The organism is Anabaena sp. UHCC 0451, from assembly GCF_034931405.1.
Lineage (GTDB): Bacteria > Cyanobacteriota > Cyanobacteriia > Cyanobacteriales > Nostocaceae > RDYJ01.
Map to the genome: position 1 here is coordinate 1 of NZ_JAYGHA010000029.1, position 57,671 is coordinate 57,671.

At 36.5% G+C, this 57,671-nt stretch carries 56 protein-coding genes and 2 pseudogenes (1 of these 58 running past the window's edge); 30 read left to right on the forward strand and 28 right to left on the reverse strand.

The window, feature by feature from the left end; genetic code table 11:
• Window positions 1-132 precede the first annotated feature (132 nt).
• Together VB694_RS18925 and VB694_RS18930 are read right to left on the reverse strand one after the other, a co-directional pair.
• Window positions 133-573, reverse strand: a complete 441-nt coding sequence (locus VB694_RS18925) for a type II toxin-antitoxin system PemK/MazF family toxin (protein WP_323361883.1) — start codon at window positions 571-573, stop codon at window positions 133-135.
• Window positions 567-809 (reverse strand): AbrB/MazE/SpoVT family DNA-binding domain-containing protein, encoded by a 243-nt coding sequence (locus VB694_RS18930; protein WP_096565304.1) that lies wholly within the window; start codon window positions 807-809, stop codon window positions 567-569. The genes VB694_RS18925 and VB694_RS18930 overlap by 7 nt, the downstream gene beginning before the upstream one ends.
• A gap of 219 nt (window positions 810-1,028) precedes the next feature.
• On the opposite strand from VB694_RS18930, the gene VB694_RS18935 reads away from it, so the two are divergent.
• The 5 genes from VB694_RS18935 to VB694_RS18955 all read left to right on the forward strand — a co-directional run bounded on the left by VB694_RS18935 (window position 1,029) and on the right by VB694_RS18955 (window position 6,657).
• Complete coding sequence (locus VB694_RS18935) at window positions 1,029-2,366, forward strand: class I SAM-dependent methyltransferase (protein ID WP_323361884.1); 1,338 nt, start codon at window positions 1,029-1,031, stop codon at window positions 2,364-2,366.
• 180 nt (window positions 2,367-2,546) lie between these two features.
• Complete coding sequence (locus tag VB694_RS18940) at window positions 2,547-3,086, forward strand: class I SAM-dependent methyltransferase (protein WP_323361885.1); 540 nt, start codon at window positions 2,547-2,549, stop codon at window positions 3,084-3,086.
• 322 nt (window positions 3,087-3,408) lie between these two features.
• Window positions 3,409-3,921: a type IV pilin-like G/H family protein gene (locus VB694_RS18945; RefSeq protein ID WP_323361886.1), complete on the forward strand. Its 513-nt coding sequence runs from the start codon at window positions 3,409-3,411 to the stop codon at window positions 3,919-3,921.
• A gap of 385 nt (window positions 3,922-4,306) precedes the next feature.
• Window positions 4,307-6,505 (forward strand): hypothetical protein, encoded by a 2,199-nt coding sequence (locus tag VB694_RS18950; protein WP_323361887.1) that lies wholly within the window; start codon window positions 4,307-4,309, stop codon window positions 6,503-6,505.
• Between the two features lie 8 nt (window positions 6,506-6,513).
• The gene (locus VB694_RS18955; RefSeq protein ID WP_323361888.1) at window positions 6,514-6,657 is read left to right on the forward strand and encodes a DUF29 family protein; all 144 of its coding nucleotides are present in this window, start codon (window positions 6,514-6,516) and stop codon (window positions 6,655-6,657) included.
• A 177-nt stretch (window positions 6,658-6,834) separates the two neighbouring features.
• Here the strand turns inward: VB694_RS18955 and VB694_RS18960 are convergent, their stop codons facing one another.
• The 9 genes from VB694_RS18960 to VB694_RS19000 all read right to left on the reverse strand — a co-directional run bounded on the left by VB694_RS18960 (window position 6,835) and on the right by VB694_RS19000 (window position 16,308).
• On the reverse strand, window positions 6,835-9,981 hold the full coding sequence (locus tag VB694_RS18960; RefSeq protein ID WP_323361889.1) for a methyltransferase type 11: 3,147 nt from the start codon (window positions 9,979-9,981) through the stop codon (window positions 6,835-6,837).
• Between the two features lie 43 nt (window positions 9,982-10,024).
• Window positions 10,025-10,756, reverse strand: a complete 732-nt coding sequence (locus VB694_RS18965) for a class I SAM-dependent methyltransferase (RefSeq protein WP_323361890.1) — start codon at window positions 10,754-10,756, stop codon at window positions 10,025-10,027.
• Between the two features lie 68 nt (window positions 10,757-10,824).
• On the reverse strand, window positions 10,825-11,502 hold the full coding sequence (locus VB694_RS18970; protein ID WP_323361891.1) for a hypothetical protein: 678 nt from the start codon (window positions 11,500-11,502) through the stop codon (window positions 10,825-10,827).
• A gap of 14 nt (window positions 11,503-11,516) precedes the next feature.
• Window positions 11,517-12,467 carry an ATP-grasp domain-containing protein gene (locus VB694_RS18975; protein WP_323361892.1) on the reverse strand — a complete coding sequence of 317 codons (951 nt, stop codon included), beginning with the start codon at window positions 12,465-12,467 and terminating at the stop codon, window positions 11,517-11,519.
• A gap of 58 nt (window positions 12,468-12,525) precedes the next feature.
• Complete coding sequence (locus VB694_RS18980; protein WP_323361893.1) at window positions 12,526-13,719, reverse strand: DegT/DnrJ/EryC1/StrS family aminotransferase; 1,194 nt, start codon at window positions 13,717-13,719, stop codon at window positions 12,526-12,528.
• Window positions 13,720-14,217: 498 nt separating this feature from the next.
• Entirely contained in the window at window positions 14,218-14,955 is a 738-nt protein-coding gene (locus VB694_RS18985; protein ID WP_323361894.1) for a Uma2 family endonuclease, read from the reverse strand.
• Between the two features lie 150 nt (window positions 14,956-15,105).
• Window positions 15,106-15,594, reverse strand: coding sequence for a DUF3368 domain-containing protein (locus VB694_RS18990; RefSeq protein ID WP_323361895.1), 489 nt, complete (start codon window positions 15,592-15,594; stop codon window positions 15,106-15,108).
• Window positions 15,584-15,838 carry a UPF0175 family protein gene (locus VB694_RS18995; protein WP_323361896.1) on the reverse strand — a complete coding sequence of 85 codons (255 nt, stop codon included), beginning with the start codon at window positions 15,836-15,838 and terminating at the stop codon, window positions 15,584-15,586. Before VB694_RS18995 ends, VB694_RS18990 begins: the two co-directional genes overlap by 11 nt.
• 56 nt (window positions 15,839-15,894) lie before the next feature.
• On the reverse strand, window positions 15,895-16,308 hold the full coding sequence (locus VB694_RS19000; protein ID WP_323361897.1) for a tetratricopeptide repeat protein: 414 nt from the start codon (window positions 16,306-16,308) through the stop codon (window positions 15,895-15,897).
• 376 nt (window positions 16,309-16,684) lie between these two features.
• Here VB694_RS19000 and VB694_RS19005 point away from each other — a divergent pair, with 376 nt between their 5' ends.
• Together VB694_RS19005 and VB694_RS19010 are read left to right on the forward strand one after the other, a co-directional pair.
• On the forward strand, window positions 16,685-16,903 hold the full coding sequence (locus VB694_RS19005) for a DUF4327 family protein (RefSeq protein WP_323361898.1): 219 nt from the start codon (window positions 16,685-16,687) through the stop codon (window positions 16,901-16,903).
• Between the two features lie 73 nt (window positions 16,904-16,976).
• The gene (locus VB694_RS19010) at window positions 16,977-17,600 is read left to right on the forward strand and encodes a Uma2 family endonuclease (protein WP_323361899.1); all 624 of its coding nucleotides are present in this window, start codon (window positions 16,977-16,979) and stop codon (window positions 17,598-17,600) included.
• On the opposite strand, the gene VB694_RS19015 is transcribed toward VB694_RS19010, so the two are convergent.
• From VB694_RS19015 to VB694_RS19040, 6 genes are all read right to left on the reverse strand, one after another.
• The gene (locus VB694_RS19015) at window positions 17,586-18,830 is read right to left on the reverse strand and encodes an FHA domain-containing serine/threonine-protein kinase (RefSeq protein WP_323361900.1); all 1,245 of its coding nucleotides are present in this window, start codon (window positions 18,828-18,830) and stop codon (window positions 17,586-17,588) included. The two genes, VB694_RS19010 and VB694_RS19015, sit on opposite strands and share 15 nt — an antisense overlap.
• Before the next feature lie 14 nt (window positions 18,831-18,844).
• Window positions 18,845-20,791 (reverse strand): serine/threonine phosphatase, encoded by a 1,947-nt coding sequence (locus VB694_RS19020; RefSeq protein WP_323361901.1) that lies wholly within the window; start codon window positions 20,789-20,791, stop codon window positions 18,845-18,847.
• 102 nt (window positions 20,792-20,893) lie between these two features.
• Window positions 20,894-21,481 carry a pseudouridine synthase gene (locus VB694_RS19025; RefSeq protein ID WP_323361902.1) on the reverse strand — a complete coding sequence of 196 codons (588 nt, stop codon included), beginning with the start codon at window positions 21,479-21,481 and terminating at the stop codon, window positions 20,894-20,896.
• 118 nt (window positions 21,482-21,599) lie between these two features.
• Window positions 21,600-22,823: a glycosyltransferase family 2 protein gene (locus VB694_RS19030; RefSeq protein ID WP_323361903.1), complete on the reverse strand. Its 1,224-nt coding sequence runs from the start codon at window positions 22,821-22,823 to the stop codon at window positions 21,600-21,602.
• Between the two features lie 183 nt (window positions 22,824-23,006).
• Window positions 23,007-24,692: a glycosyltransferase family 39 protein gene (locus VB694_RS19035; protein WP_323361904.1), complete on the reverse strand. Its 1,686-nt coding sequence runs from the start codon at window positions 24,690-24,692 to the stop codon at window positions 23,007-23,009.
• Window positions 24,693-24,787: 95 nt separating this feature from the next.
• A complete protein-coding gene (locus tag VB694_RS19040; RefSeq protein WP_323361905.1) occupies window positions 24,788-25,084 on the reverse strand; it encodes a hypothetical protein in 297 nt (98 codons plus the stop codon).
• Window positions 25,085-25,109: 25 nt separating this feature from the next.
• Between VB694_RS19040 and cofH the strand changes: the two genes are divergently transcribed.
• The 3 genes from cofH (at window position 25,110) to VB694_RS19055 (ending at window position 28,504) form a co-directional block, all read left to right on the forward strand.
• Window positions 25,110-26,249 carry a 7,8-didemethyl-8-hydroxy-5-deazariboflavin synthase subunit CofH gene (cofH, locus tag VB694_RS19045; protein ID WP_323361906.1) on the forward strand — a complete coding sequence of 380 codons (1,140 nt, stop codon included), beginning with the start codon at window positions 25,110-25,112 and terminating at the stop codon, window positions 26,247-26,249.
• A 161-nt stretch (window positions 26,250-26,410) separates the two neighbouring features.
• Window positions 26,411-26,809: a photosystem II protein Psb27 gene (gene psb27, locus VB694_RS19050; RefSeq protein WP_323361907.1), complete on the forward strand. Its 399-nt coding sequence runs from the start codon at window positions 26,411-26,413 to the stop codon at window positions 26,807-26,809.
• A 195-nt stretch (window positions 26,810-27,004) separates the two neighbouring features.
• The gene (locus VB694_RS19055) at window positions 27,005-28,504 is read left to right on the forward strand and encodes a family 10 glycosylhydrolase (RefSeq protein ID WP_323361908.1); all 1,500 of its coding nucleotides are present in this window, start codon (window positions 27,005-27,007) and stop codon (window positions 28,502-28,504) included.
• Between the two features lie 238 nt (window positions 28,505-28,742).
• Here VB694_RS19055 and VB694_RS19060 read toward each other — a convergent pair whose 3' ends face one another.
• Together VB694_RS19060 and VB694_RS19065 are read right to left on the reverse strand one after the other, a co-directional pair.
• Window positions 28,743-29,021, reverse strand: a complete 279-nt coding sequence (locus VB694_RS19060) for a type II toxin-antitoxin system RelE/ParE family toxin (RefSeq protein ID WP_323361909.1) — start codon at window positions 29,019-29,021, stop codon at window positions 28,743-28,745.
• On the reverse strand, window positions 29,011-29,253 hold the full coding sequence (locus VB694_RS19065) for a CopG family ribbon-helix-helix protein (protein WP_323361910.1): 243 nt from the start codon (window positions 29,251-29,253) through the stop codon (window positions 29,011-29,013). Before VB694_RS19065 ends, VB694_RS19060 begins: the two co-directional genes overlap by 11 nt.
• A 125-nt stretch (window positions 29,254-29,378) precedes the next feature.
• Between VB694_RS19065 and VB694_RS19070 the strand changes: the two genes are divergently transcribed.
• On the forward strand, window positions 29,379-30,131 hold the full coding sequence (locus VB694_RS19070) for a DUF4351 domain-containing protein (protein WP_323361911.1): 753 nt from the start codon (window positions 29,379-29,381) through the stop codon (window positions 30,129-30,131).
• A gap of 180 nt (window positions 30,132-30,311) precedes the next feature.
• Entirely contained in the window at window positions 30,312-32,306 is a 1,995-nt protein-coding gene (locus VB694_RS19075; RefSeq protein WP_323361912.1) for a DUF262 domain-containing protein, read from the forward strand.
• 94 nt (window positions 32,307-32,400) lie between these two features.
• On the opposite strand, the gene VB694_RS19080 is transcribed toward VB694_RS19075, so the two are convergent.
• Window positions 32,401-32,652 (reverse strand): hypothetical protein, encoded by a 252-nt coding sequence (locus tag VB694_RS19080; RefSeq protein ID WP_323361913.1) that lies wholly within the window; start codon window positions 32,650-32,652, stop codon window positions 32,401-32,403.
• Window positions 32,653-32,830: 178 nt separating this feature from the next.
• Between VB694_RS19080 and VB694_RS19085 the strand changes: the two genes are divergently transcribed.
• From VB694_RS19085 to VB694_RS19105, 5 genes are all read left to right on the forward strand, one after another.
• Window positions 32,831-33,055, forward strand: a complete 225-nt coding sequence (locus tag VB694_RS19085; RefSeq protein WP_015214973.1) for a DUF433 domain-containing protein — start codon at window positions 32,831-32,833, stop codon at window positions 33,053-33,055.
• The gene (locus VB694_RS19090; RefSeq protein WP_323361914.1) at window positions 33,052-33,384 is read left to right on the forward strand and encodes a DUF5615 family PIN-like protein; all 333 of its coding nucleotides are present in this window, start codon (window positions 33,052-33,054) and stop codon (window positions 33,382-33,384) included. Before VB694_RS19085 ends, VB694_RS19090 begins: the two co-directional genes overlap by 4 nt.
• An 88-nt stretch (window positions 33,385-33,472) precedes the next feature.
• Window positions 33,473-33,766 carry a type II toxin-antitoxin system HigB family toxin gene (locus VB694_RS19095; RefSeq protein ID WP_323361915.1) on the forward strand — a complete coding sequence of 98 codons (294 nt, stop codon included), beginning with the start codon at window positions 33,473-33,475 and terminating at the stop codon, window positions 33,764-33,766.
• A gap of 14 nt (window positions 33,767-33,780) precedes the next feature.
• The gene (locus VB694_RS19100) at window positions 33,781-34,077 is read left to right on the forward strand and encodes a transcriptional regulator (RefSeq protein WP_323361916.1); all 297 of its coding nucleotides are present in this window, start codon (window positions 33,781-33,783) and stop codon (window positions 34,075-34,077) included.
• Window positions 34,078-34,128: 51 nt separating this feature from the next.
• Window positions 34,129-34,560: a DUF29 domain-containing protein gene (locus VB694_RS19105; protein ID WP_323361917.1), complete on the forward strand. Its 432-nt coding sequence runs from the start codon at window positions 34,129-34,131 to the stop codon at window positions 34,558-34,560.
• A 69-nt stretch (window positions 34,561-34,629) separates the two neighbouring features.
• Here the strand turns inward: VB694_RS19105 and VB694_RS19110 are convergent, their stop codons facing one another.
• Window positions 34,630-36,204 (reverse strand): NAD(P)H-quinone oxidoreductase subunit 4, encoded by a 1,575-nt coding sequence (locus VB694_RS19110; RefSeq protein ID WP_323361918.1) that lies wholly within the window; start codon window positions 36,202-36,204, stop codon window positions 34,630-34,632.
• A gap of 475 nt (window positions 36,205-36,679) precedes the next feature.
• Here VB694_RS19110 and VB694_RS19115 point away from each other — a divergent pair, with 475 nt between their 5' ends.
• From VB694_RS19115 to VB694_RS19130, 4 genes and pseudogenes are all read left to right on the forward strand, one after another.
• Complete coding sequence (locus tag VB694_RS19115) at window positions 36,680-36,910, forward strand: hypothetical protein (RefSeq protein ID WP_323361919.1); 231 nt, start codon at window positions 36,680-36,682, stop codon at window positions 36,908-36,910.
• 334 nt (window positions 36,911-37,244) lie between these two features.
• Window positions 37,245-37,421, forward strand: a pseudogene (locus VB694_RS19120) (element excision factor XisI family protein); the annotation flags it as partial.
• Between the two features lie 187 nt (window positions 37,422-37,608).
• The gene (locus tag VB694_RS19125; RefSeq protein ID WP_323361920.1) at window positions 37,609-37,863 is read left to right on the forward strand and encodes a hypothetical protein; all 255 of its coding nucleotides are present in this window, start codon (window positions 37,609-37,611) and stop codon (window positions 37,861-37,863) included.
• A 252-nt stretch (window positions 37,864-38,115) separates the two neighbouring features.
• Complete coding sequence (locus tag VB694_RS19130) at window positions 38,116-38,886, forward strand: hypothetical protein (protein ID WP_323361921.1); 771 nt, start codon at window positions 38,116-38,118, stop codon at window positions 38,884-38,886.
• A gap of 69 nt (window positions 38,887-38,955) precedes the next feature.
• Here VB694_RS19130 and VB694_RS19135 read toward each other — a convergent pair whose 3' ends face one another.
• The 5 genes from VB694_RS19135 to VB694_RS19155 all read right to left on the reverse strand — a co-directional run bounded on the left by VB694_RS19135 (window position 38,956) and on the right by VB694_RS19155 (window position 44,232).
• The gene (locus VB694_RS19135; RefSeq protein ID WP_323361922.1) at window positions 38,956-39,198 is read right to left on the reverse strand and encodes a hypothetical protein; all 243 of its coding nucleotides are present in this window, start codon (window positions 39,196-39,198) and stop codon (window positions 38,956-38,958) included.
• 161 nt (window positions 39,199-39,359) lie between these two features.
• Window positions 39,360-39,746 carry a hypothetical protein gene (locus VB694_RS19140; RefSeq protein ID WP_323361923.1) on the reverse strand — a complete coding sequence of 129 codons (387 nt, stop codon included), beginning with the start codon at window positions 39,744-39,746 and terminating at the stop codon, window positions 39,360-39,362.
• A gap of 435 nt (window positions 39,747-40,181) precedes the next feature.
• The gene (locus tag VB694_RS19145; protein WP_323361924.1) at window positions 40,182-42,257 is read right to left on the reverse strand and encodes an NAD(P)H-quinone oxidoreductase subunit 5; all 2,076 of its coding nucleotides are present in this window, start codon (window positions 42,255-42,257) and stop codon (window positions 40,182-40,184) included.
• Window positions 42,258-42,724: 467 nt separating this feature from the next.
• Window positions 42,725-43,111, reverse strand: a complete 387-nt coding sequence (locus tag VB694_RS19150; RefSeq protein WP_323361925.1) for a thioredoxin family protein — start codon at window positions 43,109-43,111, stop codon at window positions 42,725-42,727.
• 404 nt (window positions 43,112-43,515) lie between these two features.
• Complete coding sequence (locus VB694_RS19155; protein ID WP_323361926.1) at window positions 43,516-44,232, reverse strand: NnrU family protein; 717 nt, start codon at window positions 44,230-44,232, stop codon at window positions 43,516-43,518.
• A gap of 227 nt (window positions 44,233-44,459) precedes the next feature.
• Between VB694_RS19155 and VB694_RS19160 the strand changes: the two genes are divergently transcribed.
• The 5 genes and pseudogenes from VB694_RS19160 to VB694_RS19185 all read left to right on the forward strand — a co-directional run.
• Window positions 44,460-45,473, forward strand: coding sequence for a LysR family transcriptional regulator (locus tag VB694_RS19160; RefSeq protein ID WP_323361927.1), 1,014 nt, complete (start codon window positions 44,460-44,462; stop codon window positions 45,471-45,473).
• Window positions 45,474-45,582: 109 nt separating this feature from the next.
• A complete protein-coding gene (locus tag VB694_RS19165) occupies window positions 45,583-46,974 on the forward strand; it encodes a serine/threonine-protein kinase (RefSeq protein ID WP_323361928.1) in 1,392 nt (463 codons plus the stop codon).
• 31 nt (window positions 46,975-47,005) lie between these two features.
• Window positions 47,006-48,076: a PstS family phosphate ABC transporter substrate-binding protein gene (locus VB694_RS19170; RefSeq protein WP_323361929.1), complete on the forward strand. Its 1,071-nt coding sequence runs from the start codon at window positions 47,006-47,008 to the stop codon at window positions 48,074-48,076.
• 43 nt (window positions 48,077-48,119) lie between these two features.
• Window positions 48,120-48,707: a nitroreductase family protein gene (locus VB694_RS19175; RefSeq protein WP_323361949.1), complete on the forward strand. Its 588-nt coding sequence runs from the start codon at window positions 48,120-48,122 to the stop codon at window positions 48,705-48,707.
• A gap of 634 nt (window positions 48,708-49,341) precedes the next feature.
• Window positions 49,342-49,536: pseudogene (locus VB694_RS19185) on the forward strand (phosphate ABC transporter substrate-binding protein); the annotation flags it as partial.
• Between the two features lie 72 nt (window positions 49,537-49,608).
• Here the strand turns inward: VB694_RS19185 and VB694_RS19190 are convergent.
• On the reverse strand, window positions 49,609-50,328 hold the full coding sequence (locus tag VB694_RS19190) for a Crp/Fnr family transcriptional regulator (RefSeq protein WP_323361930.1): 720 nt from the start codon (window positions 50,326-50,328) through the stop codon (window positions 49,609-49,611).
• Window positions 50,329-50,762: 434 nt separating this feature from the next.
• On the opposite strand from VB694_RS19190, the gene VB694_RS19195 reads away from it, so the two are divergent.
• Complete coding sequence (locus VB694_RS19195) at window positions 50,763-51,524, forward strand: DALR anticodon-binding domain-containing protein (protein WP_323361931.1); 762 nt, start codon at window positions 50,763-50,765, stop codon at window positions 51,522-51,524.
• 334 nt (window positions 51,525-51,858) lie between these two features.
• Here VB694_RS19195 and VB694_RS19200 read toward each other — a convergent pair whose 3' ends face one another.
• The gene (locus VB694_RS19200; protein WP_323361932.1) at window positions 51,859-52,734 is read right to left on the reverse strand and encodes a Cof-type HAD-IIB family hydrolase; all 876 of its coding nucleotides are present in this window, start codon (window positions 52,732-52,734) and stop codon (window positions 51,859-51,861) included.
• 387 nt (window positions 52,735-53,121) lie between these two features.
• Between VB694_RS19200 and VB694_RS19205 the strand changes: the two genes are divergently transcribed.
• The 3 genes from VB694_RS19205 to VB694_RS19215 form a co-directional block, all read left to right on the forward strand.
• A complete protein-coding gene (locus VB694_RS19205) occupies window positions 53,122-53,937 on the forward strand; it encodes an exosortase-dependent surface protein XDP2 (protein WP_323361933.1) in 816 nt (271 codons plus the stop codon).
• 176 nt (window positions 53,938-54,113) lie between these two features.
• Window positions 54,114-57,050: a DNA polymerase I gene (gene polA, locus VB694_RS19210; RefSeq protein ID WP_416233491.1), complete on the forward strand. Its 2,937-nt coding sequence runs from the start codon at window positions 54,114-54,116 to the stop codon at window positions 57,048-57,050.
• A 15-nt stretch (window positions 57,051-57,065) separates the two neighbouring features.
• A protein-coding gene (locus tag VB694_RS19215) for an alpha/beta hydrolase (protein ID WP_323361935.1) crosses the window boundary here: on the forward strand, window positions 57,066-57,671 show its 5' portion. It continues 357 nt past the right edge of the window; only the first 606 of its 963 coding nucleotides appear in the window; its start codon is at window positions 57,066-57,068; its stop codon lies off the right edge, out of view.

The window sequence follows — 57,671 nt, forward strand, 5'->3', positions numbered from 1 at the left end:
AAATTTATGATTTGTAGGCAAGATTAAAAAAGAAGTCGGGGATCTGATGGGATAAAGATCCCCGACTTCTGACATCAATTTATGATTTGTAGACCAGATCAAAAAAGAAGTCGGGGATCTGATGATTAAACACTATAAAATTAAAGTTTCCAGCCTAGCTTGTACTTCTTCTATTAAATCTTGTGATACGGTTTCCACAAATTTAACTTTTCTCGCTCTCCAATCTAATGTTTTAATTTGGTCAGCTAACACAACTCCTTTTGTTTGCATTCCCTCAACCAGTGGAACTTCAAAACTCAGCCCTTTTGCGTTGCTAGTTATGGGACAAGCTAGGATTAAAGAAGCCATTTGATTATATTTAATTGGAGATATCACCAGCACTGGACGATAGCCAATTTGCTCACGTCCTTGCTGTTGTATTTCCTCATTTAAGATGTTAGCAATATCATCAAAAGACATTCCTGATGCTTGTAGAGTCAATGCACGCCTAATAGAATCCGCCGTAAACCGCTGCTGATTGCAAAATTCTAATTTAACAATATCTCCTCTGTTGGGAAAATAAGAAACTACCAATCTTCATTCCCCACAGCATTTCCAGTTTCAAATTCAGGATGAAATTTATCGGGAGTCATACCCTCTAGTAACTCATCAAGTGTATATTTTTTCCTTTTTTGCGGTGTAATCACAATGCTGTTACCTTCCAGAGTCAAATTTATAGCTACTCCTTCGGTTAATTGCACTTGTTCAGCTATAGATTTAGGAATGCGAATAGCTAAACTGTTTCCCCATTTTGCGACAATTGTAGTCATACTCTATATAAATTGTTAAAGTTCCGCCTTTAAACAACTTGCCTGATTGTATCTACTTTGAAGATACAGATTTAATCAGCAGATGTCAACGGGAAGTTTAGATTTTGTATTATGTACACCTGAGTTTGAGTAATTTATGTATATTTTCTGCAACATATACACATAATCAATAAATGTCAGCTAGTATCATAATCGACTTAGCCATTAAGATGTATTACCATGACTAACTCTAACTCGGAACTGTGGGATAAAATTCGTAAGCAATTTGATAGCGCACCATATCCAAATCGCCCTCTTGATGAATCTCCTAAAGATGATGTTAATGCCCTCTATATTCATAACATAATTACCTCATACTATTTGAGAAATCAGAAAGTTATAGACACTAAAGATAAAGTAATTTTAGATGCTGGATGTGGTTCTGGCTATAAATCCTTAATGTTAGCAGAAGCTAATCCTGGTGCAAAAATTGTCGGTGTAGATATATCAGAAGAGTCGGTAAAACTTGCACGGCAGCGTTTAGAATATCATGGTTGTGATAATGTTGAATTTCATGTTTTATCTATTTATAATTTGCCAGAGTTAAACTATCAGTTTGATTATATTAACTGTGATGAGGTTCTCTATCTTTTACCAGATATATCTGTAGCTTTGCAAGCTATGAAAGCTGTATTAAAGGCAGAGGGTATTATTCGCACCAACCTACATAGTTATATGCAGCGATTTAATTATTTTCGCGCTCAAAAAATATTCCAAATAATGGGTTTGATGGATGACACTCCAGGAGAAATGGAAATAGAAATTGTGAATGATACCATGACAGCTTTAAAGGATAATGTTAATCTCAAAGCTACAATATGGAATCCTAATCTAAATATATATCAAAGCGAAAATGGACAGGAAAGGATTTTAGTTAATTACTTGCTGCAAGGTGATAAGGGTTATAGTATTAATGATATGTTCTCAGCGTTAAAAGCGGCTGATTTAGAGTTTATCAAGATGAGAAATTGGCGACAATGGGACTTGATGAACTTATTTAAAGAACCAGATAATTTACCTGCTTTTCTGGGTATGAGTTTACCAGAAATTTCTGCACAGGAACAGCTAGAATTATCTGAACTACTCCACCCTGTGCATAGACTACTAGATTTTTGGTGTGGACATCCCCAAGCAGGAAATTCTTTTGTACCTGTTTCTGAATGGACTGACGCTGAGTGGGAAAATGCAACTGTACATCTACATCCACAGTTAAAAACCCCTGAATTTCAAACACAAGTTATTGCTTGTGTCAACGAAGGTGAGACTTTTCCGATTCGTAAGTATTTAGCTTTAAATGAGGAAGTGGTCTATGTAGATAGTGCAACTGCTCTATGCTTATTACCCTTGTTTAACAAACCTCTACCCATGATGTCTTTAGTAGACTATTGGCAATATTTTAGACCTTTTGACCCTCTGACAGCACAACCTATAGATAAAGTGAAGGTTTTTCACCTATTGCAAAAGCTACTTTTGGTGTTGGAGGATTTTGATTTGATTATGTTAGAATCACGATTTTGATTTTAGTTGCTAGTGATACCTCTTAAAAAGGGGGAATTTAAATCAAGTATGAGATTTATCAAATATCCTCTTAGACAAATCTCAACATTGGCAACAAAAAAATAGAGCCGTTCTATCATATGTCTCTACACTTGCAGCACACAGATTGTCAATATTGTCAATTTAGTTAAAATAAGGAAAATGACAGAGATAAAGCTTCACATTGGTGGAAAAGAACTTCATCCAGAATGGAAAATATTAGATATAGAACCTCGTCCAGAGGTGGACTATATTGGTAACGCATCAGATTTAAGTCAATTTGATGATAATTCCATTGCTGCTATTTATGCCAGTCATGTTTTAGAACATTTTTACTATGCCATAGATAACGAGTTGGTCGAGACCCTCACAGAATGGTATCGGGTTCTTAAACCAGGTGGACAACTGTTTATTAGTGTTCCTGACTTAAGAAAGTTGTGTTGGATGTATCTGCATCCAGAGTTTACAGTTGTTGACAGAATGCACATCATGCGGATTATATTTGGCGGACACACCAATATATATGATGTTCATAAAGTAGGATTTGATTTTGAAATACTAGCAGTTTTCCTAGAAGAAGTAGGATTTAACGAATATCAACAGGTCAATGAGTTTGACTTGTTTAAAGACAGCAGTACAATCCGCATTTTAGATACACTTATCAGTCTTAATGTAATTGCTACAAAACCATATACCCAATAAAAACGCGTAAGTAGGATTAAACGATAGCGCAAACCAACAGCATCTATAAAGACATGGGTTTACTTACGTTAACCTACCCTACACAAATGTTATTTTTCAGCCTTAGCAGAACAGTATTAGATAGAAAAAACATTCTTTGACTCTCTTGTGAAATCGCCTCTATCCCATGAAAGTCTCTCTAAATAAAGGTTGTAGTCCATTTTCATCACTATTAAATAGATGGTAAAAAAAATTTTTTCAGGAGGTGATATGAAATTGATCAGATGTGGGTAAGTTCTTAGCATAGAGAAACAAACAACACTCCACCCCAAGGAAAACTACTATGAAAACTGAACTGAAAGCAAAATTCATCCAACACATCCTCGGCAAAAAGAAAGAAAACGAAGGTTTCACCCTAATTGAATTGTTAGTTGTAATCATCATCATCGGTATTCTGTCTGCTATTGCTCTACCTTCCTTCCTCAACCAAGCTGCAAAAGCTAAACAGTCTGAAGCTAAAACCTACGTTGGTTCAGTTAACAGAGCGCAACAGTCCTACCGGATTGAAAATGCGTCGTTTGCTAATAATATAACCCAGCTGGAAATTGGTATTCCTACCACAACCCCTCATTATGATTATACGATCGCCAACGCAAGTAACACCACAACTACCTTTACCGCAGTATCTAAGGATGCCACATCTCTAAAAAGTTTCGCTGGTGGTGTTGTTATTCTTGCAACTGGACAAACTTCTGCTGTTGCTTGTCAGACAACGGGAGTTAGTGGTACTGCTCCTACACTTACACTAGGCACTGCAGCGCCTGCTGCCTGTGCAACTGGGGAACTAATGAAATAAGGTATAATGCTTTGTATTTGAAAATGCTAGATCAATTACAGTTGATATAGCATTTTTTTATCTGATTTTTTACCAAAAACATGGGTTTGAGGTTCCTCTCCCTTCTAGGGCGACTTTTTGATAGAATAGTACAAACAGGCAGGGCATTGTCTGTTGGGCGAGACAGTGTAAGACGGGGATTCCTGCAACTGTTGTTTGAAAGAAAGAATCTCCGCGCTTCTAGGGCGGGGAGTGTGTCAAATAATGTAGGGGTTAGCGATGTTAACCCCTGCTTTTGAGTTTTCAGGTAATTTGTGATCAGATTTCTATAGTGTTCGGTTAGAATATTGAAACTTTGCATATCCCCTAAATTCCCTATTTATAAATAAGTTCTAGGTTTTTAATTATGACTACCCAGTTAAATGATCAAGTTTCTTCAAACCTAACCTTATTAAGCATTCAAGAATACGAACAAAATATTACTAAAAATCCCCAGGAAGTTACTAACTATTGGTATTTAGGACTAAACTTATTATTAGAGGGTAGAGAAGAAGAAGCACAGATTACTTGGATGACTCCTTTTCTCGAATTTGGAGAACAAGAGTCAGAACAATGGTTGCAAGAATTAACAGAAATTTTATTAAATGCTGCTCAACAACAAGAAGCCAATTCTAACTATCAACTAGCTTGGGTAATTCGTCAACACATCAGAGAATTTGTCACTGATGATATTAATAATCTTTTAAAAATAATTGAACTAAATATTGACTTAAAGATTCATGATCTGGAAACGAATATTAATCAATTAATTGAACTTATATCTCAACTCACAAAAGCTCCTGCTTTTGATGAAAAATTACTAGTTCAAGTGATTGAAAAATTAGCTCATCCTGATCCGGTAAGTCCTCCTCCCTTTCTAGATAAATTGGTGGAAGTATTTATACCTTATTTATTAACTTCAGAAACCATTATTAAATTATTGACAGATAAAGCCGATGCCTATCATTATTTCTTTTACCAGCAGATGTCAATTTATTTTGCAAAAATTGCGCTCCGGCTAAAACCTAATAATTTAGATTGTATTAGAAAAATTATTTCTCCAATGCAAAGACTAGGACGAGATTATACTAAAGAGTCTATTGATTGGGCAAATAAATATTTAGAAATTTCTCAAGAACCAGTTGATCAAATAATTGGGACACAATTTTTATTGGAAGCATTTTTAACTTCTTGTCAGAGTTGGGAAAAATCAGTTCAAGCTTACCAAAAACATAAACTATTTTTATCTAATCTTGATATCAGTCAAATAGAAAATGAAAGTTTAGTGCAACTTTTAGCTGTTGGTGCTTTTTTACTATACATGGAGGATAATCCTCGTGAAAATAGGGTAATTCGCAATAGAGTCGCAGCTTTATGTCAACAACTGATAGACAAAAATTTTCCTGAATATATCAGCACTTATCAGCAACGTTTTCACTCACATCGTCCTTCTTTGAGTGAGCGTCCTTTAAGAATAGGCTATTTATCAGCATCTTTTCGGACTCATTCTGTCGGTTTTTTAGCTTGGTGGTTATTAAAATATCATGATCGACAACGATTTGATGTTTATTTATATTCTTTAGGAGATATTCCTGAAGATCCTCAACAACAGGCTTATAAAAACGAATTTGGTGATCATTTTTATCAAGGAAATCTGCCGATAGTGACAGTTGCAGATAAAATTAACCAAGATGAAATAGATATTTTAGTTGATTTAGATAGTTTAACTTCCTATGGTAATTGCGCTGTTGTAGCCCTAAAACCTGCACCAATTCAAGTTAGTTGGTTAGGGTACGATGCAACAGGTTTTCCAGGAGTTGATTATTTTATTGCTGATAATTATGTATTGCCAGAATCAGCACAAGATTATTATAGTGAAAAAATTTGGCGACTTCCTCAAAATTATATTGGGATTGATGGATTTTCTGTAGGAACACCAACTATCAGCAGAGAATCTTTAGATATTCCTGAAGATGGGATTATTTATTTTAGTTCCCAAACCGGAGTAAAACGTAATCTGCATAATATTCGCTTACAAATGCGAATTATTAAACAAGTTCCGAATAGTTATTTTCTCCTCAAAAGTCATCGAAGTAATCATCAAGATTTGCAAGATTTTATCACTCCAATTGCTGAATCGGAAGGAGTTGATTTAAAACAGTTAAGATTTTTACCTTCTGCACCCACAGATGCAGAACATCGTGCTAATTTAGCTATTGCTGATATAGTTTTAGATACCTATCCCTACAACGGTGCAACCACAACCCTAGAAACATTATGGATGGGTATACCATTAGTTACCAGAGTGGGAGAACAATTTGCGGCTCGTAACAGTTATACCATGATGATGAATGTGGGAGTTACAGAAGGTATTGCTTGGAGTGATGAAGAGTATGTAGAGTGGGGTGTGAGGTTGGGTAAAGATGAGAAATTAAGACAAGAAATTGTTTGGAAATTGAGGAAGTCAAGACAAACATCACCGCTATGGAATGGTAAGAAGTTTGCGCGGGAAATGGAGAAAGCTTATTTACAGATGTGGGAAATATATATTGATAGTAAAAAATAGATAGTAGGTTGGGTCTGAGTAGAAATAAAAGTTTACCTCGTGTTGCGGTTAAAATCGTGAGTACAAAAACAGGATTATCTAAAAATTTATTTCCTCCCTGTCCCTATTCTTTGGAACAATTATTAGATGATGATTGGTATCCCAAAGAATAAGAGTTTAAATTTTTGACAATCCATGATTAACTTCTTATACCAATTCTGTATAAAGATGCGCCAAATTTATCAGGGTTTTAACCGCAGAGGCGCAGAGGTCGCAGAGGAGGAAAATACAAGTCACAAAATTAAGCGCAGCCTCATAAAGAAATGGTATTAGATTCTTAAAATAGTTGATCAAATTTGATTCATCCAACTATCTAGTTGATAACTTTCTAACTTACTAACTGGTGCTTGTGATAAAGCTATTCTATCCTCATTATCTAAAATGATTCTACCATGAATAAGTGGTAATAAAGATTGCCATTGCATATCCCCTAGCTTATCTACCAGGGATATATCTATGGTATCAGTAATATCTAAATCTTCAAGTAATAGATTCATCGCTACACTAGATAAAAACATTTCTATATCTTCAGTAGCAATATCACCTGTGTGCATAATCAGGGTAATTTTCTCATTATTTGGATGATTTGCTAATGTTTGAATTATTTGTTGTAACTCAAAACCCAGTTCATCTTCTGGTTGTGTCCAATCAGGGAATATGATTAGATTAATCTCCCTTAAGCGCAGGTTTTGTTCTAGGTTTTCTGCAAGATAGGTTATAAATAATTCCTGGAACAGATTACCCATTTTTGCTGAGTAAGAACGACTATCAAGGAAACTAGGATTATTATTCATAGCTGCCTTAATTTCATCGCTTTTCTGTTTCCGTAATTCAGCATTATTCCCCAGTGTAACTGCTAATTGTATATAAGATTCTTCACTATCTGCTACCAAACCAGGAATATTTAATGTTAGAATCATTGCTGCTCCCATTGCAGAACGGAAACAATTTCCTTGTCTAGCTATGACTGGTAAATTAACTTGCAGTGGTTCTACTAGAGAAGTTGTTCCAGCAAAGGGAAAAGAATCTAAATAGACATCTGCTATTTTATAGTATTCCTTCATGTCCTGTCTATCTGGCACTGGTTGGGGATCTAATACTATTAATCTTTCAGGTGCTAACCCATAGTTGATAAATATGGAATTGAGGTAATTGATAAATTGTGTTTTGGGATAATTTTTAGCCCAATTTGGACCGAAAGGAAAAAGCACTAATACTGAATTTGGTACTTGAATAATAATTTTTGCCCAGGTTTCTATGAGTTCGGGAATGATTTTAAAGTAGTTAGCACAGGAGGTAAAGACAACTGCATCTTCTGGAATACCTAAGTTATTTCGCTCAACAGGAGTTGTGATTTTCCCTTCTTCAGTTCCATAACTGAAACAGTGGGCTGAACCTTCTAATTTAATTAGTTTTTCTTGATAATGTTCTTGTGCTGTGGGTGATGGATCTGTTAATGTACCGGAAATATAATAATCCATATTTCGCATTCCGGTTGTCACCACAGAACCACCGCTAGTAACTTGTATTCTAGCTAATCTATGGGCTGCTAATAAGCAGAATTGATTAGTTGATATGGTGACGTTGGTAGCTATGAATAATATATCAAGATCATCATCACGAATTGTTTTTACCTGTTGTGATAATTCCTGTGGTAATGGTTTAAATAAGTTGGCGGAAAGTTGACAATATTGTTCTAATGGTTCACCTGTTTCTGCAAGAGGATATAAGATAACTTCAAAGTCCCGGCTGAGATATTCATAAACTGGCAGATAGGCAAATGTTTCTGCTGAGGGTGTAAAATCTGTGGCTAGAATACCCAGGCGGATTTTTTTCCTGTTTATAGGTCTATCGGTAAATTGATAATCTGTTTCTAGTCCTTTGATTTTCAGGAAATGTTCTATTATTTCTGCTCGTTTTACATAGATATTTTTCAGGTTTTTTTCATTGAAGTATGGAGGAATAAAGGTAGTACGTTGAATGAAATAATTAGTGATTTCACACCCCAAGGTATAATCTAAATTATTAAATATTTGTTTGTGTAAATTATTAATACTATTTTCTATATACTCATGGTATTTCTTTGCTTCTCCTATTGTACGAAAGTAACCTGGGAAAGATACTAAAAACTGTACATATTCAGATATAAACCATTTTGGTAAACATGAAAAATCAGACGGCAAAAGTAATTGTAATTGATGAGAATTGCAATACAGCATAGATATTAGTAAATGCTGGATGGCTTTTGGTTGCCGTAGGTCTTGAGGGATGTTATCTAATATTTCCTTAACAAAAGTCTGTTCTTCTTGGGTTAAATTTTGATTTTGAATCCCACTATAGAGTAGTGTTTTATAGGTATTACCAAACAACCCTGCATAGATTTTTGGTAATTCGTTATCTGAAATATTTAGTATTTGGGTTGCTATTTCTTTTCTTAGTTGCTGTAATTCTGTTATTGGTAAATTAATAACAGGTTCGTTAACAAAAAATATATCTTTAACTTTTAAAATCTGAGAATTTCTATCTGATATTTCTGGTTCAGCACAAACTATGGTAATCATATCATTTACAAAACGTTGAATTGTTTCTTCGCCATATTTAATGGATATCTCTTGTTGATATCTCGCTTCTGGTAAAGTATTTCTTGCATATTCAACTTCATTGAATCCATAAGCAATTCCTTTTAACTCATACTCTTCATATTTTTCTAAAATTATTGATAGTGTAGAACTTCTTAACCATTCTTGTTTTGTAGAATCTGCAATGGGAATAATGATAGGGATACATCCACACATAGCAGCTATGAAATTTATGTAAGAATATGGATCATAGGATATTAAATACTCTTTAATATTGAAAATTTCAATTAAAATCTCTTGAGATAAATGATCATCTAAAAATAAAGAGTCTTGGGGATGCACATATTGTAAATTTTTGTGAAATTTGTGTCCTTTTCTAATGATGTGACAATATCCATTTCTGGATTGACCATGATTTTTCAATGCTGGATTTATGTATAATGGAGCAATAATATTATAGTTTTTAATGTCTTTCTCAAGATTATATGTACAATAATGATAAACGAAGTCATCTTTACCCCAACTTGTATATATATCCTGTGGACAATTAATACCCAGTTCGCAAAGAATCCATCTAACTACATATTTTGCTTTGAGAGGATTTCCAACTATAACTTCTGGATATACAACTACTGTATTTTCATTAATATCCTCTTTGTGTGCATATTTTTCAAAAATACTATTGGATAATTTAAACCCATCCCTATCAAATATTTTACAATCAAATCCTGATTTATCAATAGTATACGCTAAACTATACAGAGCAACAACACCTCCGATATTAGATTGAAAGCATGGGGAATAAATAACAAAATTTATTTGATATTTATGATTATTTGGTAACATTAAGATAGGCATAGTATTAATTTAGTAGATGAATTTTAAAATTGTTTTTGTTTGATTACTTTACAGCAGTAGAATAGGAAATTTTAGGCTTGACTTTCCCTATACATAATAACCTTTCACTACTTTCTAGTAAATCCATTTGATGATAATTAAAACACTTCCTTAAATTTTCAGGAGTACCTAAATCTAAGTTGATTAAATAATCTTCATAGAACTTTTTCCCTTTTCCCACAGGTACTATTTGAATATCATAACAATATTTTTCTAGAAAATATGTCACTTCTGAAATAGTAAAAAACCTTGCAGTGTAAAGAGGATCATCAATTTTTAGCTTATTAAAGTATTCTACAAAAGAAGGGTTATGTGCATTGTGTACTGCTACCATCATTCTTTTACTTGTAACTCTATGTTGTTCAGAAACCAGTAAATTAATTTCATCATCTGAGAAACAACTCCAGAATCCGTTGTGATAGGAGACATCAAAGTATTTATTCTCAAAAGGTAATTGCAAAGCGTCAGCTTGAATAATTAAATTTTCATATTCGGGAAATCGCTTTTTAGCTTGTTCAACTGATTGATTAGAAAAATCTATACCATAACACTCTACACCCCATTTATTTAGTTTTGCCATATCTCGAAAACTACCAGCACCAATTTCTAGAATTTTTTTCTCGTCACTTTCTAGGAAAGCGTATAAGTAATGTGCAAATCTAGGATCATTCTGGTAACGATCAAAAATTTTCACCCATTCTGAATTCCAATAGTTTTTATCTTTTAATAAGTCCATTTACTTGTCATCCTAAAATATAAATAAAAATTATACAATATAGGCAATCTGTTACAATTCTATATTTTTTATTTGTTTCCATAATAATATTCATTATCGTAGCTAAAGTTATCTAAATCAAAAGCAAATTGTATAGATAATCGATCATCTATACAGTTCTTTTTCCTTTCTTCAAAAATTACACCATGTAGTGTTCGTCTACCCCAAAACATAACACAAAGTCCTGGTTGTGGGTAAATATTAATTTTATTATTATGTATTAAATTAATTTTTTTATCCATCTCATCTTTGAATATTCTAGGATCTTGGCGTACCAGTGGATAAAGAACAAGTGGAAAATTTAAGTTAGCTGTAAGATATATAATTATAGTTAGTTGATTCCTATCAAAGTGTAATCTAAATCTATCATTTTTTGAGTTGAGTTTATTAGCAGATATTCCAATTGTTGTATCATCTATTTCGACAATTTCAGAAAAGCAAGATTTCAAGAAATTGAGGGTAGATTTGTATAGCTCACAAGTAAGAGGTGATCTGGATAATAATTCATTTCCATTTATTGTTGAAATAACAATACCATCATTGTTGACATATATTACTTGTTCAGACGTAAAAGCATTTTTTATTTGATTTTCAAGCTCTTTGACTATCGTATTTTGTACATAATTTTCAATCATGACAAAACCTTCTTCGTTTAGCTTTTCGATTATATTCATTGACGCTACAGAAATTCCAACATTAATTGACATACTTTTTGAATTATTTATGTGTGTATTATTTCTATGTATCTTTTTGAGATTATTTGCTGATTATACGGAATTTCTTTATCAATGGTTACACCTTGAAAACATTTAATATGGTTTTCAATAAAATCATAGCCCGCAATAATAGAAAAACCTATTCCCGCAGAAAATCTAGGATTGATGTCCATGATAAAGTATTTACCTTGAGAAAAGATAAGTTCAATGTTGATACACCCAATTATATCTAAAGATTCTGTAATTTGGTTGACGATATAGTTTAATTTATCATCGTTAAATAATTCAATTACTATACCTGCACCATTAACTGTTCTTAACAGCTCTTTGCGAGCAATAGAAACTTGATTTTTAAACTTATCTCTAATCGTATCCACAGTTATATATATTCCTTCAATATATGGTTGAAAAATATAGTCTTGAGCTTGCTCAATGGCATTCTGAAGATGTTGTTTATTTTTTGATATAATCACACCTTCGGAACTTCTACCTTTTCTTGGTTTGGCTATGATAACGTCATAATTATTCATATCAATATGATCTATATTTTCAAAAGTTGGTATCACTGATACTTCTCTATTTTGCGTGAAAAAACTGAAAAGATTAAATTTATTTCTCGCTATTTGTATAGAATGTGGATTTGAACAACATAGAGTTATACCTTGAGTGTGAAATTTTTGAATTTGCATACATAATACATCTATTTCGGGGTCAGTGAGTGGAATCAAAAAATCTACTTTATTTGATTTGCAAATTTCTAAAACATATTCTGTGTATTTTTTGTCATTGGTTAAAGGTACTTGATAAAAATAATCAACTAATTTTGAGGTTACTATCCATTCTTGAGGGTAAATATCAAAACCTATAATTTTACATTCGCAGTTGTTTTTCAGTGATTTAATCACTGCTTCGGATGACATAGAACCAATTGCTGTTAGCGCAATATTCATTAACATTAAACAAGTGAGGTTTATAATTAAATTAAATTTCAAAAATCATTTTTTAGCTGCTTATTCATATTTGATATTCCTGATTTTTCCCTATAACTGCTAATTTAATAATTTCACATATTTTACCTATATCCTCCTCAGAAATAGCTGTACCCGTTGGCAAAACCAAAACCCTCTGACCTAACTTTTCCGTTTCCGGTAACAACAAACCCGCATGGGGAAAATAAGAACGGTAGGGTTGCATCCGATGACAACCAGGATAAAAATACCTCCTCGCAATCACATTTTCTGCATGGAGAATTTTCAATAACAAATCTCTGCCAACTTGGGTTTTCTCCTCATCTATTTCTAACACAATATATTGATAATTATTCCTTTCCGCTTCATTAACAGGTAATAAAGAAACTCCCGGAATATCTGCTAAACCTTGTTGATAACAATAATAATTTCTACGGTTTACCTCAATAAACTCGGTAATACTTTCAAAGGAAGTCAACCCCATAGCGGCTGATACCTCAGACATCTTACCATTAGTCCCTAAATAGATGACGTTATCAAAACCAGAAAAACCAAAGTTTTTCATTAACCGCAATTTCTGATTTAACTCATCATCATTAGTAACAATTGCACCCCCTTCAAAGGTATTCATAAACTTTGTAGCATGAAAGCTAAATACTTCCGCACTGCCAAAATTACCAATCATTGTTCCTTGATGAGAACACCCAAAAGCATGGGAAGCATCAAACATCAGTTTAAGATGATGCTTATCAGCAATTTCTGTGAGTGTTTCCACGTGACAAGGTTGTCCCCAAACATGAACACCAATAATACCTGATGTTCGTGGTGTAATTAAAGATTCTACACGCCAAGGGTTGAGGGTATGGGTTTTAGGGTCAATATCACAAAAAACAGGTGTAATTTCTTGCCATTGTAAGGCATGGGCTGTAGCAATAAAGGTAAAAGAAGGAATGATTACTTCCCCTTTTAATTCCAATGCTCTAATTACCAACTCTAAAGCTATAGTACCATTGCAAATTGCTATACAATGTTTAACACCTAAATAGTCGGCTATTCTCTGTTCAAATTCTTGGACAAATACACCGTTATTAGATAACCAACGGCGATCAAGCATATCATTAATTCGGGCAAGAAGGTGATCGCGGTTGCCAATATTCGGACGGCCTACATAGAGTTTTTCTTTAAATTTTGGTTCACCACCAAAATAAGCTAGTTGGGAAAGATTGTTAGATGTAAACATAATAATTCTTTAAGAAATTCAATGTTAATTATTAGAAGATTTTTCGACTATATAAAACACTGAACGAGGATGTATACCGTGTTTTTCAAATGTTTGATCACCAAAAAAATTGATATCTAGTTGATTAACTAAAAACCCTGCTGATGAAAGTTTATTAATAAACCCAGGTTTGGAATACATACGCACATGATCATCATAATAAGGATTTATTTAGTAAATTAGATATTTCTTATGTGAGTTAGCGATCGCTCTCCCTCTTCTTCACATCCGCCAACACACTCTGATAATCTTGTCTATCAGGATGTAACTTAACCAACCTCTCCATAAGTGCGTTAGCGTAGCTCACCGTAGGTATAAGTCCTTAAATTACCCCTTGTGTCCGTAGGATACCCAGAATTTCCCAAAATCTATCATTTCCTTGATATGTTAATGTTTATTTAAATAAATCTTTACAATTAACATCAGTCAAAAATGTTATTAAATATTATAAAATAGCATTTACTCATCTAGTTCTACTCCCAATTCTCGCAATTTTGCCGCTAATTTATCAGCCCGTTGTTTTTCTTGTTCAGCCCGTTGTCTTTCCTGTTCAGCTAGTTCTTCACCTGTTAATAAAAGATTACCCTGTAAATCCCACCACCGTAACCACGGCAATTCTACATTTTTATATGTTCCTTGCCAAATTCCTAATTCAACACCCATTTTTTGAATTAGATAACGCCCCTTTTCATTAGGTGGCATTAAATAATATTTTCCTTCTACTAAATGATATAATTCTAAAGATGATTTCTTCTCTTCATAAATTCCATAAAAAGGAACTCTAATGGCTTTTTCATAAACCCAAAATTTACCCTGATAGGGAGTTTCATCCCTTTCTTCCTTACCATTACCAGATACAAATTCAATGACAATCAAAGGAGCTACAAATTCCTGCCATAAAACGTAAGAACGGCGCATTTGCCCATTTAAAGTGGGTGGTACATCAGGAACATAAAACCAATCTGGTGCTTCTGCTCCCCGTTCTGGAGGTTCAGTAATCCGCCAATAAATACCGCTATCTTGACCTATACAAAATTGTCTATCTGGGTGAATTTCTTGTAGTTTTGACCAAATAGATTCTGTTAATAAAATACTTTGGGGATGCTCTTGAAAGTTCTTCACTATTGTTCCATCTTCACAGGGTAATTGAGTATGATCTGGTAACTGTGTGGGAATATCTAGTTTAATACTATCCATAACTTACCATTGTGGAAGAATAGGGTTGTGTTCGCTACAATATACTATTGTATCTATTTTATTTAAATGAGTTTATTTAAATAAATCTTTACAATTAACATCAGCAAACCCAAAAATCATTATTTAATTCTTTTATGCTGAGTTATATTTTTATTCACCAGCTTGAGATTTAAGAATATTTACTATACTATCTGACAGCCATAAACCAGCATCTTGTAAAGCCTGGATTCCTGGAGATATACTAGAAATAAGTCCACGTTTTTTCGCTAAAATTAGTAACCCACCAGTACCCATAGTAATAATACTTAACGATTGACCACAACGCCGCGCTGCTCTATCATCAACTATAGCGGCATAACCTAATTTTTGATAAGCTAAACTTAAGACTTGTGATTCCCCTTTTCCTAAATCCCAAGCTGCTACTTCAGGTACTATATCATCAACTTTGATTCTTGTGATCCAAGAAACATTAGGTAATTCCCTTGCAGCAATATCATCTTTTACTCCTTGGGTAACTTCTTGAAAAACGCCTTCAGGAACTAATATTTCGGTGAATAATTGAGGTAATAATTTAGCTTGTTGACTTTTGAACAGAACAATTAGAGGAGAAGAATTAATGATGATGCTATTAATCAACATTTGCCATTTCCTCAGCTAATTCTTCTGCCGTATATTGAATGAAATCTACACGATAGCGTGATAAAGCATTAATAAATTCTGCACGAGTCAAACCAGCTATTTCTGAGGCTTTATTTTGTGAAATATCACCTAATTCATACCATTTAACAGCAGCAGCAATTCTCATTTCCTGTACAAACTCTTCTGGATTTTTCCGCAATGAAGAAAAGATCGTTTCTGGTAATTGAATGGGTACAGTTTTCATAACTTTATCAGTGAGCAAAATAATCCATCTGAACTATATTCTAAGAGCGATCGCTCTTAATTCCCCACTTTCTTTTTCACATCTGCCAACACAGTCTGATAATCTTGCCGATCAGGATGCAGCTTCACCAACCTCTCCATCAGTGCGTTAGCGTAGCTCACCGTAGGTATCGCTCCCTGATTATCCCCCGATTTTAACCGAATAATAGACAACTTCTCCAATGCAACTTGATTATTCGGTTCTCTTTGTAAAACCAACTCATAACCCTTAACCTGTTTTTGCAACTCAGTCTCAGCCGATTGCACCGCAACAGACGGCTCAGGTCTTTCCCAAGCCTGTTTAACAGTATTAAAACCCCCAAATAATATAGAACCACCGAAACCGAATAAAGAAATATATGTAACAATTCTTTGCTTTCTGGCAATTTGCTGACGACGTTTCTCTAAGTAATCACTACCTGAACTTGCCATATTATGTATAATTGCTGCGGAAAAAACTGAAAAACAGCAATCCTCCTCTCCTATTTATAAAATTACCCACAAAATTGCAGAAACTATCACACCCAACCACCAAAACCAGTTAACCTAGCGGAAAAAACCGATAATTAAATAAAGATTTGCTAACTTTTCGCAGAATTTCATCAGCATCTGCATAACTAGTGGTTTGTGGTCGTGATTACCGTACAAAAACCAATTTCTAGCAATTGACTAGATTGAGTTATGATATACTTGAAAAGTTAAGACCAGCCTTTCCCAGCTATAAGACCTACGCACCAGTAATAATTAAAACCCGGAAAGAAGTTTTAACTAAGCATTTACACAAACAAAATCTGAACTATATCGAGTTATGACTCAGCAAGTGATTCACCCTATGGTGAAATTGCAGCGTAATGTGCAATCACTCGTAGAATCCAATATTATCAAGCCCACTGATAGCATCTGGAAAATTGCCTTACTCTATGGCAATGACTGGCAGCACTGGAAACAGGAACTGCAAGACTTTGGCTTCAGTATGCAAGACCCCATTGGTGATCTGTTAGCAGTAGAAACCTGGGACGAAAACTAGGGATTAGGGACTGGGGAGATGGAGAGATGAATCACCCAATCACCAATCCCCAATCCCCAAAGGAGCTAAATCTATGACTCAAACCTTATCTAAAACTAAAATTCCCCTAGTTACCTTTGAAGAATTTATTCAATGGAAACCAGAAGGACAATTTTATGAACTCCATGATGGGGAAATAGTTGAAATGAACCCACCAGTAGGAAAACACGAAATCAGCACTGGGTTTTTATCTAGAAAAATAACAATCGAGTTTGACAGGCTAAATCTTCCCTACTTTATCCCTAAACAAGCACTAGTTAAACCATCAACCAGTGAATCAGCCTATTGTCCCGATGTTTTGTTGATAGACCTGACAAACCTAGTCAACGAACCCCTATGGGAAAAAACATCAACAGTTACCCAAGGTGATTCAATCCCATTACTCATCGAAGTTGTCAGTACAAATTGGCGAGTTGATTACTATAAAAAATATAGTGATTATGAAGAAATGGGAATTAAAGAATACTGGATAGTAGATTATCAGCCTTTTGGTGCTACTAAATTCGTTAACGAACCGAAACAACCCACTATAACCGTTTGTTCCCTAATGGGGGAAGAATATAAAATCAACCAATTTAGAAATAACGACAGCATCATTTCATCTACCTTCCCAGAATTGAACTTAACTGCCAATCAAATTTTTCTAGCTGGTAGCTGACATTAACGCCTTAGCCAATTCCTTAGCACTTTGATAGCGATCGCGTGGTAAAGGTTCTGTAACCCGCTCAATCACTGATCGAAGTTGGGGACTAATAGTCGGCATATTTTTAACATCAAAATAAAAACCTCGTCCCCTTTGACGGAAAAACTGCAACGGATTTTCACCCGTCAGTAAAAAAATCAGAGTAGGACCAATAGCATACAAATCTGATTGCGTCAGAGGTTGTCCCCTTTCCTGTTCAGGAGCGCAATAACCCTCAGCACCGATTCTTGTCCCCGGTGCAGTTCCAGTTTCCTTCACAGCCCCAAAATCCAACACCACAATCTGATTATTAGCATTTTTCACCATCAAATTAGCAGGTTTAATATCCCGGTGAATCAGTGGCTGATCTTGGTTATGCAGATAATCTAAAATATCACAAGTTTGAATCATCCAAGCGATCGCTTGATTGGGAGTCACAGGACCTGTATTATAGACACGTTTTTCTAAATCTTGTCCGTGAATTAACTCCATTGCTAGGTATTTTTTACCACCCTCAACAAAGAAATCATAATACTTAGGAATACCTGGATAATTAAGACATTTAAGCGTATTTGCTTCCCGTTCAAACAACTCTTGAGCTTTAGCAATTCTAGCCATATCAGCATTCATTTGCTTCAATACTAATAACTGCGGTATTCCGGTTGTCAAACCCGTAGCATCCCAAGCCAGATAAGTAGTACCCATACCGCCCTGTCCCAGAGTGCGTAAAATCTGGTAATGACGAATACGCTTGATAAAACTCAGAGGTTGTCCGCAATGAACACAAAATATATTGTTTGGTGAGTTTCCTTCATGACGACAAAGGGAAACAGCGGCTTTTTCAGTTTCCGGGGGTATTTGCTGCCCAGGTGAAGCAGTCGGTTCTGGGATATCCTGAAGTTGAAATTTGAGTAGAGGTCCCCCCTGTGCTAGTTCTAAGAAAGAATTATCAGGTAACGTGCTTTTAGTGATCAGAGTACCATTGACGAAAGTACCATTTGTTCCTTGATTAATTACCTGCCAAGCATCACCCTTACTACCAGCACTAACTTGCTTAATTTCCAGATGATATCGAGATACTAAACTATCATTTAAGACAACGTGATTATCCACCGCTCGACCAATGCGAATCACGGATGAATTTTCAAAACACCACTGCTTCAGGGGCGTTTTATGTTGCGAGTCTAACAGGGTAAGAGTAACCACAATAAAAAATAACTCTATCGCCAACCTTGCTGATTAGGAGCAACCTTGACCCGAATCAGTATACCCGTAATATTATCGTGACCATTGTGTTCATTGGCCAAATCAATCAAGTCAATGAGACCTGATTCCAAATTTGTACTAGAACTCAGCAATGGTGCTAGGTGAGTCTGCCAATAAGTTTCTACTAAATCATTATCTGATAAACCATCCGAAACTAACAATAGCAGAGTATCTTCACGAATCTCGAAAAAATCTACATCAGGATGGAGAAAATTTACATCCCTTGGACCCAAAGCTTGAGTGAGTTGGTAGGCATCTGGACGGGCATAAGCTATACTTTGTTCTACCCCTTTGGCAATTTCCCGTTGACCAACTTCGTGATCTACAGTCATTTGTTCTAGTCCGCCTTTGCGTGTAACGCGATAAAGACGACTATCACCGACATGAGCGATCGCTAATTTGGTATTTTGCATTAATAGCATCACCAAAGTAGTACCCATGCGTCCCACACCAGAACGCAGCCCTTCCTGATTGAGATCGTAAATTGTCTGATTAGCTAAAACCACTGCTTCTTGGATCACTTCAGCCGTTGGTAGTTCCTGAGAAACCCAGTTTTCTTGAAAGTATTGTCGCAGAGTATTTACAGCCAACTCACTGGCAACTTCACCCCCAGCGTGTCCTCCCATGCCATCACAGAGAATATACAGCCCACGCGCTTGCAAATTGCGATTTCTGGGTAATTCTAGCTTTTGCAGCTTGGTTTCAATGCCAAAATAATCTTCATTGTGATCACGTTGGCGACCGACATCAGTACGTCCTGTATCTTCTACACTCCTTAACTGCATGGACAAGACTATGGTCGGTGCATCTTCGTTTTTATTCAGATCCTGCCAATCATCATCTTGTAACAAAGTTTGTGAAGCCGGATATTTTGCCTCTGGAGAACTAGCAGCAGATTGAGAGGGTAGTTGTAATTTTGTGGCTATTTCCTCAAAACGCGATCGCAATTCTGCCAAAGTCGCAATTTTACCGACTTCTAAATCCTCCACTACTTCCATAACCCAGGTAAGATCAGGACTTTGAGATTGTGTATATAAACTGTGCCAAACCTGTCCTAAAGCTTTGATACTTAAAGACTTTTCTAGATTTTGTGTATCTTGTGGATCTTGGAGACAATTATCAGTAAATATTTCCCCATACAAACGTTGTAACCCCAAGGTTTGATCCTCATCCAGCCGCAGATTCGACAATTCCAGCAAACTCTGACGACAATTTACCCGTTCCAGTATTTCCCAAAGTTGGAGCATCTGATAACACCAGTGTAAAATCTGTAACGGATGGGTTGTAGGATCTTGCCAAGCATTTAGCAATAACTGCCAATGGGAACGTTCTTCAATCAAGATTACCTGCATATTATCTTGCTGCCAGGCATCATGAATTACTGGTATTCCCGGTGGCATTTCTCTTTGTAATGACACATAAGCTTTAGCCAAACTAGGAATACCAATTACACTCACTGATGGTACAACCAATCCCTGGTGTTGATTTTCCAACATGGCCTCAATCGGTGAAATCTGGAAAGGGGAACAATCCAAAACCCTAACTTTCGCCTCAGTACCAGCAGTAATTAATTCTGCTTCTGGCAGAGATTCCAATAATTGATAGCGTTGTCCCCGGTCTAAAAAAGAGCCTACTACAAATGCTGGACTCGTGTTTGTACTACCCATATCTGGTGGTAATTTCCCGTCCCCAAATTCTGCAACAGGAACAAATGTTTCTTGGGTAATGATGGCCTGCCAAATTGTGCTGCATTCCACACCACAGTTTTGACAATATTGAGTATTTAAAAGAACATCTACACCACATTGAGGACAAGTCCTGTGAGTTAAAGATGTGCCACAACTTTGACAGAACTTATTATCATTGGGGTTTTCAAATTGACAATGAGGGCAAATCAGCATAGTGGAAGTTCCTTCTAAGATGCTTTGAGCCACTAAAATCTAAAGTGCGGTAATTAGCAGACCCTGATTACAGTGGATAGACAAGAAATTGTAGTGACTTTGTTAAATGCGAGACTTTTCTAAGTCTTTGATTTCTGATTGTGTGAGGTTGCGCCATTCACCTGGTTGTAAACCCTTTAATTGTAAGTGAGCAATACTGATCCTGATTAATCTTAAGGTAGGAAAACCTAAAGCCGCAGTCATACGCCTTACTTGGCGGTTTTTTCCTTCTGTGAGAGTCATTTCCAACCAAGCAGTAGGAATATTTTTTCTAACTCTGATCGGGGGGTTGCGTTCACTCACCGTAGGTTCTTCTAAAAATAGCCTAATTTGGGCGGGACGAGTCCGATAATTTTGAATTTCTACCCCTGTGCATAATTTGTTAATAGCCTCTGGGTCAGGAATGCGTTCTACTTGTACCCAGTAAGTACGTTGATGTCCAAAACGCGGGTTAGAGAGACGATGCTGTAATGGTCCATTATTGGTTAACAACATCAATCCTTCACTGTCCCAGTCTAAGCGCCCTACAGGATAGACATCAGGAACATCAATATAGTCTTTGAGGGTAATGTGTTGGGGAGATTCCTGTGTAAATTGACTCAGAACTCCATAGGGTTTATGAAAAATAATATACTTAAATTCCTTGGTCATTTCTTTAATTACTGGACAATTAGATGAGTACCTAATTACGTAATCAAGCTTTTTATTTAAAACAATTATTGATACAAATTCTAGCTTGACTACACTGTAGAGATACTGAATTATATGATTATTTCACCTCAGTTACTCGCCAGCTTAGTTTCAAATTAACCCAGAAATTCCAAATAGTTGCAACTGCGATCGCTACTAACTTAGCTAAATACTGATTCATGCCCAAAGTATTGTAAAGGAAATTCACTACTAATGTTTGGATGATTATCCCAGCTAAACAGACCATATTGAACTTCAAAAATCGTTTGAAACGTTGGCGATTTCCGATCTGCTTGCGGGAAATATCGCCAAAAGTCCACAAATCATTCCAAAGGAAATTATTGAGAATTGCTACTTCGGCAGACATAATTGTACTACGAGTCAAACCCACATTAATCACGGTACGCATTAAGTGAAATACCGTTAAATCGACAAATACCCCACTAAATCCCACTGCACCAAAGCGGAGAAATCGACCAATAGGAAAGTTGACTTTTTGACTGATTTTACCTAACTTACCAGTAGATAACCGTAAGCGGATTAAGTGTTGAATATACTCTACATATTGCTTCCACGTTACCTTGCTTTCACCTTCTGTGCGTTCGCGGAATACATAACCAGCTTCGGCAATTTCCCCTACTTGTCCTCGGCCAATAACTTCTAAGAGGATTTTATACCCGACAGGATTCATAGTTGCACCAGCGATCGCACTTCGTTTTACCATAAAATAACCACTCATCGGATCAGTAACTCTACCCAATACACCTGGTAGGATTACTAACCCTAGTACCTGCGCCCCACGAGACAAAAAGCGTCTAATCACACTCCAACTACTTACACCACCACCGTCTACGTGACGACTAGCTAAAGCCAAATCTGCTCCTCCTTCTATTTTATGTAACAGTTGCAATAATACTTCTGGAGGATGCTGCAAATCTCCATCAATTACACCTAAAATATGACCTGTAGAGGCTTGCCAACCACGAATTACTGCTGAAGAAAGTCCCCGTTCCTCTTGTCTTCGCATCACTCTTAACTGCGGATAATCTGGAATCAGTGATTGTGCTACTTCCCAAGTTAGGTCTGGACTATCATCATCCACTACAATTAGTTCATAATTACTAGGAATCGCTTCATCCAGTAACCTACTGAGAATATTAACTATATTCTCGATATTATTACGTTCTTTGTAAGTAGGAATCACCAGAGATAGTAGAAGATTATTGTCATCAGATGAATACTCAGCAATCTTTAATGAACCCGTGGGAACGGTTAACAGTGAATTTGATGGGTTTGTATTCATAAATGTAGTCAATGTAGTAAGTTCTAAATGCTGAAACTGCCTGTATAAAGATTAACTATTTACAGGTTACAATAATCTTGCTCAACTTGGTATAACTTGGTATAAGAAATATTGTTTTTTTACCCAACCAATACTAGGACAGCTAAAATCTTATATTTATTATCTGAACGCAACAGACAATAATTACAAATTACGAATGTAAAGATTAGCCGTAAAATTATCAAGATTCATTGTCCCTGAAAGATTGCGAGTTTCTTTTAATTGAAATTGAGAAGACAAAATCTGTTGAATTTTCTCTTCTTCTTTTTTTACTTCCGCTTCTGTGTTCAACCGTGACCATAGAGGATAACCACTATTTAACCAAACAATCCGAGAATATTTGTCTGGTGTTTCCTTGAGAACTTTTTCTAAATTGGTTGCTAAATCTGCGGGGTGCTGCGATAAAAGCATGACAGGATAATCAGCAGGAATATAATAAGCAACACGGTTTACATGACCCCAAGCTTTTGAGTTCATAGCAATTAAAGTTGGCTGATTTACATCTTTAGCAATTAATTCTGCAACTGAACGAAAAACCGAACGATGTCTTAGACTCAAATCACCAATACTAATGCTTAGATATATTAGTAATATACCACCAGCTACCAGGGTACGCCAGTTTTTAGAAACTGCCTTTTCTACCCACAAAGCTATTAATAATAAACAGCCGGGGACAATTATAATCATTGTCCTGCCAAAACCAAAACCTAAAGTAAACTTTTTACTAGTGATGTCTACTATCAAGGCCAGTAATATCGGTAAAATTCCTAATATTAAAACTGTAACTAAATTTTTCTGTTCATTTTTTTTCCACAAATGAATACTAAAACCAACAAATATCAAGATAATTAAACAACCAGCTATAGTCACAATTATGGGATCTAAACTAGTCGCCCAGTCCCCTATTAATACATCAGTACCCAAAGTGTTAGCAAAATCCTGTAAATGTTTTAACAAAGGAGGCAATGTAGACTTGGCATTACCAAAACGGTTTAAGTCGGCATTACGAAGTTGCTTAATTGTACCCCACAACACCCAAGGCATGGTTAATAAAACTCCAAAACCTAAGCGTAATCCATATTGCAACCAATGTCGTCTATCTAAATAAAGTACCAATACTCCTAAAATTATTAGCCAATAGGCATATAAATAAAAAGTCATTAATCCAACAGCAATGGCAATAATTAAAAGTCCATTCCATAACCACTGACTGCGACGACTTTGGCTGATATCTGAATTTTGCTGTTTAATCAGATTTAATAATGCCCATGTACTGAGAATTACCCATAATACTAAAGGTGCATACATTCTAAGATTGAGAGAATGAAATAAATAAAATGGACTAATAGCGATGAGTGAGGCAAAAAAAAGTCCACCCCGATGCCCTAAAATAAACTTTCCTAAACCATACGCTCCACCCATAGCGGCTATACTAAATAATGTATTTAAACTCCGCATTGCCGTTTCGCTATTGCCAAAAAGACGTAACCAAAAATGTTGACTTAAAAAGAATATTGGTGGATGAGGTTCTCCACCTAATAGGTTTTTAAGCAGATCCCTCATAGTTACAAAAAAGTCATGTATACTCGTTTCCATTGGCAAACTTAATACAGATGTATATTCTGCTAATACTACTGGTACATCCCCAGGAGTAATGTAGGATTTGTATCTTCCCGTGGAAAGGAGTAATGATAAAACTTCGTCATACCAAAATTCTCTAGTCCCTAAATTGATCATTCTGAGGATGACTGCTATGGCTATAGTTATGAAGGCTAATGTTTCTATAGACAGAAATTGTTTCAGGTTATTTTTTGGTAAATTCGTTTTCATCGGTGTTATAAATTTTTATGGATTTGTTTTCTCTTTTTGTTTTTGATGGAAAAAGCCAAACAAACTGCCAATGTATGTTCCCAATACATGGCACTCTACATAGTCAGTGGAGAAGCGAAAATCAGCGTCATCAAACCTATAGAAATTATCAAACTATCAAATTTAAAATCTTGACAAAGACGATAAAAATTAAACCAGATTACCCATGTAGAAATTAAGGGAATTATGTAAAATCCTTTATAACCCAAAATAGCGTAAAATGGTGCAGTAATGAGGGGAAATGTAAACGGGAATGTGATATAATAAAATGCAACCTGTGACAGTACATATAAAGAGAAAATCACACCTGATAAAATAATCAGTAATGGTAATTTGGCTTTTAATTTATTCATACCCATAATAAAATTTTGACTAACTGTGACTAATCTAACCTTGGATAAAATTCTTGAGCGTTCATTGCTAGGGTTTAATATATCACCATCTGAGGCAGTAGTATTATTAAAACAAACTGACCCAGAGACTGTAAATGCTATTCGGGTTACAGCTGACCAACTGCGACAAAAACAAGTTGGAGAGACTGTTACTTACGTAATTAATCGTAATATTAATTTTACTAACATCTGTGAACAGCATTGTAGTTTTTGTGCTTTTCGTAGGGATGAGGGAGATACGGATGCTTACTGGTTAAATTGGGCGCAAATTCTAGAAAAATCTACAGATGCAGTGCGTAGAGGAGCGACAGAAATTTGTATGCAAGGGGGATTGCACCCACAAGCGCAAATTAATGGAAAATCCTTACCTTATTACATTAAGTTAGTAGAAACTATTAAACAGGAGTTTCCCCAGCTACATTTACACGCTTTTTCGCCCCAGGAAATCCAGTTTATTGCCAGATTAGACGGAATTTCCTACAGTGAAGTCATTACAGCCTTGCGTGATGCTGGCGTGGGTTCGATGCCGGGAACAGCGGCAGAAGTGTTAGATGATGAAGTGAGAAAGATATTGTGTCCAGAAAAGATTGATACTGGAACTTGGTTAGAAATTGTCAGTACGGCACACAAATTAGGTGTAACCACTACGAGTACAATGTTATCTGGGCATATTGAAACCCCAGAACAGCAAATTGCACATTTAGAAAAATTGCGATCGCTGCAACAAACAGCCTTAGAAAAAGGATACCCAGCCAGAATTACAGAATTTATTATCTTACCCTTCGTTGGTCAAGAAGCACCTAAATCCTTGCGTCGGCGGGTGGGAAGAGATCAACCAGTCTTAGCCGATGCACTTTTACTCACTGCGGTAGCACGGATATTTTTAGGAAATTGCATACCTAACCATCAACCGAGTTGGGTAAAATTAGGGCTGGCTGGAGCGACAGAAGCCTTAACTTGGGGTTGTAACGATATTGGTGGCACATTGATGGAAGAACACATCACCACCATGGCCGGGGCTATTGGTGGTACGTGTATGGAAGTAGAAACCCTACAAAGTGCGATCGCTTCCCTCAACAGACCCTATCAACAACGAAATACATTATATGAGGTGATTGGGGATTAGGGATTAGGGATTAGGGATAAATTTTCTTCCCTGCTCCTCCGCCCCCCTGCTTCTTCCCCAGTCCCCAGTCCCCATTCACCAGTCCCCATTCCCTGATCCCCTATCCCCAGATCCCAATCCAAGATACGATAGACGTTGATTTACGTATTTAATGAATGGATATGAAACGTTATTGGTCGCGTCTGCTGGCACTGGTTTTAGTTATCACTGTCGGCTTAATGGGTTGTTCTGGTAGTCCTGATGGCTTAACCGGAGATTATCGCCAAGATACTTTAACTGTAGTCAACACCTTAAAACAAGCCATACAAGTATCACCAGAAGATTCAAATAAAGCAGCAATTCAAGCAGAAGCACGTCAAAAAATTAATGACTTTTCTGCACGTTATCAGAGAGCTAATTCCGTTTCTGGTTTGAGTTCTTTTACAACCATGCGAACAGCCCTTAATGCTTTAGCTGGACACTATAGTTCTTACCCTAACCGTCCCATTCCTGAAAAGTTGAAAAATCGTCTAGCACTAGAATTTGATCGTGTCGAATTAGCCCTGAAACGTGGTGGTTAATTATCAGGCAAAATTTGCAAATTTTCAAATATTATTAATAGCAGGCTTGTCCTGCTTTCTTAATGAATATCAATTACAATAAATAGGTATTAAACGCCCTCCGGCTGTAGTTTTCTTAATTGATTCCCTAGATATATTTGATGTTTAATTTTGTTATGCTATCTTATGCCAAAGTATAAAAAAGAATTGAGAACTATGTACAAAAGTCCTTTAAATTTTCCCACAGCCAAATCATTGCGCCGCAGTCTATTTGCTGTTCTGTTTAGCAGCAATATGTTGATGCCTAACTTTAGCACTCAACCAGCAGCAGCACAAGTAATGGAGTTTTGCCAATTATCACCAAAAGCAGTTAAAGAAAAAGAAACCCTACGTTTATCAGCACTTAAAGGCAATAAAAATGCTCAAAGTCGTTATCAAAAACTAGTTAAAGAACACACACAAAAATTACAAGATTGTCGTCGTCGAAATTGGCCGCAAACTCAAGCTATCTGGTTACGATTATATCCCTGTGACTCTCAACCGGGAGCTATTGATCAGATTATGGATCATATAGTTAACAGTGGCTATAACCAGGTTTATTTAGAAGCATTTTATGATGGTCAGGTATTGTTACCAGCAGGGAATAATCCCACAGTTTGGCCTGCGGTGGTTCGCACCCCTGGAAAAGAAAAAGTTGATTTATTAGCTGAAGGAATTAAAAAAGGACAAGAAAGGGGTTTAAAGGTTTATGCTTGGATGTTTACGATGAATTTTGGCTATACTTACGGTCAGATTCCGAGTAGAAAAGATGCGATCGCCCGTAATGGTAAAGGTCAAAATAGCATAGAAGTTGTAGATAATCGTTCCCAAGTATTTGTCGATCCCTACAACCAACAAGCAAAAAATGACTATTACCAAATGGTGCAAGAAATCATGCGTCGTCGTCCTGATGGCTTGTTATTAGATTATGTACGCTATCCTCGACAAGCAGGAAGCAATTCTATAGCTACAAAAGTTGGCGATTTATGGTTATTTACTCCCGCAATTCAAGAAGCTTTTCTGCGTCGTGCTAAAAATAATAAGGGCTTAGAATTAATCCGTCGTTTTTTAAATAAAGGATATGTCACCGTTGGAGATATAGGTGAAGTTGATAAACTTTATCCCCAAGAAGATCAACCACTGTGGGAAGGAAGAAACCCTCCAGTTGCACAAAAATCATTACTCACACCAAACCAAAAACAGACGATTTTACAATCAGATTTATGGCTTTTAGCAGTTGCTCACGCTATGCAAGGTATATTAGATTTTGTTAACTTAGCTATTTATCCAGCCACACAAAATAATATTCCGGCTGGGGTGGTATTTTTTCCAGATGGTAATCAAACTGTAGGAAAAGGTTATGATTCCCGTTTGCAACCTTGGGATAAGTTTCCTAATAGTTTAGAATGGCATCCCATGTCTTATGCTACTTGTGGTAATGCCAGTTGTATTATGGAACAAGTACAACGAGTTTTGAGTATGGCGCAACCAGGTACACAAGTCATTCCTGCTTTAGCTGGTAAGTGGGGAGAACCAATAACAGGCCGTCCACCCTTAGAACAACAAATGGCAGCTTTACGGCAATTTTCACCCCAAATTAATGCAGTTAGCCATTTTGCTTATTCTTGGCAACATCCAGAACTTGATGGACAGCGCAAATTTTGTAAATTGCAGTAATATTGATAGGACTTACGCAAGTGTCACACCAAAAATCTGTTGTAGGGTGCGTCAGATATCAACAATCTGGTTTATTTGCAGGATTTATGCAGTCTGACGCACCCTACCAATGTGCCAGTTGCGTAAGTCCTGATTGAGTTATTTTTCAGATCCTCAACTTCTTTGATCAATCTTGTTATTGATCAGATTGAATTGGCTAAAATTGGCAATTTTGATCTCTAATAATTAAAGAAAAAAGTTAATCTGGATAGCGTTTTGATGTATGCAGAATTCGGAGAATTTCTACTGGTTCTTCCTTAACTCGGTAAATAAGAATATACGGTGAATTAGAAATTATCAATTCTCTTGTACCTTCAACTCTTCCAGATTTACCCATAAATGGATAATTTTCTAATTGATTGGCAGCATTTTGAATCTTGATGATTAATTCCTGTGCTGCGGTAGGATTATCTTGGAAAATGTAACTATGTGCTTGTTCTAAGTTACGCAGCGCCCGACGTAGCCATTTAACCTGCATTACTTAGCCTTGCAAATGTCGTTTTTACTTCTTCCTCACTAGCAAAATCTCCAGCATCCGCTTCAGCAATACCTTTTTGGATTTCTTCAATTTGCCATTGATACATTTCTAAATAAGCGTTTACGGCTTCGTTGAGAATATAGCTTCTATCGCGGTTTATGCCTTTTGCTAATGCGTCTATAGCGGCTTTTTTGCTGCTGTCTATTCTAAATGTAATATTTTCTTTACTCATGGTTATCTAAACCTCTGTTGTATTGCATTATATTATATAATATAACAATGTAAGATATTTACTAAAAACCTTTGGCTTACGATAATATTTGCCGATACCTCACGGATACTTACCCTTTATCTTTTGTGCAATGGTTAATTGCAGAAGATATAAATGAAATTGAGGTGCTACCTACCGAGTTACCTATTAACCCCATTCGTGCTGATGCGTTGTTTCGACTACCGAAATTAAATCGCATTTTGCATTTGGAAATTCAAACTACACCAAAATCTGATACTCCCATGCCTGTGAGAATGTTAGATTATTGGTTGAGGATTTATCGTAAATATTTATGTCCTGTACAACAGGTAGTAATTTTTCTCCAGGAGACAAATTCACCTGATGTTTTTGTTGATAGGTTGATAGTGGGGAATACACGACATCAATATCAAGTAATTAGAGTATGGGAAGAAGACAGCGAAATACTTTTAAAATCTCCTGCTTTATTACCTTTAGCAGTTTTAGCTAAGACAGATGAACCAAATAAGTTACTTCAGCAAGTTGCTTTAGAAATAGATAAAATAGAAGAACAAGCACAACAAAATACTATAGCAGCTTGTGTGGAATTATTGGCTGGTTTAAAGTTTGAGAAACAGTTGATTAAACAATATTTTCGGGAGGAAACTATGGAAGAATCAGTGATTTATCAAGAGATTATTAACCGTGGTAAATTACAGCTTATTTTCCGCTTGTTAAAACGTCGTATTGGGGAGATTTCGGCAAAGTTAGAGTCACAAATTAAAGAGTTATCAGGTGAAAAATTAGATGAGCTTTCGGAAGCTATTTTGGATTTTTCACAACCTGATGATTTGGTAAATTGGATAGCGAATCAAAGTTAAAAGGTTTTCTCACGCAAAGAGATTTTTATGAGTCGGTTTTAACCGACTTTTGCTTTTAGACAGGGAATTTATTCCCTGGATATATTTGATGTTTAATTTTGTTACGCTATCTTATGCCATTTATACAAGATTATTTTATACTAAAAGCATAACTATCAAGTAAATCAGGTTACATTCATCATGCAAGCATCAGAAACCAAGCTCAGAGAGATTATTCAAGGTGATAAGCAATACATTGTACCTTTATTTCAACGTCCGTACAGTTGGAAAAAATCTCAATGGGAAGCATTATGGAATGATATTTTAGAATTATGTAATACGGAAAATCCTCGTCCTCATTTTATGGGTTCTATTGTGACTATACCAGTTTCTGGACTACCAGAAGGAGTCAGCAAATATTTATTAATTGATGGACAACAACGTTTAACTACTATTTTTATTTTGTTTTGTGCTTTACGAGATAAATGCAAAGCTACTAATAATCAATTAGCAGAAGAATTACATAATAAATTTCTAATTAATCAATATCAGAAAGATCCTGAAGTTTATAAATTACAACCTACTCAAGTAGACAGAGAATCATTTTATAGTTTAATCAATTCACTAGATAATTCAGTACATAATATTGATAAAAATGCTCCAATCATTAAACAATGCTATTCGTTTTTTGATAAGAAGATTATACAAAGTAATCTGGAATTTGGGAGAATAAAACAAGTAATTTCTAGTTATTTATCTGTTGTTAGTGTTGTTTTAAGTACAGAAGATAATCCTTACTTAGTCTTTGAAAGTCTTAATGCTAAGGGTGAACCTTTAACACAAGCCGATTTAATTCGTAATTATTTTTTCTTAAAAATTAATACAGATAATCAAGAATCTGCTTATAATAATTATTGGCTACCAATGCAAAAAAGTCTAGATGATAATTTAACAGAGTTTATCAGACATTATTTAACAAGAGATGGTGTGGAAATTAAGAAAGATGAAGTTTATTTTGAGATTAAAGATAGAATGAGTAAGAGTGATGCTCTATCTTATTTACAAAATTTATATAGATTTTCTGAATATTATGCAAAACTTTTAAATCCCGTAAAAGAAAATAATTTAAAAATTCGTCGGTTGCTAGAAAAAATCAACCGTTTAGAAGTAGCTACTGTTTATCCTTTTTTACTTAATTGTTATCATGATTATCAAGAAAATAAACTTTCAGAAGTAGATTTTCTTGATGTTTTGCAGATTTTAGAAAATTTCATTATTCGCCGATTTGTTTGTAATGTGCAAACGAGGGGATTAAATAGAATATTTTCGGTGCTATATTCTCAAGTGAGTAAGGAAAGTAATTTAGCTCATGCTAATTTTGTGGAACGATTAAAACTAGATTTACAAAATCGTGATTATCCCAAAGATACAGAATTTCAGAAAAGTTTATTGAATGTTAAATTATACGGTGCTGGACGATATAAAAAAGGTAGATTAATTTTAGAATCTATTGAAGCATCTTTTAATCATAAAGAACAGGTCATTTTAGATGGTTTGGAGATTGAACATATTATGCCACAAACTATAAATAAATGGTGGCAAGAACATTTAGGAGAACATTGGGGAATAACTCATGATTTACTACTTCATTCTTTGGGTAATCTAACTATTACAGCTTACAATGGTGAATTATATAATTTGGAATTTATCGAGAAAAAAGAAATATTGATTAATAGTCATTTAGAAATCAATAAATACTTTGAAAATCAAGAAACTTGGAAAAAAGAGGATATAGAAAAAAGAAGTTTAGATTTATCTGAGATAGTTTTACAAATTTGGCCTTACTTTGGTAATGAAAATCTTATCATTCCATCCAAAAGTAAATTAACTGGTACAACTCCCAAACAACTAAAAATTTTTAGTAAAGAATATCCTGTTAAAAGTTGGCGGGATGTTTTACAAACAACTTTAAATGTAATAAATGATTTAGATCCTGATAAATTTAACGATATTATGGAACAATTTCCCCGTTTTATTAGTAAAGATGAAAAAGACTTTCGGGATACAAGAAAATTAGATAATGGGGTGTTTGTTAATGTCAACTTATCAGCTAGGGATATTAATGCTTTTTGTATTAAAGCTATCGAAACCGCAGAACTTTCTACAGAAGAATGGGAAGTAGAAACCACAAGTTAATTTATGTTAGGTATCATTTTCCAAAACCCTTATTTTCCTCTTTTGCTCCTTAGCACCTTTGCGTGAAACAAAAAAAGAGCGATATATTATGTAATTACCTGCATTTTATACAAAGACCAGATTCAAGATCATTAGTTTTCGCTAAACAACAATAACAGATTTTAAAATAGTCTGTATGTCCTTCCAAAATTTCCCCCGGATTACAATCATCTTCATAACGAGCTAGTTTGACAATTTCTTCAATCAGATTTTGCTTCTTTTCTTGATCTAAATGATCAAAACAATGCTCACGTCTCAAAATTGTAATCACTTCATTTAACATATAACTTCCGCTATGATTTGACATACAATTTACTCCTATTAAAAAATTGAGAATATCATATTATTTTAATATAGAACAAATGTACCTGTAAATAGGGTAAACAATTTTTATAAATGTAAGTTTCGATACTATATATACTGTTAGCCTAGCGATGTCTATGGGTAAACGCTAAAATAGAAAACAAGCCCTACCTTTAAACAATATGCAGTATCAAAATATAATTACCATCGAACCAGGAAAACGAGGAGGTAAACCTTGTATTCGGGGGATGAGAATTACAGTATATGATGTATTATCATATCTTGCATCTGGCATGACTTATGAAGAAATACTGAATGATTTTCCTTATTTAACACAAGAAGATATTTTAGCTTGTCTTAGCTATGCGGCTGATAGAGAAAGACAAATGCTTATGGTGCAAGCATGAAGTTATTATTTGACCATAATCTATCACCCCGGTTAGTAGATAAACTCGCTGCTATTTACCCCAACTCTCAGCACGTTTTTCTCTTAGGTTTAGATCAAGCAGATGATAGAATTTTGTGGGAGTTTGCAAAACAAAATGAATTTATAATTGTTACCAGGGATGCTGATTTTAATGAATTAAGCATCCTACGTGGATATCCACCTAAAGTGATTTGGGTTAGACGTGGTAATTGTTCAACTAACCAAATAGAGGAAATTTTGCGAGGAAATTTAGAAGATATCCAAGCCTTTTCTGAAAATATTGATTTAGGAGTTTTGACACTTTATTAAACTGATTTTATTCTTTGCATGAAACAAAGAAAGCGATGCAGTGAGGGAATCTGCTCAAAAAAATATCCTTTTAATAAAAACTATAACAATGAGAATTATTGCTCGGAGTACCCTAAGAGAATATTGGCAAAAACATCCTGATACAGAACAGCCTTTAAAAGCATGGTTTGATGATGCTTCCCGTGCAAATTGGCAAAATCCATCAGATATTAAAGAAGTTTATGCTAATGCCAGTATTATTGCCAATAACCGAGTAATTTTTAATATTAAAGGTAATAATTATCGTTTAATTATCCATATTCGTTATGAAATTGGCATTGTTTTTATTCGCTTTATTGGTACTCATCAAGAATATGACAAAATAGATGCTACAATTGTTTAAGGAGGTTTGATATTATGAACTTAAAACCCATTAAAACAGAAACAGATTATCAACAGGCATTAAAAGAAATCGAACAAATTTTTGATGCTGAACCTCATACACCAGAATATGAAAAATTAGATATTTTAACGACTTTAGTAGAAGTCTATGAACATCAAAATTATCCTATTGATACTCCATCTCCTATCGCAGCCATATTATATTATTTAGAAAGTCGTAATCAAGGAATTTCTACTTTTATTGAAAATTTAAAACATCATGGAGTTAGTGAAGAAATAATTAATAGAGCTTTAAATGAAATGACTCACTGATTATTGATTATCATATCATCAAATAATTGTAGTCAGAGGTAAATTAAATTTATGACCACAACCTATCAAACAGATTTCAATATGTGGCTTGAAGAAACAGCCAAATTATTACTAGAAAATCGCTGGCAAGAAATAGATAAAGAACATTTAATTGAGGAGATTTCTGAATTGGGTAAAAGTGAAAAGAGGGCAATTTCTAGTCAATTAATTCGCCTACTTTTACACTTGCTGAAATGGCAATATCAACCTCAACGACGTTCAGATAGTTGGCTAGACTCTATCACAGATGCACGCACTCAAATTGAATTAACTATTAAAGATAGTCCCAGTCTCAAAAATTATCCTCAAGAACAATTACAAGAAAGCTATGAAAAAGCACGTCGTCAAGCAGCTAAACAAACAGGATTGATAATTTCCACATTTCCCGAAGAATGTCTTTATAAATTAGAGTTAGTTTTAGATGAAGAATGGCTACCAGAATAAAAAAGCTAAAAAAAAGGGCAGGTATCAAACCCACCCTCATCATAACTCGTATTTGTAATTACGAATTATTTAATTACCAATTATTGGCGCACTCAAAGAAACAGTTCCCACCGCTTTATCAGCCGTCAAAGTTGGTACAGAATCACGCAATCTTGCTGTCAATTGTACTGTTGTAGCGTCGTACATTTGAGTTAGCAACTTGGGATAAAAACCAATCCCAATAATGGGAATCAATAAACAAGCAATGATAAATACTTCACGGGGTTCAGCATCTATCAAATTTTGGTGAGAAACTAACTCTTCGTTTTCTTGACCGTAGAAAATTTCTCGCAACATTGAAAGTAGATAAATTGGCGTTAAAATCACACCAACAGCCATCAAGAAAATGACAATTACTTTGAATGTCGGGTTATAAGCATCGCTAGTAGCAAAGCCCACAAACACCATTAATTCCGCTACAAAACCACTCATTCCTGGCAATGCTAAAGATGCCATTGAACAAGTTGTAAACATAGCGAAAATCTTCCGCATTCTTTTACCAACACCACCCATTTCATCTAACATTAAGGTGTGTGTCCGGTCATAAGTTGCACCGACTAAAAAGAACAAACTCGCCCCAATTAATCCGTGAGAAACCATTTGTAAAACTGCCCCACTCAAACCCAAATCGGTGAAAGAGGCAATACCAATCAGAACAAAGCCCATGTGAGAAATTGAAGAGTAGGCAATTTTCCGTTTTAAGTTCCTCTGGGCAAAGGATGTTAAAGCAGCATAGATGATATTTACTACCCCCAAAATCACCAACACTGGGGCAACATAAGCATGGGCATCGGGTAGCATTTGGGCATTCATGCGAATTAAGGCATAACCACCCATTTTTAACAGAATACCTGCTAGTAACATATGCACGGGGGCTGTAGCTTCACCGTGGGCATCTGGTAGCCAGGTATGCAAAGGAATGATAGGCAACTTCACAGCGTAGGCAATGAGGAAGCCAGCGTACAGTAAAAGTTGTAAATTGAGTCCAAAATCTTTCAATGCGAGCGATCGCATATCAAAGGTAACTGTATCGCCATAAAATCCCATCGTCAAGGAAGACAGCAAAATAAACAGCGAACCGCCAGCAGTGTATAAAATAAACTTGGTCGCTGCATATTGGCGTTTTTTACCGCCCCAAATCGACAACAGGAAGTAAATTGGTACAAGTTCCAGTTCCCACACCAGGAAGAATAACAGCATATCCTGGACAGCGAACACAGCAATTTGGCCGCCATACATCGCCAAAATCAAAAAGAAAAATAATTTCGGCTTGAAGGTGACAGGCCAAGCTGCTAAAACCGCCAAGGTGGTAATGAACCCAGTTAAGAGAATCAGGGGCATAGATAAGCCATCAGCGCCCACTGACCAATTTAAACCCAATTGGGGAACCCAGGGGTAACTCTCCACCAGTTGCAAATCGGGATTGGAGAAATCGTACCCAGTGCAAAAAGCGTAAACAATCAGCGCGAAATCTATCAACCCAACGATGAGAGAATACCAGCGCACCGTTTTGCCGTCTTTATCTGGGATGATGGGAAGCAGTAGCGACGCGGCTATGGGAAATAAAATAATCGTCGTCAACCACGGGAAATTAGCTATATTCATCACAATCAGTCAGCAATTAAAATCATGTTTGGCAAAAAGTCACAGTTAATAACTAACAGCTTTTTGGCAATTTTCCCTTCATTGTTAGGTTGATTTAATTAAATTGGCAATACCCCACCCTCCCAGATGCACCATTAGACCACTTCTTGTTGTGCATCTGGCAGGTAAACTGCCCGCCAATTGGCTCAATTTGAGCAATTATGGCATCTGTACGACATTAAATGGCAAATTTGTCTGAATCAGGATGTCCAGGATTAAAGGATTGACAAGATGATCTTTTTCCACAGTTAAATGTTATACAATGTCTGTACCATCAGCTTGGTAATGTTTTCCACGTACACCACCTGTAAAATTGTATTCTGGGAGCATTTTGTTATCTGTGATATCTGACCTGTTCAGATTTAATATTGTTCATAATGTTGATTGAGTTATTTTTAGTAGAATAAACTGGTAAAGTTTAAAAGGAAATTAGATTATGTCATCTCCAGCAATTACTACTGTAATTCAAATGATGGAATCTTTATCTGAAGATGTACAAGAACAAGTTGCAGAACATCTGAGAGAATATTTAGCAGATTTGCAAGATGAACTGAAATGGGATAATTCATTTAAGAAAAGTCAAAATAAATTGATTGCATCTGCTCAACGTGCAAAAAGAGAGATTACTGAAGGACTTGCAACACCAATGGATTATGACAAGTTATAAAGTCTGCAACTTCTTAATTGTCTGAATCAGGATACCCAGGATTAAAGGATTTACAGGATTTTTTATGAATATTTATCTGGGAATGTTTCAGGTTTTAAAGATTAGTTTTTCTCTTCATTCTTAAAATGCTTAATTGTCTGAATCAGGATGCCCAGGATTAGAGGATTTACAGGATTTTTTATGAATATTTATCTGAGAATATTTCAGATTTTAAAGATGAGTTTTTTTCTACATCCTGAACATCCTTAAATCCTGATTCAGACAGTAGGATGTGTAAGCGAAGCGTAACGCACAAAATTGATTAAATTTAATCTCATGAATTAATGTGAGTTAAGTTTATGGGACAATTATTCATGTAGATATTAGAGATGGAAAAATTTGGATTCAGATGGATTTTACTGAGGAAGGGGTAGCTAGTGAGTTGGTAGATTTGGGAGTACCAAAAACGGATATAGTTTTAGGTTTTAAGCCACCTTATATGAGACAGTTTACTGATTTTGCATCGGTTTAGATTTTTTATTTAATTTTTATATTTTGCTAACTTGATAATAACTTGATTTTTTGGGATAGGCTTTTTGCTTATCCCTTTTTTTTCGTGCAAATACGCAAATAAGCAAACCTGGAGTGTGCATATTACTAAATATCTAATTTAGCAGTTGTATAATATAATTGATCTAAGATTATAAAATTTTGAACTTATGCAAATTACAAAAATAGCAACTGGTGCTGGAATGCCTCATGGTATAGGACAATCTAATTCTTGGAAAGATTTTTCTACAAGTTATTATTCAGGGACTACCTATCGGGGAGGATATATGTATTATACTTGTTTCAGTAAGTTAAGCTTAGAAGAAAGAAAAGCAAAATCTTTACATCAAAAAGCGAAAGCTAAAAAATTTAGGAAATTGATAGAAAGTGTTGAAATGTGCAATGTTAATGTAAGAAGACGGTAATAAAAAATAAGCTGTTACGCATTTACTTTTTTTGATCAAAAGCCTTACTAAAACAATTTTAGGCGGCAAAATATTAAATTTAGCTACGTAATAGCTTATCTTAATTATCATCTATTAAATTGAAATATAGAATTACTAAAAAAAGGAGAAATTGAATTGCACAATTTTGGCAAATAGATATTTATTACTTTTCAGGATATCAATTGATTCTAAAAAACTAAAAAATTTAAGGCTATTACGATCTAAAAATACATGATTTACACTAATTTACTTGATAACCTACCAGCTATAATAGGTTTATTGATAGCAGGGCTATGGCTCATTCACAAATCTATATTCATTGCTTATAGATTAGATATAATCACGGAAATGTTTAGTTGGCTTAAGCAGAAATCAATTATTATTCCATCTTTATTATTTATAATATCTCCATTCGTTTCAACTTCAATATTTGAGATTTCTGTGGAAAATGTAGATAATTTTATAAAGGCTTTTACTCCTATTACTTGTGTTGCAGCTTATATTGCATATCAACAGTATCAAATAAATCGACAGCAGTTAAGAAAAAGTTTATCTGAGAAACGATTAGAAATCTATGTATTAGCAATGACTTTATTTACTTCTGTTCAAATGAATAATAGTATTGAAATAATACAAGATAAAATAAATAGTTATCTACCTAGACTATTTGAAGCCGAATTTTTATTTGGAGAAGAAGTTAATCAAAAACTTAGAGAAATTTATGACAAAGCTAATGAATTAGTTATTCTAAAAAAAATTATTGATGAAACAAATAAACATGGAAAAGAACAACAAGAATCAAATTCTTCTGAATGGTATAATATAAATGAAGGAGATATAAAATCAGAAGCGCAGAGAAACGGCGAAAAATTAAATATTTGTACAAAACAAATTAAGGAAATTAGAAAATGGTTTGAAGTTCAAACACCCAGCGAAATAACATCTCTATTTTATCCATATATTAATTTGTCAAACATTGGTATTGATAAAAATAAAAACTAATTTTTTTAGTCCACGCAGGTGGACTTCGTTTGTACAGCAGCGATTTCTAATCGCTAGGGCTTTCTGGTATTATTGCTCAAAATCTGGAAGAGAAAAACCTTTCCACTTTAAAAGTGCATAGGCATAAGCTTTTTTCAACATTAAATAATCAGCACTCACTCGCAGATATTTCAACAACAACCTATCAGATTCACTTAATTGATTATTTTGATTTTTTTCTAGCAATTGAAAATGTAATTCTTGCTGACTTTCTGGAATTTGACTTTGAGCAATATTTAATAATTCCTCAATCGTTAATTCTTGCATAACCATGATCAAATTGAATCTCATGAATTAATGTGCGTTAGGATGGCGACGTAACGCACCTTATAAACTAGAACTGAGCGCGTATAAATATATCCCTATAAGAGACTTACGCAAACAGTAAGTCTCCTATGGGAAGATTGCAACAATCAAACCTTAAATGCTACGGTTTAGATGTCTAAGGTTAACTGCTTTGGTAGCTGTTGTAAAATTAAATCAACAAAAGCTGTATTCCATTTGATGACTCCATTGCGAAAATTAACAAAGGGTTCTGCTTTTTTAGTAGGTTGCCATTGCGAGTCTTCGTTAATTTTCTCGACATATCCCATCTTTGCTAACATTGTGTAGAAACTTTCTCGACTCCATTTTCTTCCAGTTTCTACACTTAGTCTTTTTCTAACAATTATATCTCCAGAATATTTCGGTTGCAAAGATTCAGTATTTTGTGTCATGATGAAATAGACTCCTTTTATTGCTAAGGAATTGGTTATTGCTAAGGCATGGAGTCCCTGATCTGGTAAATCAGGAACAGTTTTATTTTCAAGAAATGTCAGCACAGCTTGTCCGAGCTACGCTGGCATTTATAATTTATAGGTTATATAAAAAATGTTCCCTCCCTTTAATTACTGAGATGAGAACATAATAAAGTTATTTTCATAAAAACACAATAAAAAAATTGCCTAATTTTAGAATTTTATAGGACAGAAGAGATAATATTCGATTTTGTTATTTAATTCTTACCTGTAACTGTAACTAGTTATAGGTATTATTTCATTGAAAATATACCGTAACTATTTTTATTTGTCAACTATTACAACACAGTCTAGTTAAAAGTCTTGTAGGCTAGGCATCTTGAAGATTCCCTCTCTTCCTTCTTCTTCTTCCTCTCTTCCCTTCGCTTCCTTCGCTTCTTCGTGGTTCAATAACTCTGCGTCCTCTGCGCCTCTGCGTGCAAAAAAACAGGGGCAGGGAAAACCCCACCCCCATAAAAATTAAGTCACACCAAAAACGATCACCAAGCCCAGAACAGCCCCAAAAACAATCAGAGCATAAAACTGAACCCGACCGCTTTCCAGGTATTTCAGACCTTCACCACTAACCAAAGTAAAGAAACCTGTTAAATTAACCGCACCATCAACAACACGGAAATCAACTTCCATCACTTGTCGAGCGACACGACGCAAACCAAGCACAAATACACGATGATAAATATCGTCAAAATACCATTTATTCAACGATAACTCATACAATGGTTTGATTTTGGATGCGATCGCACTGGGGTCAATTTTCCGAGCCAAATACATCAGCACCGCCAAAGTAATACCCACCACAGAAATAGCAATAGAACTACCCGCCATCACATAAAACTCATGGGGGTCAAATTCCGCAGCCTTTTCCATTACTTCAGCTAAGTTTTCATTAGGAGAAAAGATAAACTGCTCAAAATAATTGGCGTAGGGAGTACCTATCAAACCAATTAACATTGAAGGAATAGCCAACACCAACAACGGTAGAGTCATCGTCCAAGGAGACTCATGGGGAGAAGTGCTGTGATGTCCGTGGGAGTGACTATCCAGTTCGCCTTTTTTCATCGCCCCAGGACCAAAGTTAGGCGCTAATTCAACAGCACCTAATTTTTCAGCCGCAGCAGCCGCATTCTTGAGTTGGGTTTTGATTTTCTCATCATTACCCCGGAATTTGCCTTCAAATGTCGAGAAATACATTCTAAACATATAAAAAGCGGTAATCCCAGCAGTCACCCAACCAATGAACCACAATAAGGGGTTAGCTGCAAAAGCCGCACCGAGAATTTCATCTTTTGACCAGAAACCAGCAAAAGGAGGAATACCGGAAATTGCCAAGCAACCAATTAAGAAAGTGATACCAGTAGCGGGCATATACTTCCGCAGTCCGCCCATTAAGCGCATATCCTGTGCCAAAACGGCATCATGACCAACTACGCCTTCCATACCGTGAATGACAGAACCTGAACCCAGGAATAGCATCGCCTTAAAATAGGCGTGGGTCATCAGGTGGAATAATCCCGCACTGTAAGCGCCTACTCCCATAGCCATGACCATGTAACCGAGTTGGGAAATGGTGGAGTAAGCCAAGCCCTTTTTGATGTCGTTTTGGGTAATAGCGATAGTCGCGCCCAAAAATGCTGTAAATGCCCCTGTGAAGGCGATCACGTTCATAGCTGCGGGAACGTGTTCAAACACTGGGTACATCCGAGCAATTAAGAATACACCTGCTGCCACCATTGTTGCCGCATGGATGAGGGCAGAAATGGGGGTTGGTCCTTCCATCGCATCTGGTAGCCAGACATGGAGGGGAAATTGGGCAGATTTAGCAACTGGACCGAGGAAAACGAGAATCGCCAACACAATAGCCAGGAAATTGCTCACAGAACCGGTTTCTACCAGTTCGGCTAGGCGATCGCCCATAATCATGAAATCAAAGCTGCCTGTTGCCCAAAATAGCCCCAGAATGCCCAGGAGTAGACCGAAGTCACCCACCCGGTTAGTGACAAATGCCTTTTGACAAGCATCTGCTGCGGCTTTGCGATCGTACCAAAAGCCCACTAGGAGATAGGAACACATCCCTACCAATTCCCAGAAAATATAAACTTGTACCAGGTTGGGACTGACCACCAACCCTAACATTGAAGAGCCAAATAAGCTGAGATAGGCGTAAAACCGCACATACCCAGGGTCATGCGCCATGTAGCCATCAGTGTAAATCATCACCAAGAAGGCTACCGTTGTCACAATCACCAACATCAAGGCTGTGAGGTGGTCGATAGTGTAGCCCATCGTCAGGTGAAAATTCCCTGCTGATGCCCATTCCAAGGTGCGGAGATAAGGCGCATGGCCTTGAAATTGACTCCACAGCAAGGCTAACGACAGCCCCATAGCTGCTCCCATGAGGGAGATAATTACCACAGCGTTCAGCTGTCGCAGGCGATTTGTCACCTGATTTATTGAGATTAGCCCTAGACCGACCAGCATTGCTCCCAAAAGAGGTAATACTGGAATCATCCAGGCATACTGATAGATTACTTCCATCACTGACGCCTACTTTTAGAATTCTTGACAAAGTTAGGACAGTGCTGTATGGGTTGATTCCACAGGCAACTGTCCAGGTTGGAGCTATTAATAATTGTGACAGCTATAATTTTATTGGATCAATCAGGATAAACCAAATAAACATCTACTCTTTTGTCCCTACCCCCTCCTACGGAACGTGTTACGAACAAAAGGTAATATTGGTTTGGTTTCCTATAAAATACCCCACCCGCAGATAATTGGGTGAGGTGTTAAGCATGGTTTTAGATTTGGGATAGGGAATAATGATCTCCAAAAAATAAATTATCAGGATTAACTAACCGCTCCAGGCGCAGAGAAGGCAGAGGAATGAGGGTTTGAGAGATTGTTTGCGTTAGGTGGTTGAGTGTTTTTTTATTTGGAAGTCCCTTAACCCCAGTCCCCAGTCCCCATTCCCCAGTCCCCATTCCCCATTCCCCATTCCCTAATTACACTGATTGGCACTCTAAGTCGGCTGTTTTTGCTATACTGTAGGTTTTATTACTACTCATGTAGATGAGTTTAATTTCTTCTAAAGCCAGACGTAAATCGTCTCTACTGCGAAAACCCTCTAGGCGCTGTCGGACTATGCCTTTTTCAATTAACAGTAAAGTTGGTAGTGACTTCAGTCTATAAGTGGTAGATAGTTTGAAATTTTGGTCGGCGTTAACCCCCACAAGTTTAATTTCGTCGCCACATTGAGCTTGAAATTGTAACAGCAGAGGATGGATGATGCGACACAGGCCACACCAAGGAGCCTCAAAATTAACTAAAACAGGAATTGGAGATTCTAAAACTTCTTGAGTAAATGTCCGCTCACTAACCGACAACACCATGACGCCTCTTGATTTATAAGGTTTTTATATCAAAGTAACTACCAGTAGCGGGGATTGGCAAGTCAGTTTTTGATGATGTTGCTGACAAAAAAGCCAACGCGACAAATTTCACGGTAGCTTTTTTGATGTTCAACTTCTGACTGCCGTTTTCTCCCCAGAAAAGATGATTGACAAGCTAATAGTTATGCCTAACGACAAAGGACACATTAGCGGTCAGGCGTGCTTTATGCCAACACGAAAACCCAGTTAGGGTAAAATTTCACAAAATAAAACCTCAGATATTTGTCTATGGTTTTATAAACTGACAGCTATTTAAATTAATCCTACATTGATTTGGTGGTAATTGATAAGAGGTAATTTTGATTAAATTGATATTTTATGTTGATATCGGGGATCACCTAAAACTACCATAATATCCTACTCGTTGCTACGATTAACAGGGGGTGAGAAGACCAAAGTAAGGCTATAAAAATGGCAACTCCCAAGTAAGCAGGACGGAGAAATTCATGCCATTGGAAAGATTGACGACCATCAATAATTGCTTGAAAGGGAATAATTGAAGTTCGCTGTTTGACGGCGGCAAAGGCTTCTCCATAGCGGTTACTTAAACGGCGATCGCCATGCCAAACTCCAAATAAGTGGTGTAGCACCAATCCTATTGAGGTAACAATGGTAAAGGTAGTACCTAGCCATAGAGAATGGGCAACACACCAAATTACCTGTCCCACCATTTGCGGATGCCGGGTTATCCGCATAATTCCTGTCTCGAAAAGATGGACTTGGGGCTTTTGAATAGCCGCAATTTCTAGTAGATTGAAGGTAGCAGGATATAAAAATAAAAACGAAATCGCCGATAGTATCCAAACTACTGCTTTTACTCCTGGTATGCCTTGCACTTGCCACAGTTGCCAGCCATCATAACGGTGATTAAAAAAGTAAGTAATTAATATCACTGCTAAGGGTAAGCTAATTAATGCAAACAAAATGCGATAAAGTCTAGGTCCAATATATTTTTCTGCCCAAGGACGTAGAGCAGCACCCCCACTGTGGGCGATCGCAAAAGCTAACAGCAACCCCAGCATCACAAAATGACTGGTGGTAAACCAAGGATTTGGCATCATAAACACAACTCAATTCAAAATTCCAAATGAAAGCAGCTACTATTGGTAAGCATCTTGACTGTTAACAGATTATACACAAGAAGATTTTTGTCAAGATGTTGTGGTAATGTCTTTTTCGGATCTAGCCTCTAAATGTTAACAATGCCATAAATCATGCCTAGTCCCAAAGCTATCTACATTGATTTATTTTTACAGATGCTCCTTTCCAAGTTTGTGGGTTAAGCCTTATGTCTGACCTTCCTTTCACTTTAGATCAGTTACGCATTCTCAAAGCGATCGCCGCAGAAGGGAGCTTCAAACGCGCCGCTGATAGTCTTTACGTCTCCCAACCAGCAGTTAGTTTACAGGTGCAAAATCTGGAACGCCAGCTGGATGTCCCCTTATTTGACAGGGGAGGAAGACGCGCTCAATTAACCGAAGCAGGGCATCTACTCCTGAGCTATGGTGAAAAAATTCTCAGTCTGTGTCAAGAAACCTGTCGCGCCATTGAGGATTTACAAAATCTCCAAGGTGGGACTTTAATTGTCGGGGCTTCTCAAACTACCGGCACATATCTTTTACCGCGCATGATTGGGATGTTTCGACAAAAATATCCCGATGTGGCAGTACAATTACACGTCCACTCTACCCGTCGTACCGCTTGGAGTGTGGCTAATGGACAAGTTGATTTAGCAATCATCGGTGGGGAAATTCCCGGTGAATTGGCAGAATCTTTGGACATTGTTCCTTACGCTGAAGATGAACTGGCGCTGATTTTACCTACATTCCATCCCTTTGCCAAACTTGATACCATTCAAAAAGAAGACCTATATAAATTACAATTCATTGCTCTTGACTCCCAATCTACTATCCGCAAAGTCATTGATCAGGTCTTAGCACGCTGTGAAATTGATACCAGGCGGTTTAAATTTGAAATGGAACTAAATTCCATTGAAGCAATTAAAAATGCTGTGCAATCTGGTTTAGGGGCTGCCTTTGTCTCTACTTCTGCGATCGCTAAAGAATTACAAATGGGTGTGCTACACCGTACTCCCATAGAAGGTGTGGTTGTTAAACGCACACTATGGCTGATTGTCAATCCCAATCGTTATCGTTCCAAAGCCGCAGAAGCCTTTAGTCAGGAAATTTTACCCCAGTTTGCTACCCCTGGATGGGATGGAGATACGTTAAAATTATCGCAAAAGAATCTAGTGGTAACTACTTTGGATGTAGCAATATCCACATCTTCTGACTTAGACTAAAATATTTTGTCAGTTGTAGGGGCGAAGCATTCGGAAAATAGTTTTTGGAAAAAACCGATAATTGATTGCTCTAATGCTTCTACCCTACGACTAATAACTAACATCCAATATGGAAGTATACTGCACTCGTCCCCACTGTCAGCGTCCACAAAACTACTTTAGTGATTTAGATGATACAAAAACACTAAAAACAGTAAAGCAAAAATACTGTACTAGCTGCGGTATGCCACTGATTTTGCGTGATCGATATTTACCAACTAAACTTTTAGGTCAGGGGGGATTTGGTGCTGCTTTTTTGACAATTGATCGTGATACACCTAAAATGCGTCAATGTGTAGTTAAGCAATTTCAACCAAGTGGCAATTTAACAGAAGAAGCTTTAGAAAAGGCCAGAATTCTCTTTACACAAGAAGCAGGTGTTTTAGAAGAAATAGGTAATGAACATCCGCAAATACCTAATTTATTTGCTTTCTTTCCGGTCACAGTTCAAAGTTTACAATCAGAACAACAAGACCAGTTTTTTTATTTAGTCCAAGAATATATTGATGGACAAACTCTAGAAGAAGAATTAATCCAAGAGGGAAAATTTTCGGAAATAGGAGTGACACAAATACTCACAGAAATTCTGCCAGTTCTCCAGTTTATCCATGACAAAGGTATTATTCACCGAGATATTAAACCCTCTAATATCATGCGTCGTCGAGATGGTAGACTATTTTTGCTAGATTTTGGTGCAGTTAAGTTAATTACTAATGCGCCCTCTGGTTCTGTTTCTTCCACGGGAATTTATTCTATGGGATTTGCACCCCCAGAACAAATGTCAGGAAGTCAAGTTTTTCCATCTACAGATTTATATGCTTTAGCTGTTACTGTAATTACTTTACTAACAGGTCAGGAAGCCAGTAAACTTTTTGATGCCTACACAAACGAGTGGAAATGGCGAACACAAGCCACTGTTAATGATCAACTAGCTAATATTTTAGACAAAATGCTGCTCCCAGCAGCCAATCAACGCTTTCAGTCAGCAGCAGAGGCGCTAGAAGCCTTTTTTCACCCTTCTTCTTCTCCCACAGTTTTACCTACCGCACAACCGCAACCAATACAACCGCAACCAATACAACCACCACCACCAAAACCAATTCCATTACAACCAGCGTTTTCTACATGGGAATTATTAGCTGGTGCGGCTTTTAGCGGATTTGAGGGAGCATTAATAGCGATCGCCCTTTTCAGTTTACTCAAAAACCCTATTATTACTTTGGCTATTTCTGTGGTAATTTTGAGTGGTCTAATTTTTGCTCAAACCAAACGCTGGTTAGAAAAATTTGACTTATTAATTATCCCCACAATTAGTTTTTCAATTATATTTATAATCCCTTTTTTAAGAAGTGGTATTGTCATGCAGCAAGTGCTTATTTTTGCAGTTACTTCTGCCTTAATTGCCATTGCAGTCACAACTATATTTCGTCTGATTTATAAATTGATATCTTCAATGATTTAACAAGCCTTCAGTAAAAGTGAAAAGTTGATTTATGTCTCAAAAAAAAGAAACTTTGGTAATTTTATTGTCTCTGATTACTACTATTACTTTAATTTTTGGAGGACTATGGTTTTTAATGGAACGTTGGGCAAACATTAATAAAACTCAAGTTAGTAATACACCTACTTCTAGTAATTCTAATTCTGGCAATCCCAGTAATTTAAGTATTTCTAACGACTCTCCAAATAATAATTGTAATGTACCCAATTTACCACAGGGAATATTTAATTACGGTGGCAGTACAACTTGGGCACCAATTAGAAAAGATGTCGATTCTGTATTATTAAACATTTGCCCTCAGTTTGCTTTACGTTACACTCAACCCATCAATGACAAACCGGGTTCAGGAACAGGAATTACAATGTTGATAAATAATCAACTAGCTTTTTCTCAATCTTCTCGCTCAATTAAAGCCGAAGAAAATGTAAAAGCTCAACAAAAAGGATTTAGTCTCAAAGAAATTTCTGTGGCAATTGATGGCATAGTGATCGCTGTTAACCCCCAACTCAATATCCCTGGTTTAACAGTTGATCAAATCAAAGATATTTACACAGGCAAAATTACCAACTGGAAAGATGTAGGTGGTGTAAATTTACCTATTCAAGCCCTATCTCGTACTCAAGAATCTGGTGGTACAGTAGAATTCTTTGTAGAAAATGTCCTCAATAAAGAAAACTTTGGCAACAATGTTATTTACATGGGGACAACAACAGAAGCCATCAGAAAAATAGCCACAACACCAGGAGGAATTTATTACGCTTCTGCTCCAGAAATTGTCCCCCAATGTACTATTAAATCCTTACCAGTAGGGCGTAAAAAAGGAGAATTTATAGCACCATATCAACAACCTTCTGTACCGAAATCCGAATGCCCCAGCAAGCGTAATCAGTTGAATGTCGAAGATTTACGCAATGGCAATTATCCCATTACTCGCAATTTATTTGTGATTGTCAAACAAAATAGTCAAACAGATCAACAGGCAGGAGAAGCTTATGCAAATTGGTTATTAACATCTCCAGGTCAAGAATTGATTGAAAAAGCAGGATTCATTAGAATTAAATAGTTTATTAAATAGTTTAGTTAATCACACCGTACTCAAAACAATCATGGAAAAACCAGCTAATTCTCAATATCCAATTCATCCCTTATTGAAACAACGTTGGAGTCCTTTAGCATTTTCAAATAAACCCATTGCCGCAGAAACGGTTTACAGTTTATTAGAAGCTGCTCGTTGGACAGCATCTTGTTTTAATGAACAACCTTGGCACTTTATTGTTGCTACTCAGGAAAACCCAGAAGAATTTAGCAAGTTACTAAGTTGTTTAGTCGAAGCAAATCAAGTATGGGCGAAAAATGCCCCGGTGCTGATGATATCCGTAGTCAAGCTTAATTTTGAGAAAAATGGCAATCCAAACCGTCATGCTTTTTATGATGTGGGAGCAGCAGTTTGTAGTCTGACTACTCAGGCTACCTCCTTGGGTTTATATGTTCACCAAATGGCAGGATTTGACGTAGATAAGACACGAGAAATATACAACATTCCACAGGGGTATGAACCAATAACAGCGATCGCCATCGGTTATCCAGGTGATCCCCAAACCTTACCTGAACAATACCAACAGCGCGAATTTGCACCACGCCAACGCAAACCACAAGCAAGTTTTGTATTTACTGGCAATTGGGAAAAAAGTTAAAAGAATGCAGAATTTAGAATTTAGAATTTAGAATTACGTTTTGCAACGGGGATTTTACCCCGACGCAAAACCCCCTGCTTCTATAAGCAGGGGACTTTAACACCCAAAGTTGATAACAAAAAAATTAACATCAAGCCGCGCTCCTGACTCCTAACTCCTGCCTACTTTTATGAGAATGTGTGCGAAAAAAATTAATACTTACTAATAATCAATATAGGCAAGATCCAGAATTGGAACCAGTTCGATGGCCCCAATTTGTCGATCAAGCCGTATTCTCGTCGTATCAGTGATGGCGGCACAGTTCAACTTTTTGTCCAAGACATTTTGGGCGGTCAAGCTTTCAACCCTTACCTTTGGGACGAACGGCAAGGTGTACATTGCTCCTGATCACGAACCATTTATTTTCCCTAATTAGGGTTTGCTGAGAAAGTCTTTCCGTGAGGGCAGGGAACAGGGAACAGGGAACAGGGAACAGTTTCAAGAGTTGGATGGGAGCGATTTTTCCTTTGAGTAGCAATTAAATGCAAGGTTTTTAAGTTTCCACCTCGTAAAAGCTTGCACTTTTTTTTACTTGAAAACGGCTTAAACCCTTTACCCGTAATCTTTTCATGTTTATTCAGCAAGCCCTAATTAATGTCCTGGTAAACGTAACTAATTGAACATTAAGGCTTTTCAATCAGGAAAATACCCGATTACCCGAAATCTGTTTGTGGTGGTCAAACAGATTGGTCAAACTGAGGAGCAAGCCAGTGTGGCTGATGCTAACTTACTGCTAACAGAGCAGGTACAGGAACTAAGGACCCAGACTGGGTTTGTTAAAATCCGCTGACACCTGCTAGTCATAACTTGGAAAATACCAAAAACCAACTTACACATTTCACAGTGGCTTTGTGAGTGTGTTTTAATTGGCTCTGTTAATTGACTCTGCTGGCAAGCAAATCAAATTATCCCCTTGGGTAAGAATCAGTCCACGTTGGCGCAATTTACCCATCAAGCGGGTAACGGTGACGCGAGTAGAACCAATGGCGCTACCAATTTGGGCATGAGTAAGAGGGAAGGGCAGGCAATAGCCGCGAATTACATCGGGATCGGTTTCGCTCATTGACGGCTCTCCATACTCCTCAATCAACAAGGTGAGAAATCCTAGAAGTCGGTCAATTGTGCGTCTTTGTCCCAAAGCACTGAGCCACAAAAGCTTGCGCTGATGTTGATATCTAAAAGCATCCATTACTTCACGACGGAAGTGAGGCCAGTTATCCAAATCATGCCAGTACATCCATAGCACCGCAGTTTGGTCAACATGAGCGTAGGCTTGGAGTGTAAACGGGGACTGAGCGACAATTTCAAATGGCTGTCCTGCTCCCACAAAACCCAAAAAGGCTTCTTCAGGGGTTCTGTTGATGCGTCGAGATGTTAGCTGGCTGGCAGTAGCACTTACCTGGGCTGTTCCTACCATGCGGATTGCACCTCGCTGCACTAAATATAGCAATCCGGGTCTGGCGGGAATGCGCTCATCTTTGCTGAAGGTGCGGCAGCGGTAGTGTTCTTGAGCCCAATCAAGAATTCGTTGCCAAGTTAAGAAAGGCCGTGATGCCTCGGAAAAGGAGGATTGAGATTGCATAGGTAACAAAGAGCGTTCGGCTGAAGACAAAGACTAAATAAAAAGGTGCAAGGAGTGTCTTTGTGTTAACAGGGTAGGCTTAACGCCCTACAGCGTCAGCCATCCAAAGTGTAGAAAGCAAATATTGCCCTCTACTCTTTTGTTATACTTCTTACTGTACAATGAGGGTAGTAAAGTTTACTAATTATTCATCGATTATTCATGAAATTTTATCCTACTCTCATTTTTCTTTACTTAGACTAAACTTCTATCTAAAGGTGGATGGAACAGGATAAAATCGTGATAACCGTAAAAGTTTCCTAAATAACTACGTGCATCATTGGCTACTTTTTAAGAAGTATACCTCAATTAAACTTTTAGTATATATCCATTTAATGAATTTCCTCAGTGTTTCTACCAATGATGAGAAAATTCTATGGATAAAAAAGGGGAAAGTGCCTCTATACCAAGATACAGATAGTCAAAAAATTTTATATATCTCTAGTGTAGTTTTGCAAATTTCCGCATCTGATCATTCTAATGTGCATGATATCGCCGGGCAAATAGCTGCTCATTTTTCAGCAACTTACGGCGAAATTTTGAGCGTTAAAATTGTTTCTCCAGCTTGGATTCATCTAGAACTAACTGATCCTGCTTTAGCGGATTGGTTACACTGTCTGACAACCACAGGAACAAGATTAGAGGAAACTGGGGAAATAAATCAAGTCAAAAATCAAAAGTCAACAGTCAAAATTAGGAAACAGGGAAGTAGTAAATCTTTCTTGACAATTCAATATGCTCACGCCCGCTGCTGTTCATTATTGAGATTAGCTGATCGTGAGGGATTGATTCAACTTCTAGATAGTAGTACTGCAGTTCTAGGTTTGCGGTCTGCTCAACCTATACCTTGGCTGGACTGTAATCAAAAACTACGTCTTCATCAACCAGATGAGGTTCGTCTGATTCACCAACTAGTAAAAATGGTAGACGATTTGGTATTTACTGATTCTAACAGTTCAGTTAACTGGGAAACAGCAGCACTGAAATTGAGCGCAGCTTTTGACAACTTCTGGTGTAACTGTCGAATCTGGGGGGAAGTGAAAATTAATTCATGGGAATTGGCACAGGCTAGACTGGGATTGCTGATAGCTACTCAGTTGGTATTAAGGTCGGTTTTAGAAACGAAATTAGGGGTTTTTGCGCCTCTGGAGTTATGATTAAGTTGTTTTTATCCAGGGGAAGTGAGAAAATATGACTGTGGCTATTGACGCAGTTAATATCCTGGGTTATATTATCTGATGTGTGAGGAGCGAACCAGCAAGGACACCGAGACGAAACACGGCCAGTCGTCGGTGTCCTTTCTGATGTCTAGAATTTGTTTAAATTGACATACTTCCCGCCCTAAAAGTGCGGGGATTCTGGGTTCAAACAACAGTTGCAGGTATAGCCCGTCTTACACTATCTCGCCCAACAGACAATGCCCTGCCTGTTTGTACTATTCTATCAAAAAATCGCCCTAGAAGGGCGAGGAACCTCAAACCCATGTTTTTGTTAAAGTAAAAATTTTTCTATGGCGATCGCTACTCCATCATGTTCTACACTGGGGGCTACCCAATTAGCGATCGCCTGTACTGGTTCTGGTGCGCTACCCATAGCCACACCAATACCTGCATAATCTAGCATTTCCACATCATTGAAGTTATCCCCAATAGTCATGACGTTATCGCTGGTTAATCCCAGCAATTCTTCGGCTAGGTAACTAACCGCAGTTCCTTTGTTAACATACGGATTAGCAGCTTCCAGGAAGGTGGCAACAGATGTTGTCATATACAGTTCGGATGGTGTGTATTGAAGGCGTAAACTACCCATAAGTTTTTGAATTAAATTCGCATCGTCGCACAAAGCTAGAATTTTAGTGGGTTGTTCATTAGTTAAGACTTGACGCAAATCACCAATAGGAATAGGTGTAACACCGCAGCGGATTCCATAACTTTCGGTTTCTGTGGTGATTTCCCGCACGTAAAGCTGATCATTGATGTAAAAATGGACAGAGAGTAAAGAACGTAATTCTGGCTGTTCAAAATAATCTAGTAGTTGATGGGTAATTTCTCTAGATACAGCTAAATGACGATGAATTTTTTGGTTCTTTGGATCTTGAATCCACGCTCCCTGATAGGCTACCAATGGTAGAGTAGACTTAATATCTTGATGAAATCGCCAAGCTGAACAATACATTCTCCCCGTGGCTATAGCTACTTTGATACCTTTGGCTTGGACTGCTGCAATAGCTTGCTTGACAGTTTCACTCACTTGGTTGTCATGTCCGGCAATAGTACCATCTATATCTAGTACCAGTAGCTTAATATCTTTTTGATCTTCTGTGTGATTGTTGATAGATGCCATAAGGTCAGTAGATGCTGTGTGCATAAATTCCCAGCTTTGAAGTCCCAGTAAGAGAGTAACAGGGTTCAAGTCAATGAAGCACAAGATTTATTGACCAAACCAGACCGCACTGTTAATCGCTGCTCCCTGTTCTTCTTGTTGTTTGTCTCATCTACACAGGAAAAACATATTTGACTATATATGATTTTCTGCGTAAATTCACTTGAAACCTATCATGCGCGGTAGTAATCTGTGTTCATGTCCAATTTACTAGGATTGAACAATTTTAAAGTTTCTGTAAATCTCATATTTCAGTGTAGACAAGGCTTTAAAGATAGATATATATATAAATCATCTCAGCAATTTCAGTTAAGCAAGCTTACTGAATATTCAGAGCAATAAATAAATACATTCAATCAAGAGCAAATTACCATGAAATCTCAAAACATTTTTTTAACCGCTGGTTTACTACTTGGTTCATTTTTAGCAATGACTACTACTGCTCAAGCTGCAAGTTTTACAACCAACTTTACCCCCAACAATCCTGATCCTAAATCAGATATTTTGTTACAGTCAATTACACAGAACGGCAAGACAATCAGTAACTTTTCCTTCCTTAAAAGTGCTGATATAATTTACAACTCACCTAAGTCTATTGGCATTAATAACACTGGCGCTGCTAGTACAGATAAGGGCGATAAGGCATCTAAGCCTAGTTACGGTGTTGGACCTAAAGAAGATCCCACAGGTGCTGACATTGCTGCATACTTGGGTAACAATAACTTAAACAATATTATTGATACTGAAGACACGGGTAGTTTTAACATTAACGTATTCTTCGATAGCCTGATTCAAGCAGATAACTCTGGATTAGATAGCTTGTTTTTCTGGGAACGGGGTAGGAATAGTGATTTACAAATTCAAGCCCTAGATACTGCTGGTAATTTAATTGGTAATGCGTTAACATTATTACGCAGTCAACAAGGAAATGCTGGCTTCAGGATTGATACTACAGAAATTAGTGGTTCTCAAGCGGTAGGTACTTGGGGTGTGAATTTGAACCAGTTGGGAGTGACTGGCTTAAGAGGTCTGAAATTAACATCTCATGCTAGTTTCAATGGACCTGATTTCAAAGTTGTCGCTAGAAAAACTCCAGAACCTGGTGTCATCATTGGTTTAGGTACAGTAGCAACTCTTGCTTTCTTACGTCGTCGTGTGAATAAAGCTGTTTTAAATTCTGCTAATTAATATTGACGAGACGTAAGTCAATTATTTAGCTGGTAACATTTTATCAGTAAAAATCTCTCAAGCTCCCTTTTTTACGGGGGCTACTTTTTGTATCAACCTGTCACCCACTAGAGATTGTGTAGCGATGGAGAGGATCTGTCTAAAATAGAGTTGTGTTCCCAACTTTGGTTAATCAGGTGATTTCTAATTCTCCACCCGCAACAATTCCCACCATCATCCTTGTAGATGGACACTCTTTAGCTTTTCGTTCCTACTTCGCTTTTGCTAAAGGTAGAGATGGCGGACTTCGTACAAAAACAGGTATTCCTACCAGTGTTTGTTTTGGCTTTATTAAATGTTTATTAGAGGTAATGAAAAGCGAACAACCACAAGCGATGGCTGTAGCATTTGATTTAGGTTTACCTACTTTTCGCCATGAAGCGGATGATACTTATAAAGCAGGACGTGTAGAAACACCAGAAGATTTTATTCCCGATTTAGAAAACCTGAATCAATTATTGAGAGGTTTAAATTTACCGATTTTTACAGCACCTGGTTATGAAGCGGATGATGTTTTAGGAACTTTAGCACAACAAGCGTCTGCGGCTGGTTATCGCGTAAAAATTCTATCAGGAGATAGAGATTTATTCCAACTAATTGATGAAAGAAAAGGAATTACAGTTTTAAATTTTAGTCCTGAAGCTTTAAAACGTTCTGCAAATAGTATCACCGAATTTTACCCAGAACAAGTTAAGGAAAGATTAGGCGTATTACCTACACAAATTGTAGATTTTAAAGCTCTTTGTGGTGATAAATCAGATAATATTCCTGGAGTTAGAGGAATTGGTGAAAAGACCGCAGTACAACTGCTAAATACTTATAATTCTCTGGATGGGATTTATGCAAAATTAGATGAAATTAAAGGCGCAACTCAGAAAAAATTAATTGAGGGTAAAGAAGATGCAATCCATTCTCAATATTTAGCGCAGATAGTTGTCGATGTACCTATAGAAGTTAATTTAGAAGATTGTCAATTAACAGGTTTTGACACTAACAATTTAATCCCGATTTTAGAGAAATTAGAATTTAAAAAGTTTTTAGAACAAATCAACCAACTGCAAGAGAAATTTGGGGGAAAAGTTCCAGAAACCAAAGTAGAGAAAGTCACTAACATTGAAGATGATGATGATTTATGGTTTTTTAGTGCTGAAGATACAGCTAAGGCTGAAAAATTACCTGATTCATCAATTCAAATACGCATTATTGATACATCAGAAAAATTACAAGAATTAGTTAGCATTCTCCAAAAATGTACTAACCCAGAAAAACCCGTTGCTTGGGATACAGAAACCACAGCTTTAGAACCTAGAGATGCAGCTTTAGTTGGAATTGGTTGCTGTTGGGGAATAGAACCTGATGACGCTGCTTATATTCCTCTAAATCATAAAAATGGCAATAACTTAAATCAAGAGTTGGTTTTAACAGCACTGCGGCCAATTTTAGAAAGTGTAGATTATCCAAAAACTTTCCAGAATGCTAAATTTGACAGATTAATTTTCAAATGTCAGGGAATTAATTTGGCTGGAGTGGTATTTGATACGATGTTAGCAAGTTATTTAATTAATCCAGATACTACCCACAATTTAAGTGATTTATCTTTAAGACATTTAGGATTACAGCTAACTGAATATAATGATATTGTTGCCAAAACTGGTAAAAAAGAACCACAAAAAACTATTGCTGACATTGGAATTAATACAGTAGCATATTATTGTGGTACTCAAGTTTATGCCACATTTCAATTAGTTAAAAAATTACGTGCTGAATTAGAAAAAACACCAGATTTAGCTAAATTATTAGTGGAAGTAGAACAACCACTAGAAGCAGTGTTAGCGGAAATGGAATATACAGGAGTGAGAATTAATTCCGGTTATCTGCAAGAATTATCTCAGCAGTTAGAATCTGAATTAGCGAAATTAGAAATACAAGCAACGGAAATTGCCGGAGAAACATTCAATTTAGGTTCTCCCAAACAATTGAGTTATATTTTGTTTGAAAAACTGGGTTTAAGTACCAAACATTCCCGCAAAATTCAAACTGGGTTTTCTACCGATGCTGCAACTTTAGAAAAACTCCAAGAAATTGATAATACTGGTTTTGTGGATGCAATTATTGAATATCGGACTTTATCAAAATTAAAGTCTACCTATGTGGATGCTTTACCAGCGTTGGTACATCCCCAAAGTCAACGCTTACATACTGATTTTAACCAAACAGCAACTTCTACAGGTAGGTTATCTTCTTCTAATCCTAATTTGCAAAATATTCCCATTCGTACTGCTTTTAGCAGACAAATTAGAAAAGCGTTTTTACCTGAGTCTGGTTGGTTGATGGTAGCTGCTGACTATTCACAAATTGAGTTAAGAATTTTGGCGCATTTGAGTCAAGAACCTATATTACTAAAAGCATATCAGCAAAATGAAGATATTCACACAGTTACAGCAAAATTGGTGTTTGAAAAAGATGAAGTGACATCAGAAGAAAGACGCTTTGCGAAAACGATTAATTTTGGTGTAATTTATGGAATGGGTTCGCTCAAGTTTGCGCGTTCAACGGGTGTAGATAAAGCTAATGCGAATGAATTTATTAAGCGATTTAATGAACGATATCCCCTAGTGTTTAAATATTTGGAGACTGTGAAAAAACAAGCTATTTCTCAAGGTTATGTAGAAACAATTTTGGGAAGAAGACGTTATTTTGATTTCACAAATAAAAGCTTACAAGAATTAAGAGGAAAAAACTTAGAAGATATTAATTTGAGTAAATTAAAGAATTTAGGTCAGTATGATGCAGGGTTACTGCGTTCTGCTGCAAATGCACCAATTCAAGGTTCGAGTGCGGATATTATTAAAATTGCGATGGTGCAATTACATGAGGTTTTAAAGAATTCTCAAAAAAATTATCAAGCGCGGTTGTTGTTACAAGTACATGATGAATTAGTGTTTGAAATTCCTCATCAAGAATGGTCAGAATTGCAAATACAAATCAAGTCAGTGATGGAAAATGCTGTGAGCTTAAGTGTTCCTTTAGTTGTAGATGTGCGTGCGGGTGATAATTGGATGGAGACGAAATAAGACAATGTTGATATTATGACTATTTATGGTGCTGATCCGATTAATTTTGAGGGTGTAAATGGCGATCGCTATTGGTTTCATGAACCATTTTCTTACACTGATGTAGGTGATATTGATGAAAGATTAAGCGGTTTTCCCGTGGCTGTGTTTCTTCCCAGTCATCGACCTGTACAAGATACACCTCTAGTAATCGGTTTACAAGGAATGTGTGCGCCCTATCGCTGGAATAATTTTATTATCCCCACGCTGACACAGATGGGTATTGCTGTCGCTCTATTTGATACGCCCTTTGCAGGTGAACGCAGTTTGGTAAGAACATTTACAGCAATGGTAGAAAATGAAATTAAGCCTTTAGTTGATCGGGGTATTTCATTTGATACGGAACTATTATCAAAAATATTTCAGCAGACTGCGGTAGATATTACCAAAATTCATCAATTTTGCCAGGAAAAATACGGTATTAGTAATCGTTTAGGCTTGTTTGGTGTGAGTATGGGGGTTTTATTTAGTTCATACACTTTTACTGCTCATGGAATTGGCGAACGATTATTAGGTACAATTGGTCATGCTGATCTTTCAACTTTTGCTAATAGTTGGGGACGAGGGATTTTACCAGATTTA

Bases quoted from the DNA above. Each gene is read 5' to 3' on its own strand.
- VB694_RS18930 (WP_096565304.1), bottom strand. From the start codon at position 809: ATGACTACAATTGTCGCAAAATGGGGAAACAGTTTAGCTATTCGCATT.
- VB694_RS19065 (WP_323361910.1), bottom strand. From the start codon at position 29,253: ATGAGTAAAGAAAATATTACATTTAGAATAGACAGCAGCAAAAAAGCC.
- VB694_RS19170 (WP_323361929.1), top strand. From the start codon at position 47,006: ATGTCTCAAAAAAAAGAAACTTTGGTAATTTTATTGTCTCTGATTACT.
- VB694_RS19150 (WP_323361925.1), bottom strand. From the start codon at position 43,111: ATGGTGTTGTCGGTTAGTGAGCGGACATTTACTCAAGAAGTTTTAGAA.
- VB694_RS19125 (WP_323361920.1), top strand. From the start codon at position 37,609: ATGCAAATTACAAAAATAGCAACTGGTGCTGGAATGCCTCATGGTATA.
- VB694_RS19025 (WP_323361902.1), bottom strand. From the start codon at position 21,481: ATGACCAAGGAATTTAAGTATATTATTTTTCATAAACCCTATGGAGTT.
- VB694_RS19090 (WP_323361914.1), top strand. From the start codon at position 33,052: ATGAAGTTATTATTTGACCATAATCTATCACCCCGGTTAGTAGATAAA.
- VB694_RS19145 (WP_323361924.1), bottom strand. From the start codon at position 42,257: ATGGAAGTAATCTATCAGTATGCCTGGATGATTCCAGTATTACCTCTT.
- VB694_RS19020 (WP_323361901.1), bottom strand. From the start codon at position 20,791: ATGCTGATTTGCCCTCATTGTCAATTTGAAAACCCCAATGATAATAAG.
- VB694_RS19165 (WP_323361928.1), top strand. From the start codon at position 45,583: ATGGAAGTATACTGCACTCGTCCCCACTGTCAGCGTCCACAAAACTAC.
- VB694_RS18980 (WP_323361893.1), bottom strand. From the start codon at position 13,719: ATGTTTACATCTAACAATCTTTCCCAACTAGCTTATTTTGGTGGTGAA.
- VB694_RS18995 (WP_323361896.1), bottom strand. From the start codon at position 15,838: ATGAAAACTGTACCCATTCAATTACCAGAAACGATCTTTTCTTCATTG.
- VB694_RS18990 (WP_323361895.1), bottom strand. From the start codon at position 15,594: ATGTTGATTAATAGCATCATCATTAATTCTTCTCCTCTAATTGTTCTG.
- VB694_RS19005 (WP_323361898.1), top strand. From the start codon at position 16,685: ATGACTCAGCAAGTGATTCACCCTATGGTGAAATTGCAGCGTAATGTG.
- VB694_RS19155 (WP_323361926.1), bottom strand. From the start codon at position 44,232: ATGATGCCAAATCCTTGGTTTACCACCAGTCATTTTGTGATGCTGGGG.
- VB694_RS19095 (WP_323361915.1), top strand. From the start codon at position 33,473: ATGAGAATTATTGCTCGGAGTACCCTAAGAGAATATTGGCAAAAACAT.
- VB694_RS18960 (WP_323361889.1), bottom strand. From the start codon at position 9,981: ATGCCTATCTTAATGTTACCAAATAATCATAAATATCAAATAAATTTT.
- VB694_RS19160 (WP_323361927.1), top strand. From the start codon at position 44,460: ATGTCTGACCTTCCTTTCACTTTAGATCAGTTACGCATTCTCAAAGCG.
- VB694_RS18950 (WP_323361887.1), top strand. From the start codon at position 4,307: ATGACTACCCAGTTAAATGATCAAGTTTCTTCAAACCTAACCTTATTA.
- VB694_RS19010 (WP_323361899.1), top strand. From the start codon at position 16,977: ATGACTCAAACCTTATCTAAAACTAAAATTCCCCTAGTTACCTTTGAA.
- VB694_RS18935 (WP_323361884.1), top strand. From the start codon at position 1,029: ATGACTAACTCTAACTCGGAACTGTGGGATAAAATTCGTAAGCAATTT.
- VB694_RS18965 (WP_323361890.1), bottom strand. From the start codon at position 10,756: ATGGACTTATTAAAAGATAAAAACTATTGGAATTCAGAATGGGTGAAA.
- VB694_RS19085 (WP_015214973.1), top strand. From the start codon at position 32,831: ATGCAGTATCAAAATATAATTACCATCGAACCAGGAAAACGAGGAGGT.
- VB694_RS19080 (WP_323361913.1), bottom strand. From the start codon at position 32,652: ATGTCAAATCATAGCGGAAGTTATATGTTAAATGAAGTGATTACAATT.
- VB694_RS18945 (WP_323361886.1), top strand. From the start codon at position 3,409: ATGAAAACTGAACTGAAAGCAAAATTCATCCAACACATCCTCGGCAAA.
- VB694_RS18970 (WP_323361891.1), bottom strand. From the start codon at position 11,502: ATGTCAATTAATGTTGGAATTTCTGTAGCGTCAATGAATATAATCGAA.
- VB694_RS19030 (WP_323361903.1), bottom strand. From the start codon at position 22,823: ATGAATACAAACCCATCAAATTCACTGTTAACCGTTCCCACGGGTTCA.
- VB694_RS19075 (WP_323361912.1), top strand. From the start codon at position 30,312: ATGCAAGCATCAGAAACCAAGCTCAGAGAGATTATTCAAGGTGATAAG.
- VB694_RS19035 (WP_323361904.1), bottom strand. From the start codon at position 24,692: ATGAAAACGAATTTACCAAAAAATAACCTGAAACAATTTCTGTCTATA.
- VB694_RS19130 (WP_323361921.1), top strand. From the start codon at position 38,116: ATGATTTACACTAATTTACTTGATAACCTACCAGCTATAATAGGTTTA.
- VB694_RS19000 (WP_323361897.1), bottom strand. From the start codon at position 16,308: ATGGCAAGTTCAGGTAGTGATTACTTAGAGAAACGTCGTCAGCAAATT.
- VB694_RS18940 (WP_323361885.1), top strand. From the start codon at position 2,547: ATGACAGAGATAAAGCTTCACATTGGTGGAAAAGAACTTCATCCAGAA.
- VB694_RS19135 (WP_323361922.1), bottom strand. From the start codon at position 39,198: ATGGTTATGCAAGAATTAACGATTGAGGAATTATTAAATATTGCTCAA.
- VB694_RS19105 (WP_323361917.1), top strand. From the start codon at position 34,129: ATGACCACAACCTATCAAACAGATTTCAATATGTGGCTTGAAGAAACA.
- psb27 (WP_323361907.1), top strand. From the start codon at position 26,411: ATGAAACGTTATTGGTCGCGTCTGCTGGCACTGGTTTTAGTTATCACT.
- VB694_RS19190 (WP_323361930.1), bottom strand. From the start codon at position 50,328: ATGCAATCTCAATCCTCCTTTTCCGAGGCATCACGGCCTTTCTTAACT.
- VB694_RS19110 (WP_323361918.1), bottom strand. From the start codon at position 36,204: ATGAATATAGCTAATTTCCCGTGGTTGACGACGATTATTTTATTTCCC.
- VB694_RS19055 (WP_323361908.1), top strand. From the start codon at position 27,005: ATGTACAAAAGTCCTTTAAATTTTCCCACAGCCAAATCATTGCGCCGC.
- VB694_RS19100 (WP_323361916.1), top strand. From the start codon at position 33,781: ATGAACTTAAAACCCATTAAAACAGAAACAGATTATCAACAGGCATTA.
- VB694_RS19060 (WP_323361909.1), bottom strand. From the start codon at position 29,021: ATGCAGGTTAAATGGCTACGTCGGGCGCTGCGTAACTTAGAACAAGCA.
- VB694_RS19040 (WP_323361905.1), bottom strand. From the start codon at position 25,084: ATGAATAAATTAAAAGCCAAATTACCATTACTGATTATTTTATCAGGT.
- VB694_RS19115 (WP_323361919.1), top strand. From the start codon at position 36,680: ATGTCATCTCCAGCAATTACTACTGTAATTCAAATGATGGAATCTTTA.
- VB694_RS18985 (WP_323361894.1), bottom strand. From the start codon at position 14,955: ATGGATAGTATTAAACTAGATATTCCCACACAGTTACCAGATCATACT.
- VB694_RS19205 (WP_323361933.1), top strand. From the start codon at position 53,122: ATGAAATCTCAAAACATTTTTTTAACCGCTGGTTTACTACTTGGTTCA.
- VB694_RS19200 (WP_323361932.1), bottom strand. From the start codon at position 52,734: ATGCACACAGCATCTACTGACCTTATGGCATCTATCAACAATCACACA.
- VB694_RS18975 (WP_323361892.1), bottom strand. From the start codon at position 12,467: ATGTTAATGAATATTGCGCTAACAGCAATTGGTTCTATGTCATCCGAA.
- VB694_RS19175 (WP_323361949.1), top strand. From the start codon at position 48,120: ATGGAAAAACCAGCTAATTCTCAATATCCAATTCATCCCTTATTGAAA.